Below are 57671 nucleotides of genomic sequence, written 5' to 3' on the forward strand. Positions count from 1 at the left end.
AATTTGGGCGAACCCAGAGCTACATCAATTAAGTGCATTGCCTAGTGAAAAAGTAACAGCGCTTATTAATCAGTATCATCAGCAAGTACCGCCTTCGTTTGGTAAAAATATACATGTGTATTTACCCTCAGGGCATAACACGCATTTATTGACTATTTTATTTGAATCGCATGAAGGTGATGAAAACTATGATGAGGAGGCTGCGTATGTTTATCAGTTTGATCCGCGTAATTTTGAGCTAGTTAACCAATATTATGGAGCCGCTGATTATTTTTATGAGAATCGTAAAACGGATGCGCCATCGTTTATTGGGCATTTTCATGCTGATTTACATTTAGGCCGGCCTATTGGTTTGATTTTAACAGGATTTTTAGGTCTTACATTACTGGTATCTACTATTACTGGGCTTTTTATACATCGCCAACTAATAAAGGAGCTATTTACGTTTAGACGTAATAAAGACCTGGATGTTGTGGTTAATGATGCCCATAAAATTATGGGCATTTGGGGGAGTTTGTTTCATGGCGTTATAGGTTTTACGGGCGCATTTTTAGGGCTCGCGACAGTTATACTATTGCCTGCTGCTGCATTTGTTAGTTTTGGTGGCGACCAAGATAAACTGGTTAAAAAATTTACAGCTATGCCCGAGCCTGTTATTTCTCAGCAATACCAAATGACTGATATTAACTCTATTTTAGTAGATGCTAAAACGCGTTACCCTAAAGCAAAGGTGGTTGATTTAACTATCATGGCGCACAATGACCAAAACGCAGAGGTGTATTTGCGTTTAATTGGTGGCGATGCGGTGGCCTCTCAGCTTTTGCAATATCATGGCTCGGGTGAGTTTAGCAAAACAATGAGCAGTTTTGGTGATATTCCTGGCCCTGCGATTAAAGTGCTATCACTTTTGTTCCCTTTACACTTTGGCAATTTTGCTGGTGTATTCGTGAAAATAATTTGGTCTTTACTTGGATTAACAACAGCATTACTACCTTTGTCGGGCATGATGATGTGGTTAGCTAAGCGCAGCCGTGGCAGTAATCCCACGTTATCACAAAGCGCTTATCAAGCGTGGAATCGGGTTATTATTGGAAGTTGTGGCGGGTTAGTGCTTGCAACCGCTATTTTGTTCCCGGCTCAAGTGTTATTAAATCATTTTGTTGCGGCGCAATTTCATAATGCCTATTTTGGGCCTCTATTCTTTTATTCGTGGTTAGCTTGGTGTTTACTCGCTATTTTTCCACTCAATTATCATCGCTACTTACAGATGACTTTAGTTATAACCGGTCTTGCGTGTATTACGGTTTTACCTTTAAACCTTTTGTTGTCAGAAAGTCATGCATTTATGGCTGATAATTTATTAGTGACGGTGGTTGATATTAGCTTTTTAATTCTTGGAGCAGGAGTTATATATCTCAGTCAACGTATTGTGGCAAATCGCTTTGAGTTAAAACATCAAACCGTACTTAAACAGGAGCCTGTATGACTACATTTTACTTAGCTGTTGCGTGTATTTTATTGCTAATTAGTAGCCTATTACTAAGAAAGGCCAACACTGTAAGTCGCTGTTTAAGCCTGTGTGTGTTTATCATCGCGGTGATGTTTTTTATTGCAGTGTACGGTGCAATAGGGGGCGTATTCATTGGCGTTGCCGCTGCGCTGTTAATGGGTTTAATAACGGCTTTTACATTAGGCAAGTCTGCTAGTCGTAATTAAAAATTAGATAAAGCCAATTCGTAATATATGTAATGGGGAAGCTAAATCGTTATTTCCTAAGGGCATGATAATACGAATTGGCCTAACCGAAACTCTTTGGGTTAATTAAACGTTAGCCCAAAGACATTAAATAATATTTTTACCTTGCTCTGGATCGCGTGACTGTTCTGCTTGTTCACGTATTTCATTTGTATCACTGCTTACATCATCAAGCGTTATAGTTTGCTCAACAGTTTCATTTTTTATTTGCGGTGGTTGCTTTTCCTCTAAGCTTGAAACATTTTCACTAGGGTCGGAGAGTATAATTCTTTCTCGTGCGTCATCAGGCATGCTGATGTTTTGTTTTGTGAACTCATTGACTAGCTCTCGCATAAGTTGCGAGGCTACTTTTAATGGACTGTGCTGCTCACTATTAACCCAAAAATACAAAATAAAGTTGATAGTAGATGAGCCTAAGTTTTTTATTAAAACTTGCGCGGGAGGGTCGCTAAGGACTGCATTTTGTTGATTGGCAATATCGAGCGCGAGAGTTTGTGCGCTGCGTATATCGTTATCGTAGCCAATGCCAATTTCTACTTTAGCGCGCATTTTTGGGTTGGCAGTAAGGTTTTTAATGGTATTTTTATACACGGTGGCATTAGGTATTTGAATATGATTGCCATCGTAATCTACAAGGGTTGTTGCTCTTGCAGTTACTTTTTTGACAATACCTAAACGATTGTCGACTTCAATTACATCGTCGATTTTAAAAGGTCTTTGTATGCTCAGTAATAAACTGGCAATAAAGTTTTCGGCTATGTCTCTAAAAGCAAAGCCCAGTATTAAACCAATTAGCCCGGTACCACTCATTACCGCAACTGCGAATTCGGTAAGCCCCGCCAAACGTAGAAATAAGTACACGCCAAATAAAACAATTAAGGTGCTTATACTGCGCCTTACAACTAAATGAACTAGTTTACTGTCGGTCATGTAGTCAATGGGCTTTATAAGCAGTCGAGAAAGCGGCCCTGCAATTAAATAACTTAATGCTAAAAGTATTATACCGAGTAATAGAGTGGGTAATATTTGCGCTGTTGCATGAAGTAATTGCACAATCTGTTCATGAAAAAACTGCCACGTAAACACGTCGGCTTGAAAACTTTGTGGGCTGGGAAGCGTATTGTCCAAAGCTATATTGTTTGAGTGGCTACTAGGCATGGCTTGTCGTCCGTGTTTGGGTTTTATAATCATTAATACTAGGCAATAGCAAGTTTAGTACCAAATGCTTTATTTAACTTGGCAAACATTTTGCTGTAGTAAAGTAATACAAATATTGAGATTTAGAATGAAAAAAGCTAAACGAGGACAGCAAGCAGAGCAGCCTGCACATATCCCTTTTATAGGTTGGTGGGATATTGTTAAACGTATTTTTAAGCAAACGACTGAAGATAACTTATCTATAGTGGCGGCCGGTGTGGCATTTTATGCATTACTTGCTATTTTTCCTGCTATTGCGGCGATGGTATCAGTGTATGCGTACTTTTCATCCCCAACAGATATTAGTGAGCACTTAAGTAAAATAGTTACTTTGCTTCCACCAAGCACCAGCGAACTGATTTTATCTCAGGTTTCTAGCCTTGCTAAAACATCAAGTGCAAGCTTGAGCTTAAGTGCAATTGGTACACTTATACTTACTATTTGGAGTAGCTCAAAGGGCAGCCAAGCACTTATTACTGCATGTAATATTAGTTATCGTGAATATGAAAAACGCTCATTTTTTCAGGCTCAATTAGTACGTTTTTTATTTTCGGTAGGAGCAATTGTTGTCGCAATTTTTGCGCTATTAATCATTGGTATTTTACCTATTGTACTTAATTTAGTGGGACTAAAAGAAAGTATAGATTTATTAATTAAACTCATTTCTTGGCCATTATTGGCTTTTACCTTTAATTTTGCATTGGTACTTTTATATCGTTATGCCCCACATCGTAAACCTGCTAAATGGCGTTGGATCACAATGGGGTCGTCTATTGCTACCGTGCTTTGGATTTTGGCATCTATAGGTTTTTCATTTTATGTGTCGCGTTTTTCTAGTTACAACGAAACTTATGGTTCACTAGGTGGTGTAGTGATCATGCTGATGTGGTTGTATATCAGCGCTTATATAATCACGTTAGGTGCTGTTATTAATGCTGCAACTGAGCAGCAAACAGGTAAAGACAGCACGATAGGACCAGCTAAAGAGCGTGGGCAGCGAGGCGCCTATGTAGCAGATCACCTCGATGTAAAAAACGAATAAATTGCCGATTAATTAACTAAATTAGTAAGTGCAGTAATTTGCTCTTTAAATTCTTGTGCTGCAGGACCAAGCCTGTCGTTGTCGTTGCACATTAAATATAAATTAAGAGTACGGGTTGTGCCTTGGTCTAAATTAAGCGCGACGAGGGTTTGATCTTCAATTAAGTGTGCAATTTGTGTTTTTGGCAGCCAAGCATAACCTAAATTTTGACTAACCATATCAATAGAGTTGCGTAAGTGGCTTACTGTCCAGCGCATATCAGCACCTAGCCAGCCTTCATTGTGACTGGTATGGGTTGCTGAGTCGCGAACTACTATTTGCCGGTGTAGCTTTAAATCACGAAAGTTGAGTTGTTCAGTATGTTGGTGTAATACATGGTCTTTATGCGCAACCGCTATAAACTCTATATCGCATAACGTAGTGCAACTAATTCCATAGATAGGAATTGACGAAATAGCTAAATCAACCACTGAGTTATGTAATAGTTCGTTTGCACCGGTTAACACGCTTTCTACTATATCAATTTTTAAAAGAGGGTAAAGCTCACTCGTTTTAGCAAGTGCTTGATATAAAATAGCGTGTGGGAGCACTTCATCAATGGCTATTTTTAATGTGCTTTCCACGCCTTCGCTTAGTGTACTTGCTACCGATTCTATTTTAGTCGCTTCTTCTATTAGAAATTCAGCTCTGCGTAAAATAAGTTTACCGCTATCAGTTAAAAAGGCTTTACGACCTTTTACCTCAAGTAACTTAATTTGCAAAGCTGCTTCTAGCTTTTGGACAGCATGATGAACTGTTGATTGGCTTTTGTGTACAGCTGCGCTTGCGCCTGCAAACCCTCCATGATCCACAACCGCTTTAAACATTCGCCATTGCTCTAGTGTTGCTTTTGCCATATTCAAATCCTATTACGACTCTATCGATTGAATAACTTGACCGCACACAGCACATTTTTATTGCGTAATAGCTTATTTATTGTCAGAAATAACCACTTTATTGCTACTTAGCAGTGCCATAAACTCTTTTTTAGGCATTGGTTTGGCAAACAAGTAGCCTTGACCATAGTCACAGCCCGCTTTTAATAAAAGCTCCATTTGTAATGGCGTTTCAATTCCTTCTGCAATCACTTTAAGCCCAAGCTGATGTGCCATCACTATAATAGCTTCACACAAAGCCAGTTCTTGGCTGCCTGCTTTAATATTATCTACAAAACGTTTATCTATTTTTAGATAATCAGTATCCATTTCTTGAAGGTAGGCAAGCGATGAATACCCCGTGCCAAAGTCATCAAGTGCGAGTTCCATACCCGATTGAACCAATGTTTTTAACCTACTCTGCGTAAGCGCTTCTGGGTTTACCATTAGGCCTTCGGTAATTTCTGCAACAATAGCCGATGCTGGTAGTTTTGCAGCGGCCAACATATCGCACCAATCATCAATTCCGCTATCGGCAGTCGATAGTTGTATTGGAGATACGTTAACGCTAATTTGGAACGGTTGACCGCTTGCTGTTTTTATTTCTGTGAGTGTTTGAATAGCCTGAGAAAATACAAATTGGCCTAATACATTTATTTGCCTTGTTTCCTCTGCTAATGGGATAAAAGAATCAGGTGAGACCAAACCATTTACAGGATGGTGCCAACGTATTAGTCCTTCGGCTTTGTGTATATGTAAATCATTTAAGGCTACGATAGGTTGATAAAATAACTCAAACTGATGAAGGTCTATTGCGCTTCGTAAATCTTTTAATAATTGCATACGGGCTTGTGCACGAATACGCATGTCTTCTGAGAAAAACTCAAAGCCATTACGGCCATTGCTTTTAGCTTTATACATAGCTTGGTCAGCGGCTTTTAAAAGCTGCTCGGTGCTTTGCCCATCACTAGGTACGCAGGCTATTCCCATACTCGCACTAATAAATACTTCTTCGTTTTCAAGCATAAGGCCAGATGAAAGGCTTTGTAATATATTGCTCGCTATTTGGTTTATATGGCGATTACTTTTTATGTGATTAAAAACAATCACAAATTCATCACCGCCAATACGAGCTACAAACTCTGCATTTTTGGCTGAGTGCACAATACGTTGGGAAACCAATTTAAGCAGGTTATCACCATAATGATGGCCCAGCGTGTCGTTAATATCTTTAAAGCGATCTATATCTAGTAGCATAATAACAAGGTTATTATCTTCATTTTGAATAGCTTTAAAGCGCTGGTTTAAACGCTCTTTGAGCTCTAAACGATTAGGCAGGTCGGTTAGGTGATCAAAATGAGTTTGTCGCCATATAGTTTCATCTGCTCGTTTTTTATCTGTTAGATCAGTAAAAATAGCGACCCGACGAGTGGGTATGTTTTTATCATCATAAACGGTATCTATTTTTAGCCATTCAGTATAGATATCACCGTTCTTTTTACGGTTTATTATTTCGCCTTGCCACCGGCCTGTACTTCTAAGTTCTGCCCACATTTGTTGATAAAAGTCTTTAGAGTGCTCACCGGATGATAAAATATGGCTAGTTTTCCCTATGACTTCTTCTTTACTGTATTGAGTCGTCTTGCAAAATGCAGGGTTAACATCATAAATAATACCGTTTGGATCAGTGATAGCCATTCCTTCGCTACTATTGCTATACACAAGAGAGGCTAAATGAAGCGCTTTTTCGTTAATTCTTTTTTGACTAATATCCCTCAAAACGATAATAAATTCATTATTACTTTCCAGCGCATTGATACGGGCTTCAAAAAAGTGCTCATTGGTACTCACTCTTAATTTAAACTCAATTGCTTGCGAGTTATCTAAGTCATTTAAATGTGAAAGCAATAACTGCGCGCTCTCTTTGGGCAATACCTCAGTTAATTTTAGTGAGCCTTGCGTATTTACACTGAGCAGAGAACTGACATGCCCACCTATATACAAAACATCGCCAAGTGCATTTATACGCATATAAGTATCGGGCAAAGCATTTAATAAACTCATTAATTCATTGTGTTTATTTTTTAACTTGGCTTCTGCAGATAGGCGAGTTTGAGCCATTACCTCAAAACGACTATAAAGGGCATGTAATTCAGGACTGTTTGGTTTTTTTATATATTTAGGCATTGTGCCATTTGCAAGCTCATCAGTGGCATTTGATAAGTTGGCAATAGGATTAAATATACTAATTTTAATAAGGCGCCTAGCAAGCAGTACGAGCAAAGCAATAGCGGTTAAAAAAGCGAAAATCGTTTTAATAAAATTGGTATTTACTTCGTTTATAAAATCTTCTACTGATACGGCTATATATATATCTAAATTGTTATCATGTGCGTCTTCATAAATAACAGAACGATGAAATATTTGGTTTTCCCCTTGCGCATTTTTAAACACTGTTAAGGAGCTTTTATTGTGGAGCAAGTCTGTGTCTGTAATTTTTTTACCTAGTTTGCTCGGGCGACTAGGGTAATTGGCAATAATTAAGCCATTAGGATCGGCAATAACGGCTTTAGCGTTATTAGGAAATTCAGCTTCATTTAATGCAATATTCCACCAGTTCAAAGCAATTACAGTAACTAAAGTACCTTTTAATTTATTATTAGTATCAATTATCGGGTATGCAAAATTCACGCTTTGAGCTTGAATACTTCTATCGTACTGAAAATATCCAACAGAAAAGTCTCGATTACTAATCGCATTTTGAAAATACGTTCTATCACTAATATTAATATTATTACTGCGGCCATTTGTTACGCATTGCAGCTCACCATCGGCGTTAACAATACCTATATTTGCAATATTGCTGTAAAGGGCTTTAATTTCAAAAAAATAGTCTGGGCAGATGGTTGGTAGTTCTTCATTGCTTGGCGTTTTGCCAGCCAAAAATATAGTTAAACGTTTTACATCATCAATCATATTTTTCTGATGTAAAGTTAATTGCTTAGCTATGCTAACTATTCTTTCCTCACTTTTTTCAATAGCAGCATCACGCCCAAACCAAAGCGTAAATACAGTAACAGCTGCACCAGGAATGCTAAGTAGGATCAATAGTCTGTAAAGCTGGCTTTTAAGCGATGAAGTAAAAATAGTTTTTCCTAAATCTTAATTTCTTAAAAAATGATTGTAGACATAAAACCTGAAAATAACCATACAATATATAGGGTTGTATCAAATAAAACTAAAGTTTAAGTACTTAATAAATAAGTATGTATTTATTAAGTGTTTAATTAAATGTTCCGAATATATAAATAAGAAAGTTATTAAGATTTTATTCTAAGAAATAGAATATTTAACTCTATTTAAAGACATAGTTGTTTCATTAATAGAATGCTTTAATAAAAGCCACTTAATATTGTTTATCGTGAACTTAAAATGAAAATATCTAAAGTCTTAACTGCATATGCAACCCAAGATGGTGATGGTGTGAATATTCGTCGAATACCAGGATTTGATGGCAAATATTTAGATCCTTTTTTGATGATTGACGAACTAAAATCGGATGACAAAAACGATTATATTGGCGGCTTTCCTGCACACCCGCATAGAGGCATTGAAACATTCACCTATATTTTAAAAGGTGGGTTTGAACACCAAGATCAAATGGGAAATAAAGAAGCCATAAGATCTGGTGATGTGCAGTGGATGAGTACTGGCAAAGGTGTAATGCACAGTGAAATGCCTTTAGCCGATGAGATAGATGGCTTACATGGATTCCAAATATGGATCAACATGCCAAGCGATGAAAAAATGCGTGAACCACGTTATCAAGATACCACCAAAAACCCTGTGCCAAGTTTTACAAATGAGCAAGGTGTCACGCTAAAAGCACTTGCAGGGAATTGGCAATTTTCAGATCAATCATTAAATGCCAGTTTACAAAGCTTGGCCGCCAGTGCTGCATTAGCTGATATACAGATACCTGCGGGAAAAAGTATTCAGTTAGCGCCATTAGTACAACAAAAGGTGATGATTTATGTGCACAGCGGTTCAATAAGTACCAGTGATGAGCAAGATTTTACTACAGGAAAGCTGATTATTTTAGAGCGCAATAGCGACATAAGCTTAAAATCAAAAGAGGGCGCTGGTGTATTAATACTTGCTGGGCAGCCATTGAATCAGCCAATAGCGCATATGGGGCCATTTGTAATGACCACGCAAGATGAAATTAAACAAGCTGTTCGTGATTTTCAAAATGATGGATTCGGCAAAATTTAGGGAGAAAGAAATGGGTTTATTAGTAGATGGTCAATGGCAAGATAAATGGTATGACACCCATTCAAATAAAGGAAAATTTAAACGCGAAGATGCACAGCTTCGTAATTGGATAACGAGCGATGGCAGTGCAGGAACCACAGGAAAAGGGGGTTTTAAAGCACAGCCAAATCGCTATCATTTATATGTATCACTTGCATGTCCATGGGCTCACAGAGCGCTAATATTTAGAGTATTGAAGCAGCTTGAAAATATAATCTCTATTTCGGTTGTAAGCCCTGACATGCTTGATATTGGTTGGTCTTTTGATACGCAAAACCACAGTACTGGTGATGCTTTATTTAATAGTAACTACTTGTATCAAGTGTACACAAAAAATAACCCAAAGTATTCAGGGCGAGTCACCGTCCCCGTATTGTGGGATAAAAAGCTAAATAAAATTGTCAGTAATGAGTCTGCCGATATTATACGTATGTTCAATAGTGCGTTTGATGAGTTAACAGGTAATAACGATGACTATTACCCTGAGACGCTGCAACCAAAAATTGATGAATTAAATGCGTTGATTTATCCAAATATAAATAATGGTGTTTATCGTACGGGGTTCGCAACAACTCAAGATGCGTACGAAGAGGCGTTTAACGATTTATTTAAAGCACTCGATAAAGTAGAGGGGATACTGAGCAAGAAGCGTTATTTAACGGGCAATAGGCTCACCGAGGCAGATTGGCGGTTATTCACCACTCTCATTCGGTTTGATAGTGTGTACGTTGGCCATTTTAAATGTAATTTACGCACAATTCAAAGCTATCCCGCATTAAGTGGATACCTTAGGGAGTTGTATCAAGTTAATGGAGTGGCTGAAACAGTTGATTTTTATCATATTAAGCGTCATTACTATTTTAGTCACACAATGATCAACCCAACACAAATTGTGCCAAGTGGTCCAAGTATTGATTACTTATCTAATCACGGTCGAATATAGCGCTTAAGCTATTAGGTTCACTAGCCAGCCGTATTTTCTTACCAAGCTGGTTTCGCTTTTACCCGCTTGTACTGCTGCACCTGCGATAAAGGCACTTGAAAGCCCTACTTTGGTTGCAGCAAAACGCTTTAGTCTATATTGAAACGCTGCATGATGTTGGCGTTTCAATTCACTGCGCATATCCATTTGCTTACTTAGAGCATAAACGTTTTCATTAGGTGCTTTAATTAAGTAGTTAACTAACATACTAATTTCCTTGTAAGTTAAATAGCTGCTTTAGACTTTTAAGTGTTTTACTAAAGCCAATTTTATTGCTTAAGTAAACTGTATTTTTCCAAAGCCATATTAAACAAGCAACTTGTAGCAAAGTAGCTGTTGCAATACTTAGCCATACCGACCCAAAAACATCGTATACAGCGTATCCAACAGCACCTAGAAATCCTGCCCACAACAAAACCAAACCACTGGCAAAGCATCCTAAAAATATAGTGATCAATGCAAGTGATCTAAGCGATAACCGCCATTCAGCTTTAGCAAGCTGGTGGGTGATCTTTCCTTGAGTTTGGTAATCATCCTTGAGCTGCTTAGAATACTCTAAAAGCATTGCAACATGATCCTGCCAATCGTCCTTTTGGCTATGTTGCTCAGTAGTTTGGTTTTGCGCATTACCGTCCTTGGTTGCTTTTGTTTGTGGGTTATTCATCACTAATTACTTACGACGAAGTAGTGACGTAATTAACATACCCGCAGCAAAAGCAATACCCGCAGTTGCTAATGGGTTTTCAGAAGCAAAAGCACGAGTTTTTTCAGTACACTCATTTAGTTTTTCACGTGCAATAAGTTGTTTTTCGCTTAGTGCTTCTGCTGAGCTAGAGGCCCCTTTTCGAACGCTACTTTCTGCTGTTGCAGCCTTGCTAGAAAGTGCATCTACAGCATCGTGCGCCACTGATGTTGCTTTCTCTGTAAGCGGAGATTCAGTATTTGTTAGTTTAACGTCAGGCTTAACATCTGAAGTTGTGTTTGGTTTTGTATTCGTTGCAGTAGCCATAATCAATCCTTAATAAGTTAAAAATTTAAATAGTGATTTAGATGATGCAATGATTAAACCAAATTGGTTGCTTGTTTTAACTGATTGAATTTTATGGTTTTTATTTTTGATTTTTAGTTTTTTATAATTAGTGCTTTAAAATAAACAGTAACTATTACTACACGGCTAGGTAAATTTTACAAAGAGGATAATAATGCCTTAAAAATTGTAAATGTTCATTGGTTATTCAGTAAGTAATGCATGTAAATAGAAAGTTACAAAAGTAATGCTGATATTTTTCTTCACCTCAATCCCACTTTTTCCCACGTAATTCAAACGCTTCGCTTGAGCCCTTATTTTTTCTAGCTTTGGGACTCACTAAAGCTGGTCAGCTTACTTGACAAAATGGCTTGTCAAGCCCTAAACTGGAGCACTGTGGTAAAAAGTGGTTTTTAGTGGAATTCATTGGATAAAATAAACAAAAAATTGAATAAAACAATTTCAAAGTAGGTTTTTATGTTTCGTGGCGCGAGTTCACTGAGTTTGGATGATAAGGGGCGTTTTGCGGTACCGACAAAGTACCGAGAATCTCTATTGTCTGAAGATCAGGGGACAGTTATTTGTACCGTCGCATTAAATGAACCGTGTTTATGGTTATATCCGTTGGCTGAGTGGCTCGAAATAGAAAGCCGTTTAGCTAAAATTTCCAATATGAACCCACGAGCCCGTCGAATGCAACGTATGTTACTAGGTAACGCTACAGAGTATCAACTTGATAAAAATGGTCGAATTTTGCTTGCGCCATCATTACGTGCCCATGCATCTCTTGGCAAAAAAATCATGCTAGTTGGTTTGATGAATAAGTTTGAAATTTGGGACGAGGCGCGTTGGCACGAGCAAATGCAGCAAGATACTGAGCTTGAAAGGCTTGGTGATTTTGAACCTAACCAAGATTTAGATAGTTTCACACTCTAACGGCACAAAAAAAGGCACACAATAGCTAATGACAGCGCAATTTGAACACGTATCCGTATTAATGGATGAGACCATCGATGCCCTTGCAATTAAGCCAAACGGTATATACATGGATGGTACATTTGGACGTGGTGGCCACTCTGGGCAAATTTTAGCACGCCTTGGTGATGAAGGTCGCTTACAAGCAATTGACCAAGACCCACAAGCAATACAATCAGCTAAAAAATTTGTTGATGACCCACGTTTTGCAATTGCACACACTCGCTTTTCAAATTTATACGAAGTAGCACAGCAAAACGATCTAATTGGTAAAGTCGATGGCATTTTATTAGACATTGGTGTTTCATCGCCACAACTAGATGACGCTGAACGTGGTTTTAGCTTTATGAAAGATGGCCCGCTCGATATGCGCATGGACCCTACAACAGGTCGCAGTGCAGCACAGTGGTTAGCAGAGGCTGAGTTGGATGATATTACCCACGTAATTAAAAAACTGGGCGAAGAAAAGTTTGGTAAACGCATTGCACACAAAGTACTTGAAGTTCGTGAGCACACGCCAATCACAACTACCAAGCAGCTTGCTGACCTTGTTGATGAAGCTGTGCCGGTAAAAGATAAGTTTAAACACCCAGCTACCCGCACTTTTCAGGCTATTCGTATTTACATCAATAGTGAGCTTGAAGAGATTCAAACAGCGCTACAGTCTGCAGTTAAAGTGCTAAAGCCAGGCGGACGTTTAGTGGTGATTTCGTTTCATTCTTTAGAAGATCGTATTGTAAAACAGTTTATAAGAAAACAGAGTAAGGGAGAAGCATTACCCAGAGGTTTGCCTTTAACTGATGCACAAATAAATAAAAATCTGACGTTAAAAGCAGTGGGTAAAGCTATTAAGCCAAGTGCTGCAGAAGTAGATCGTAATCCACGTTCTCGTAGCTCTGTACTTAGGATTGCACAGAGGTTGGGATGAGTAAAAAAGCGAGCTATCGGCAACCTAATTTATTCTTTGAAATATTAAAAGGCCTAGGAGCTAATAAGCTAACCTCGGCCTTGTTGGTTGTGATATTCGCTTCTAGTTTAGCTGTTGTGCAAACAACACATTTAGCTCGTGGCCAGCTTATACAGCAAGATCAATTATTACAGCAACGCGATGAGCTCGATTTAGAGTGGCGCTACTTACTTGTTGAAGAAGAGTTTTATTCACAACACGCACGTATCGAAGAAGTAGCTACATCACAATTGAAAATGAAACGGCCAACCAGTCAAGATGAGCAGGTAATAATAGTACAATGAGAACTAGAGGAAAAAAAACAACAGTAAACTTAATCACGTGGCGTTTTATGCTTGTATGTGGTGTGGTTTTTATGGTGTTTGTGACACTCGTATCTCGTGCTGCTTATTTACAAGTTATTGAGCCTGATAAAGCACGCTCAGAGAGTAATAAGCGTACTGTACGGGTAGAAAAACTACACGTACAACGTGGTATGATATTCGATCGGCACGGTAAAGAGCTTGCAGTCAGTGTACCTGTTGTAAGTGTATATGCTGATCCTAAAGCACTGCACAAATCGCTCGTCTCTAAAGTAATTAAACAAGCACGTAAAAGTGGCGAAGATCATTTATCTTTAGCTGAAAATACCGCTGAGCTTGATAAGCGCACTGCACTTTATTATAAAAACGATCTACGCTGGCGTGAGCTTGCTGATGTGCTGCGTATTGATCCTAAAAAGATTAACTCTCGACTTTTAAACGATCCTTCGCGTCGCTTTGTTTATTTAAAGCGCCAAGTTACTCCTGCTGTAGCAAATTATATTGGCGATTTACGCCTACCAGGTATTCATTTACTAGATGAATCTAAACGCTATTACCCTGCTGGTGAGGTTACCGCGCATGTCATTGGTTTTACTAATATAGACGGTAAAGGCATTGAAGGCATTGAAAAGCTATACGAAAACGCTTTAACGGGTGAAGAAGGCCGCCGCACTATTCGTAAAGATGCACAAGGGCGTGAAGTAGAAGTACTTGACGAACGTGAACGTGTAGAGCCTGAAAGCATAGAATTAAGCATTGACCAACGTATTCAAGCTATTGCCTACAAAGCTGTAAAATCAGCTGTACTGACTTACAAAGCCACATCGGGCTCAGCTATGGTGGTTGATGTTAAAACCGGTGAAGTCTTGGCAATGGTAAATAGCCCTTCATTTAATCCAAATAACTTAAGCGATGCTGCACCTCACAAGCGTCGTAATCGCGCAATTACAGATTTGTTTGAACCAGGCTCAACTGTTAAGCCTCTAGCCATCTTAGCAGGGCTAGACTACGGTGCAATTAAGGCGAGTGATACAATAGATACCTATCCTGGTTGGATGCGATTAGGTGGGAGCTTAGTAAAGGATACTCGTAACCACGGTGAAATGACTCTTCGCGAAATCTTAAAGTACTCATCGAATATGGGGGTTGCGAAAATAACTCAACAAGTACCTAAAGATTATTTGGTGGGTCTATACCAAAAGGTGGGGTTTGGCAGTGATACAGGTACTGGTATGGTAGGCGAAAGTAGTGGCTTGTTTTACCCAAACCGTCGTTGGTCAGACTTTGAAATAGCAACATTGTCATTTGGTTACGCAATTTCTGTAAGTACAGCACAAATGGCTCGCTTTTATACCATGCTTGGCGCAGGTGGTGTTAATCGCCCTCTGACTATTTTAAAGCAAAGCTCTGTACCTGAAGGTGAACGCATTTTTAAACAAGAAGATGTTGAAGCTGTAGTGCATATGATGGAAAGTGTTTTTGAAAAAGATGGTACGGCACGTAATGTAAAAGTCGACGGGTACCGCGCAGCTGGAAAAACAGGAACTTCTAAAAAAGCTATTGCTGGTGGGTATGGTGATGAATATGTAGGTTATTTTGCAGGTGTAGCGCCGGCAAGTAATCCTCGTTTAGCCGTGGTAGTTATGATTAATGAACCTGGTGGTGATGTGTACTATGGAGGTGCCACCGCTGGCCCTGCATTTGCAGAAATCATCTCTAACGCATTAAGAATATTAAACGTAGCGCCTGACAAGGAAGAGGTTGCGTATGTACAAGGTAAAGATAACGATGCGTGATTTAAAGGATATTTTAAAATACATCGAGATAGATGCGCCCTCGCAACTGGTAAAGCATTTACGCCTTGATAGCCGTGAAGTAACGCCAGGTGATGTATTTGTTGCTATTAAAGGGCATACACTTGATGGCGGACAATTTATTAGTAAAGCAATTGAAAATGGCGCAATAGCTATCATTGCTGACAGATTATGTGAATTTGAAACCAGTTTTGAGCCACTGTATTTAGCCTCAGAACTTGATAAAAAGCTTCCAGAATTAGCTAGTCGCTTTTATAGCCAACCAAGTCAGACTCTTGATTTAATTGGTGTGACAGGTACAAATGGTAAATCGACCACCACAGCAATGATTGCCCACTTAGCACAATTTTGTAGTACTGAGTCGGCTATTATAGGCACTTTAGGTTATGGCCATCCTGATAACTTAATTCCACTGATTAATACCACACCTTCAACAGTTGATTTACAGCATATTTTGAGCGATTTAAATTCGCAGCATAAAAAGCTGGTAGCCATGGAAGTATCATCTCATGGGTTAGTGCAGCAGCGCGTTGCTAAATGCGCGTTTAAAGCGGCTGTGTTTACTAATCTTTCGCGCGATCACTTAGATTACCATGGTGATATGGCAAGTTACGGTGATGCGAAATTAATGCTTTTCCGTGACTTCGAACCACAAGTTGTCGTGCTTAATCAAGATGACTTTCAAGCTGAGCAATGGCTTGAAAAGTATGATTTTAATAACCTAATTTGTTATGGCCGCAAAAACTTAGCTCCTAAAAATGCTCGATACGTTTATTTTTCTGATGTTGAATATTCAAGTGAAGGTATTTCGGCTCAGTTATCGACGAGTTGGGGTGATATTTCAATTAAATCGCCTCTGTTTGGCGAATTTAATTTATACAACTTAACGGCCTCGCTCGCTACATTACTAGGCCTTGGTTATCCGCTGAAGCAACTTGTTGCAGGTTGTGCGCATTTACAGCCTGTTGCTGGGCGTATGCAAGCATTTAGCGAAGCAGGCAAGCCAACATGTATTGTTGATTATGCACATACACCTGAGGCGTTAGCACTTGCATTACAAGCATTGCAAAAGCATGTGCCAGGGGGCGTAAGTTGTGTGTTTGGCTGTGGTGGCGACAGAGATAAAGGTAAGCGCGCTTTAATGGCGCAAGCTGCTGAGAAAAACGCTAATAAAGTTATTATTACCAGTGATAACCCTCGCTCAGAAAACCCTGATGACATTATTGCAGATGTAGCTGGCGGTTTGACTCATCCTCAAAATTCACATCTAGAAGCTGATAGAGCAACTGCAATTCGTTTTGCTATAGAAAATGCTACAGCTGATGATGTTATTTTGATTGCAGGTAAAGGCCACGAAGATTATCAAATTATAGGCGATAAGCGCATCGACTTTTGCGATCGCCGCTATGTTCAAGAACAACTAAAAAAAGCAGTAAGAGGGATAACGCAATGATCCCAATGGATTTTGATTGGTTAGCTAATGTGCTAACAACTGATTATCAAGGTGATAATCAACATGTGTTTAATATAAATACTGATACTCGCACAGTGTGTGATGGGGAAGTGTTTTTAGCACTGAAAGGGCCAAATTTTGATGGGCATAAATTTATAGCTGAGGCTAAACAAAAAGGCGCTATAGGCGTTATTGTTCAGCACAAAGTTGATGTAGATATTCCACAATTTATAGTAAGCGATACACGTATTGCATTAGGTGCAATTGGCACCGCTGTTATGGCGCAAGTGGCGCCTAAAACAATTGCAATTACAGGGAGTGTAGGCAAAACCACCGTAAAAGAAATGTGTGCGGCAATCTTGTCAGTTCATGGTGATGTATTAGCTACTAAAGGTAATTTTAACAACGATATTGGCGTCCCACTTACGTTATTGCGCTTAGAGCCTCAACATCGTTTTGCAGTTATTGAGCTAGGTGCAAATCACTTAGGTGAAATAGCCTACACCACAGCGATGACAAAACCAGATGTGGCTGTTGTATGTAATGTTGCAGCAGCCCACTTAGAAGGTTTCGGTAGTTTAATGGGCGTCGCAAAAGCTAAAGGTGAGATTTTTGATGGCCTTAAAGATGACGGCGTTGCCATTGTTAATTGCGATAGTGAATTTAGCCAGTATTGGTTAGATAAACTTGAAGGGCGCAATGTTAAACGCTTTTCTACAACTGAAAAACTAGACATTTGGGCAGAAAACATCACGCTTGATGTCAATGCGCGTGCAAGCTTTATGCTTTGCACTAAAAACAAGCAAGTACCTGTTACTTTGGCGCTACCTGGTAAGCATAATATTAGTAATGCGCTTATCGCTGCGGCGCTGACCAGTGAATTTGATGTAACCCTTGAAGAAATAGCCAATGCACTTGCCACTATGGGTGATGTAAAAGGGCGCGTGAATTTAATTGAAGTGTCTGATTTACTCACCGTGGTTGATGATACCTATAATGCCAATGTTAAGTCGGTAAAAGCTGCGATTGACTTGTTAAGTGACATGCAAGGTCACCGCATTTTAGCACTCGGTGACATGGGGGAACTGGGCGAAGATGCACGTAAATACCATCAAGAAGTGGGAGAGTACGCACTTGAGCAAGGGATTGATGAGTTATTTACATTAGGTGTATTAAGTAAATACGCAAGTGATGTGTTTGAACTACCTAATCGTCACTTTTCGAGCCGCGAACAGATGCAGCAAAAAATTCAAGAAAGTATTAATAAAGTGAATACTAAAACAACAATAGTAGTGAAAGGGTCGCGCAGTTCTCGCATGGAATTATTAGTAACCGATTTAGTTAATGGCCAGCAACAAGCCATCAATGGAGTATCATAATGTTAGTTTGGCTGGCAGAGTATTTAACGCAGTATTTTAGTGGTTTTCATGTTTTCTCGTATTTAACGCTACGTGCCATTTTAGGTATTTTAACTGCGCTAATTATGTCTCTTTATTTAGGGCCTAAGTTAATTCGCGGTTTGCAACGTATGCAAATAGGACAAACAGTTCGCGACGATGGTCCGCAATCGCATTTGTCTAAGTCGGGCACGCCGACTATGGGTGGCTTACTTATTTTAGCGGCTATTTTTACAAGCACGCTACTTTGGGCTGATTTATCAAATAAATATGTGTGGGCAACACTGTTTGTAATTGGCTCATTAGGTATTGTTGGCTTTGTTGATGATTACCGTAAAGTTATTCGTAAAGACCCAAAAGGTTTAATTGCTAAGTGGAAGTACTTTTGGCAATCGGTCATTGCATTAGTTGTAGCTACTGCTTTGTACTTTACCAGTGCACAAGTATCTGAAACATCACTTGTTGTTCCATTTTTTAAAGACGTGTTACCGCAATTAGGTTTGTTTTATATCGTGCTTACGTACTTTGCGATAGTAGGTACATCAAACGCGGTAAACCTGACTGATGGCTTAGATGGCTTGGCGATTGTGCCAATTATTTTGGTGGCTGCGGCATTGGCAATTATTGCTTACTTAACAGGTAATATTAACTTTTCGGCTTACTTACATATTCCACATTTACCGCTAGCGAGTGAGCTTGTAGTTGTGTGTACTGCCATTGTAGGCGCAGGGCTTGGCTTTTTATGGTTTAACACTTACCCAGCACAAGTATTTATGGGCGATGTTGGCTCATTAGCACTTGGTGGCGCATTAGGTATTATTGCTGTTTTAGTACGCCAAGAATTACTACTTATTATTATGGGCGGTGTATTTGTAATGGAAGCACTATCGGTAATATTACAAGTTGGGTCGTATAAATTACGCGGACAACGCATTTTTAGAATGGCGCCGATTCATCATCATTATGAATTAAAAGGTTGGCCAGAGCCTCGCGTTATTGTGCGCTTTTGGATTATTTCTGTTGTGCTAGTGCTTGCTGGCTTAGCTACTTTAAAGATTCGATAAATGCAGTATTTAAACGAGATAAAAAACAAACAAATAACAGTGCTCGGACTCGGTGTAACCGGTCTGGGCATTGTGCGTTTTCTATTATCTCATGGCCTCGCCCCTAAGGTCGTTGATAGCCGAGTAACCCCGCCGGGGATTGATTGGTTAAAAGAGCATGCGCCAACTCTAGATACCCACTTCGGTAATTTGGATGACGCAGAGCTTTGTTCAAGCAATATGATTATTATAAGCCCTGGGCTTAACTTAAAAATACCAGCTGTTGCAGATGCAATTAACGCAGGTATCGAAGTGATTGGTGACGTTGAGTTATTTGCACGCATTAATACAAAACCTGTTGTTGCAGTAACGGGCTCTAACGGTAAATCAACAGTGGTTACGCTCGCTTATGAAGTATTAAAAGAAGCCGGCTATAAAGTTGCTTTGGGTGGGAATATTGGCACAGCAGTGCTTGATTTGCTCAGTGATGATTTTGATGTGTATGTACTTGAGTTATCTAGTTTTCAGCTAGATACCACAACAAGTTTAAAACCTGTGAGTGCAACGGTATTAAATGTGTCAGAAGATCACCTTGACCGCTACGACAGTTACCAAGCTTATATAGAATCAAAACTAAGTATTTATGACGCTGCAGAGCTTATTGTTGTCAATGCTGACGATATTCAAACACATCCAGTTGAGCGCGGTACAGCCCCCCTAATCAGCTTTGGTGCTCAACAAGGTGATTACCATTTAGCGCAGCACAATGGCGAAACTCACTTTATGGTTAAAGGAGATGCCTTTTTACCTGTTGATACGCTTGCGGTAGTGGGTAAGCACAATTATTTAAATACGCTCGCCGTAATGGCGCTCTTAAGTCCGCTTGAAGTAAGCAAAGAGCAATATAAAAACGCATTAGGTCAATTTAATGGGTTGGCTCATCGTTGCCAATTTATAGCTGAGCTTAACGGTGTAAAGTATTTTAACGATTCAAAGGCAACGAATGTTGGAGCGACCATTGCTGCAATAGATAGTTTAGCTAGTGACGGTGAAAATCTTATTGTTATTGCTGGTGGCGATGCCAAAGGCGCTGATTTAAATGCGCTTAAGCCTTACATAGAGCAGCATGTAAAAGCATTAATTTGTTTTGGTAAAGATGCAAGTGGTTTAGCTGCGATTACCAATAAGAGCTATTTAACTAACAATATGGAACAAGCCGTTGCTTTGGCCAACGTACTTAGTAGTACTGGTAATATTGTTTTATTAGCACCTGCATGTGCCAGCATTGATATGTATAGCAATTATATGCAACGCGGTGATGAGTTTGTTCAGTGTGTTATGGCAGATCAAACATGATTACTTTTGCTGATATTAGAGAAACATTAACACCCAAACCATCAGCACAATTATACGATGTTCCATTACTTTATTGCATGCTAATGCTCATAGGGGTTGGTTTTGTAATGGTAACTAGCGCTTCAATGCCAACGGCAGATAGGTTATTTGGTAATATTTACCATTTTACAATTCGCCATGGAATTTTTTTGGGTCTGTCATTTTTCCTATTTTGGATAACTACATTAGTCCCCATGAGTTGGTGGAAAAAAGCGAATCCTTACCTGTTATTAATAGGGCTTGTATTGCTGCTAGTTGTGTTAATTATTGGTCGTGAAGTAAACGGTTCTACTCGATGGATACCTATTGGGCCATTTAACATCCAAGCGTCAGAGCTTGCCAAATTATTCTTTTTTAGCTACATCGCAGGTTATTTAGTACGTAAGCGCGAAGAAGTGCAAGAAAATATTAAAGGTTTTGCAAAGCCAATAGCTGTATTTGCGGTATATGCATTACTTATTTTATTACAGCCTGATTTAGGAACTGTAGTTGTTATGTTTGTAACTACAGTTGGTTTGCTGTTTTTAGCTGGAGCAAAACTTTGGCAGTTTTTTGCATTAATTTTAACAGGCGTTGCGCTGGTTGTTGGCTTAATTGTTTTAGAGCCATATCGAATGGCACGGGTTGTTGGCTTTTTAGAGCCTTGGGATGACCCATTTGGTAAAGGCTATCAGTTGGTGCAATCGTTAATGGCGTATAGTCAAGGAGATTGGTTTGGACAAGGGCTTGGCAATAGTGTGCAAAAATTGCAGTATTTACCAGAAGCTCACACTGACTTTATTTTTGCTGTTATTGCTGAAGAGTTAGGCTTTATTGGTGTATTAAGTATTTTAATGGTGCTGGGAACTTTGGTTTTTAGAGCATTATTAATAGGTCAAACTGCACTTAAAAATGGTAAGGAATATGAGGGCTATTTTGCCTTAGCTATTGGTATTTGGTTTGCGTTTCAAACCATGGTTAATGTAGGCGCGAGTGCGGGAATTTTACCGACCAAAGGCTTAACTCTACCATTTATTTCTTATGGCGGTTCAAGCTTATTGATGATGACTATTGCAACGGGTATTTTACTACGCGTTGATTTTGAAACTAAAATGGCAACCAAACAAGCCACCTCAGGTGGAGGTAAGCGATGAGTAAAAAATTAGTAGTAGTGGCTGGTGGAACTGGCGGACACATTTTTCCCGGTATTGCGGTGGCCGATTATTTAAAGAAGCAGGGCTGGCAAGTTAGCTGGATTGGCACTTCAGATAGAATGGAAGCGCGTGTTGTACCTAAGCACAATATAGATATTGATTTTATTAATGTAAAGGGCGTACGCGGTAATGGCTTAAAACGTCTCATTAAAGCCCCATTCATGGTAATTAATGCAGTATTACAGGCGCGTAAAGTATTGAAAGAACAGCGTCCTGATGTAGTACTTGCAATGGGCGGTTATGTTACGGGCCCTACAGGTATAGCCGCAAAAAGTTTAGGTGTTCCGTTGGTGATTCACGAGCAAAATGCTGTAGCGGGTATGAGTAATAAACTGTTAGCTAAGGTGGCTACACGTGTACTAGCAGCATTTCCAAGTGCTTTTGCACAGGGGCAAGCTGAATTAGTAGGAAACCCAGTACGTCAAAGCGTTATGAATATAGTCAAACGTGATGTATCAAGCCCTATTAATATTTTAGTGGTTGGTGGCTCGCTCGGTGCACAAGTGTTTAATCAAACATTACCAGAGGCATTTAAAGTACTAAATAATACAGCTCCTATAAGCGTATGGCATCAAACAGGTAAGGGTCATTTATCTACTGTGGAAACAGCTTATAAAATGCATGGCTTAGCGGATGTTAATACAAAAATAGCTGAATTTATTGATGATATGGACGCGGCGTATAGCTGGGCTGATATTGTTGTTTGCCGCGCTGGTGCGTTAACTGTTAGCGAAATTGCAGCAGCGGGTAAAATGGCCGTATTTGTACCATTTCCGCATGCCGTTGACGATCATCAAACTGCTAACGCACAGTATTTAGTTATGGCTAATGGCGCTTTATTGATGCCACAAGGGCAATTCAATAAACAGTCTATTGTTGCGCTGTTGAGTCCTTATTTAGCGCAACCAAAATTAATTACTGAAATTGCTACTAATGCAAAAAAACAAGCCATTTTAGATGCCACAGCAAGCGTAGCTGCGCACTGTGAGCAAGTAACAAATAAGAGAAAATAAGTGAAAGAAACGTCAGTACAAGAAAAACACACGCGCCCTGCAATGCGCCGAATAGACACCATACATTTTATAGGTATTGGCGGTGCTGGTATGGGCGGTATTGCAGAAGTACTTGCTTTTGAAGGTTACCGTATTACAGGGTCTGATATTGCGCACAGTGCAATGACAGAGCGCCTGATAAAAGCCGGCGCAGAAGTCTTTATTGGCCATCATGAAAATAACGTAAAAGATGCTAACGTAGTGGTTGTTTCAAGCGCAATAGATGAAACAAACCCGGAAATTATAGCTGCAAAAGCGGCGCGTATACCAGTAGTTCGCCGTGCAGAAATGCTTGCCGAGCTAATGCGTTTTCGCCACGGTATAGCGATTGCTGGTACGCATGGTAAAACAACGACAACAAGCTTAATTGCGAGTATTTATGGGCAAGCAGGGCTTGATCCAACCTTTATTATTGGTGGCTTATTAAATAGCGCAGGCAGTAACGCAAAAGTAGGTAAAAGTGATTTTTTAATTGCGGAAGCAGATGAAAGCGATGCGTCGTTTTTACATTTACAGCCAATGGTGTCGGTGATCACAAATATCGAAGAAGATCACATGGATACATATGGTGGCAGTCTTGAGAAAATGAAAGACACCTATGTAGACTTTATCCATAACCTACCGTTTTATGGCTTAGCTGTCGTGTGCATTGACTCAGAAGTAGCTAGCGAGCTAATCCCGCGTTTTGCTCGCCCTGTCATTACTTATGGCGAAGCAAAGGATGCTGATTATCGCATGAGCGACTTTAGTCAGTCTGCCAATACGTGTACGTTTACCGTAACAAGTAAAAATGGCGATAGCTTAACTGCCACGCTCAATATGCCTGGTAAGCACAATGCACTCAATGCAACTGCTGCAATTGCGGTAGCTAAAGATCAAAATATTGCAAATCATGCAATTTTAGAAGCATTACAAAATTTTGAAGGAATAGGGCGTCGTTTTCAGCATTATGGTGAATTTGAAAATGAACGTGGCAATGTGATGCTAGTTGATGATTACGGGCATCACCCTTCAGAAGTTGCAGCAACAATTGCAGCAGTACGTGAAGGTTGGCCCGATAAGCGATTGGTAATGGTATATCAACCACATAGATTTTCTCGTACACGTGATTTGTACGAAGATTTTGTAAAAGTACTCGCTGATGTAGATCAGTTACTATTACTTGATGTGTATAGCGCAGGTGAAGAACCTATTGTAGGCGCAGACAGCAAAAGCTTATGTCGTAGCCTTCGTCAACGTGGTAAAGAGCCTCTGCATGTGGCAACAAATTCTGAGCTTGCAGGTGTTTTGGCCGCAAATTTACAAAACAATGATTTAGTATTAACCCAAGGCGCTGGTAATATAGGTCAATTAGTTAAAACATTAGCTGCTACAGGTATGTCGATAGAAAAACTTAAGCAAGGTGAAGTATGACTCAGGTAAACACACAATTTGGTAAAGTAGCGGTACTGCTAGGTGGTAACTCAGCAGAGCGTGAAGTGTCTTTACGATCGGGTCAGGCTGTTTTAAACGCGCTACAAAATAGTGGCGTAGATGCAATTGCATTCGACCCTCAAAATCGCTCGCTTTGGGATTTAAAAGAATTAAATGTAGATCGTGTTTTTATTGCTCTTCACGGCCGTGGTGGTGAAGATGGTACTGTACAAGGTGCGCTTGAGTTTATGAATCTACCTTACACTGGTAGTAATGTGCTTGGCTCTGCACTGGCTATGGATAAAGTTCGTTGTAAGCACCTATTTAAATCTGCTGGTTTAAGTACAGCACCTTATGCAGTCGTTGATGCTAAAAAAGGTTTTGATGCTAAAGCCATTATGGATGAGTTTAAAAAAGTAATGGTTAAGCCATCACATGAAGGCTCAAGCATTGGTATGGCGCAGGCAAGTAGCGCACAAGAGCTAGATGAAGCTTTGGCTCACGCATTTAAGTTCGATAATCAAGTGCTAGTGGAGCAGTGGATAACAGGGCGAGAATTTACCGTTACAGTGCTTGGCGGCGAAGTACAGCCTGTTATTGAAATGACTACACCCAATGGCTTTTATGATTATCAAGCTAAGTATCAATCAAATACAACGCAGTATCATTGCCCTGCAGATTTATCAGAGCAAGATACTAAGTACTTACAAGCTATATCGCTAGATGCATTTGATTTGGTGGGCGCAAGTGGTTGGGGCCGTGTTGATGCGATGCAAGACGAGCAAGGTAACTTTTACCTACTTGAAGTAAATACAGTACCAGGCATGACTGAAAAGTCGTTAGTGCCAATGGCGGCAAAAGCGAATGGGGCAACCTTTGAACAATTAGTTGTTCGCATTTTGGAGCAAACGCTTTAATATGCATCCCCTTTTAGAAAAAGCTCAGAGAATCAAACTGAAACTTAATTGGTCTTTAATTTTTGGTGTGAGTTTTTTCCTGGTTGTAGTGATAGGCTTAGTGCAAATTACGACCGGTGTATCGGATTGGTTAGTAGAGAATAAAGATGCTCAAATAAAGCATCTTACAGTACAGGGACACCCAAAATACACTGATGAAGCAGCAATCATAAGAACAATAAAGCAGGCTGATTTAAGTAGCTTTTTTGAATTAGATGTGAAGCATGTCCAGCAGTTAGTTCAAGATTTGCCTTGGGTTGCGACGGTTTCAGTGCGTAAGCAATGGCCTGATACTATACAAGTGTATGTAGTTGAACATACACCTGTTGCACATTGGAATAGTGACTTATTACTAAATCAGAGCGGCCAAGCGTTTCAGGCTAGTAGCGATAAGCTAACAGATTTGCCGCAGTTGTATGGTCCTGAAGGCAGCGAAGAAGAAGCGTGGATTGCTTTTAAGCAGTTTGATGAGATGCTTAAGGTAAATAACTTAACTCTTTCTAGTTTGGCGCTATCAGAGCGATTTTCTTGGCAATTGTGGCTTGATAATGGAATTCGTTTAGACCTAGGACGTAAGGATAAAGCTAAACGCGTACAACGCTTTATAGATGTTTATCCGCGAATGGAACAACGTGCGGATGCACAAGTAGACACAATCGATTTACGGTATGATACCGGCCTTGCTGTGAGTTTTAAACCACTGCAAGAAGAACAATTACAAAATAAGAGTAAGGCATGACTAAGTCAGCAGAAAGAAACCTAGTAATAGGATTAGACGTTGGCACCTCGAAAGTGGTTGCCACGGTAGGTGAAATCACCGCAGATAACAAGCTCAGTATTGTTGGAGTGGGCAGCCAAGTATCTCATGGTATGGATAAAGGCGGCGTTAACGATTTAAACTTAGTGTCTGAGTCTATTCGCCGAGCAATAGATGAAGCTGAGTTAATGGCTGATTGTCGTATTAGCTCTGTGTATTTAGGTATTTCTGGCAAACATATACAGTGTCAAAATGAAAGTGGTGTGGTGGCGATTAACAACACCGAAGTCACTGACGAAGATATTGAAAACGTAATACACATTGCTCGCTCTGTGCCTATCTCGGCAGAGCGTAAAATGCTACATGCATTGCCGCAAGAATACAGCATTGATATGCAAGAGGGCATTAAAAACCCGTTGGGTATGAGTGGTGTGCGTATGGAAGCACGTGCACATATTATTACGTGCTCAAACGATATGGCAAAAAATATAGAAAAATGCGTAGAGCGCTGTGGCTTGGAAGTCGATCAGCTTATATTTACAGCATTAGCATCGTGTTACTCGGTGTTAACTGATGACGAAAAAGAGCTAGGTGTAGCAGTACTTGATATTGGTGGTGGTACAATGGATATCACCATTTACATTAATGGTGCACTTCGTCACTCTGCGGTTATTCCAGTGGCGGGTAACCAAGTTACAGGTGATATTGCAAAAATATTTCGCACACCTATATCGCATGCAGAGTCACTCAAAGTACAATACGCATGTGCAAGTAGTCAAATGGCGAGTAGTGAAGACACTATTGAAGTGCCAAGTGTAGGTGGGCGACCAGCAAGATTGATGTCTCGCCATACTTTATCTGAAGTAGTAGAGCCTCGCTTTAGAGAATTATTTGAGCTTGCGATGGAAGAAATTCGTCGTTCAGGCTTAGAAGACCAAATTGCGGCAGGCCTCGTTATTACAGGCGGAACTGCTAAAATGACTGGCGCGATGGAAGTGGCAGAAGACATTTTCCAAATGCCAGTAAGAATAGGCAAACCAATCGGGATGGTTGGTTTGACAGACTATGTAGATGATCCTTCGTACGCAACCGCTGTTGGTTTGTTACAATACGGGCGCACTATGCAATCGATGAATGCACAAAAGTCGAAAGCAGAGGATAATAATAATTGGTGGAACCGTATAACGAAATGGTTCCAAGGCGAGTTTTAAGGCTCAAGTCGGAGAGTAAACATGTTTGATATGATGGAACAGCACGGTGAAGAAGCCGTAATAAAGGTAATTGGCGTGGGCGGCGGCGGCGGTAACGCTGTTGAGCACATGGTTAAACAACAAATAGAAGGCGTGCGCTTTATAGCCGCTAATACGGATGCACAAGCATTACGTAACTCTGCTGCAGATATTACAGTACAGCTTGGCACGCAAATAACCTCAGGGTTAGGCGCGGGTGCAAACCCAGAAGTAGGTCGTCAATCTGCTGAAGAAGATTCTGAGACTATTCGTGCTAGTCTTGAAGGCGCTGATATGGTATTCATTGCAGCAGGCATGGGCGGTGGAACAGGCACTGGTGCAGCACCTGTGGTTGCTAAAATAGCTAAAGAATTAGGTATTTTAACTGTTGCAGTCGTAACACGTCCTTTTGATTTTGAAGGTAAAAAACGTGCCTCAGCCGCTGAACAAGGCATTAATGAATTGTCAGAAATTGTAGACTCACTTATTACAATCCCAAACAATAAATTACTTAAAGTTTTAGGAAAAGGGACTACACTTCTCGATGCTTTCGCTAAAGCTAATGACGTATTATTTGGTGCAGTACAAGGTATAGCAGAGCTAATTACCCGTTCTGGTTTAATTAACGTGGATTTCGCCGATGTTAGAACCGTAATGTCAGCAATGGGTACCGCAATGATGGGAACTGCGTCTGCTTCCGGTCCTGACCGAGCACAAGAGGCAGCAGAAGCTGCTATCTCAAGTCCATTACTAGAAGACGTTGATTTAACCGGTGCTAAAGGTATTTTGGTTAATATTACAGCGGGTATGGACATTGCGATAGAAGAATTTGAAATTGTGGGTAACCACGTTAAGGCCCTAGCGTCTGAAAATGCAACGGTTGTTGTTGGTGCGGTTATTGATCCAGAAATGAGCGATGAATTACGCGTTACTGTTGTTGCAACAGGTTTAGGCGGCGATCGTCGTCCACAGTTTGGTATTGTTGAGAGTAGTGTGAAAAAGGCATCCGGTTCTGATGTAGCAGGTTCATCAAGTCAAACTAGCAGCATGTACGTACCGAGTTTTGCAAGCCAAGACATAAGCACAGAAGAAAGTACAACTAACACGCAAACAGAAAGTAAAGAAAAAGTGCCTTCAGCTAGCTCAAGTAGCACAAGTGGTTCATCAAATTCTTCAGCGCAAAATAGTAAAAAAGCAGACAAGTCAGAAGGTGGAGATTATTTTGATATCCCCGCTTTTTTACGCAAGCAGGCGGATTAACATTTATTAATACTTTTGTTTGAAATATAGTCAAATATTGAAAGGCAAAAGGGTTTATGTTAAACTCCGCCGTCTAACTGTAACTGATTTAAAAGTGAGCGAACCTATGATTAAACAGCGTACGATTGCAGAAGTAGTCAAAGCCATAGGAATTGGACTTCATAAAGGTGAGAAGGTCACAATAACTCTCCGACCTGCGAGCGCAAATACTGGGATTGTATTTCGTCGTGTCGACCTTGATCCGGTTGTTGATTTTGAAACAACACCTGAAGCCGTTGGTGATACGCAGTTGTGTACCTGTTTAATTAACAAAGATGGTGTTCGCTTATCGACTACTGAGCACCTTATTGCAGCCGTTGCTGCGATGGGAATTGACAATCTAATTGTAGAATTGGACAGCTCAGAAGTGCCGATTATGGATGGTAGTGCATTACCATTTATATATCTGCTGCAAAAGGGCGGAATTGAAGAACAAAACGTTGCTAAACGCTTCATCCGTATTAAAGAAAAAGTACGCATTGAAGAAGATGGTAAGTGGGCTGAAGTTGAGCCATATGATGGTTTTCATATCGACTTTGAGATTGCATTTAACCACCCTGCTATCAATGAAAGTCGCCAACGTATTGGCTTGGATATCACAACGCAAAGCTTTATTGAAGAAATTAGCCGTGCGCGTACTTTTGGATTTATGAAAGATATCGAATACATGCACGCAAACAACCTAGCGCTAGGTGGTAGTATGGATAGTGCTGTAGTACTTGATGAATTCAAAGTTTTAAATCCTAACGGTTTACGTTATAGCGATGAGTTTGTTAAGCACAAGATATTAGACTGTGTTGGTGACATGTTTATGACAGGTCATAATCTTTTAGGTAAAGTAACTGCATTTAAATCGGGTCATGATTTAAATAATAAATTACTTCGTAAAATTATGGCTACAGAGTCAGCATGGGAGTGGGCAACATTTGAAACACCTGTGACGATGCCTGCACCCGGTCTTGAGTTAGCACCAGCCTAAAAGCGGTAAAAGAACAGCTTACAAACAGTTATAAAAAATGACGCTAATTAGCGTCATTTTTTTGCGTAAAATTTACCTTATTATAGCTGTAAAAGAGCTTGTAACTGATTTAAATGAGTAACTGTATAGGTTGGCTTTATTCCGTCGGCTAATTGCTCACCAGGATGTTGTAACCAGCAAGTATCAATGCCAGCATTGTTGCCGCCAAGTATGTCACTTGCAGCAGTATCACCCACCATAAGTATCTCGCTTTTATTTGGGTTACCCATTAACTCAAATGTGTGCTCAAAAATAGCTTTATTTGGTTTTGCTATACCTACAAGTTCAGATATTACTAACCATTCAAACATATCTTTTAAGCCAGTATGCTCAAGGCGTACGGTTTGTAGGCGGGCAAACCCGTTAGTAATAATACCTAATCTAGCATTTGGCTTGAGTTTATTTAAAAGCTCAATAGCACCAGGTAATGGCTCGCAAATTTGCGCCATTGCATCTAAAAAAGCATCGTTTAGCTCTTTTGCGGGCGCATTAAGTTTTGAAGCCCACTCATTAAAGCGTGTTACTTGTAAGTAATCTGCACTAATAGTGCCATTTTGATAATCAACCCACAGCTGCTTATTGGTTTTTTGATAATGAATATAATCGTCTTGGCTAAAATCTACATTGTAGGCTTTAAACATGCGAGTCATGCCGGCTAAAATATCAAACCTAAATAAGGTTTCGTCTGCATCAAACAATACATAGTTGTATTTCATTAAACTTCCTAAATTAACTTGTTTGGCTGTAGAGATCTACGTGTAGAAAAGGCGCCATAGCTAAAGTGAGTGCTTGTGTATAGGTGCTTTCGCGTGTGGCATGATTGTTTGTAAGTAACCCAATAGCGCCTCCTTTTTGTTTAACGTTGGTGGTGTTAAATACTTTGTCCATTACATCGCCAAGCTCTTCGCCATTAAGCAATGCGTTATAAAGTACTTGAGGTAAGGGGAGGTTGCTGCTACGCCCTACAACTTGATTTAAGGCATTATCAATAACTACGTAAGCAAAGGTTGCTGCACCATAGCTAAATTGCTCTGCGCCGCCTTCCATCGCCACGTAGTAGTGAGCTTGGTGATGCTCCTTACAGTAATTAACACGATTTTGTGCGCCAATACGTGTTTCGTCTTCGCCAATAGGTTGATCGGGCACGCCTGAGGGAGCATTCACACCCTCACAGTCAATGATGCATTGTGGAAAATACACAGCAAAAATATGTTTAGCTGCATTTATCTTCACAGGATTTTTAGAACCGACAATAATTTTTAATTGTTGCGACATACTGATCTCACCTTGAGCAAAATCAGCAGTGTACGTGAGAGAGCTCAATCTTAGAAGAGGAGTTAAATAGGTAAATCGAGTGGTGCTAGGTTTTCAAGTGCACGCTTTTTCAAAATAATATCTTTAATTAATGGGGTAAGTACCAGCTCCATTGCTAAGCCCATTTTGCCGCCTGGTACTACAAGCGTATTAATACGAGACATAAAACTGCCTTCGATCATTCGTAAATAATAAGGAAAATCAACATCATCGATACCCCTAAAGCGAATAACTACAAAGCTTTCATCAAGAGATGGAATATCCTTAGCGCTAAATGGATTTGAGGTATCAACGGTCGGTACGCGTTGAAAATTAATATGTGTACGAGAAAATTGTGGAGTAATATGATTTATATAATCATCCATACTGCGCACAATTGAGCCCATAACCGCTTCGCGAGAGTGCCCACGCTCTGAGGTGTCGCGTATCAGCTTTTGAATCCACTCAAGGTTAATAATAGGTACCATGCCTATCAATAAATCGACATGTTTTGCAACATCTACATCTTGATCAACCACACCACCGTGCAATCCTTCATAAAACAATATATCAGTATTAGTATCAAGATCTTGCCAAGGTGTAAAAGTCCCCGGTAATTGGTTATATGGTACTGCTTCATCAAATGTATGCAGATAACGACGCAACTTTCCTTGACCTGTCTCGCTATAGTTTTCAAACAAGGCTTCTAATGCGCCAAAATCGTTCGCCTCTCGGCCAAAATAACTAATATGTTTACTCTCTTGCTGAGCTTCACGTACTTTTTTATCCATCTCTGGGCGAGTGTAACGGTGAAAGCTATCTCCTTCGATAAAAGCAGCATTAATATTAAGGCTACGAAAAATGTGTTTAATAGCATTAGTCGTAGTGGTTGTACCAGCACCGGATGAACCTGTAATAGCAATGATAGGATGTTTAGCTGACATGTTTGTTCTCTTTTTTAGGACCAAGTTAGTTATAAAGAGCTTACTGACTGAGGTCAAGTGACGTCATCAGCAAATAACGTTATCATGAGGTGCTTAAAATTAAAACGAGAGAAAGCATGAAACTTATCAAATCATTACTTGGATTATTTTCTATAGCAGCGCTGAGTCCTATTATGGTGCAGGCTAACATGCCAAAAAGCCAAGTATTACTTGCTGATTTAAATACGTCTTATGGGGTACAAGTTAGTATAGTGAGTGATAAAAACAGTTATAACAACCAGCCGTACTTAACAAGTGCGGGTTTATACTTTACCCATGAAGTAATTGCAGATGAGCTAAGTCAAACCGATATCGCCTATTACGACTTAACAACAAAGCAAATTACCAACATAACAAACTCGCCTGTAAGCGAATATTCGCCAACCATTATGCCAAATAAAAATAACTTATCAGCTATTGTTGTAGAAGCTGACGGTAAGCAAAAGTTATGGCAATACCCACTCAAAAGTGAAGATGCGCCAAAGCGTATTTTTGATTGGATTGAACCTGTTGGATACCATGCTTGGGGGGGGGAAAGTGATTTAGTGATGTTTATTTTAGGTGAACCTCATACTCTTCAATATACTTCTGTAGAAGCTGCTAAAGGGCAAGTGGTCGCTAGTAATATTGGCCGTACGCTTATTTATAACAACTCGACAGCTAAATTTTTATTTAGTTACACTAAAAACGAGCAACACATTTTAGCGAGTTTTAATCCACAAGATAAACAAGTTAAAGATCTATTAAGGTTACCGACTCAAGTTCAAGATTTTATTTTAAAAGATAATACGACTATTGCTTATGCTATTAAAAATCGCGTTTACCAGCGTAAACTTGATGGAAGTGATGAAGTATCGCAATGGCTTAATTTAAGCACCTACTGCGAAAAAAATATAACAAGAATGAGTTACAACAATGAAAAACTCGCTTTTGTATGTGATATAACAAAGTAAAGCAGACAAATAAATTCAGATTTTATTGTGTGCATGCGTTAATCTAATACGCAAATTAACTAATGGGGATTACACGTGGCTTATAGTGCAGACGAGCTGACAGAGCAGCTTATTAAATTACAGTGTAGAAGTAATTTTAAGATTAAAAATATTGCAGAGTACATGTTAGTAAACTCTAAAGAAGCATTTTATACCCACAGCGAAAGCGGCAAGGGTAAAATAGTAATTCGGCCCGCATTTGAAGTGTTTAGCGATGATTTTAGTGATATTGATGGCGTAACGCGTGTGCAAGGGTATTTTCATAGTAGTGAGATGACACGCTTTCCTACGCGCATTTTTAAAAGCGCCCAACCTATTCATTATGGTGTTGCGTTTAAAATAAATTCAGAGCAAGCAGCCAAAGATTTTATAGCTAAGCTCACGATGATTATTGGTAACTAATAAAACATAAACATAAAAGCCGCCAAATTTATATTTAGCGGCTTTTGTATTTTTATAGCTTAATAAACCTAATAATTATTTACTTTTTAAGAAGCTATTAACTGATTCAAGTTCACGTGTTTTAAGCGAGATACAATCGTTTGTGCTTTCTTCAAGCTTACTTAATGTACGAGCGTAACCAGCTACATCGGCTATTTTTTCATTAAAAAAGGCTTTCGTTTTAGCTAAGCTTTCAGCATTACAACTCGCCGTTGTAAAGTACGGCAAGTTAGGAATAAAGAAAGGCGGTAAGCTTGCTGTTACTTTATCGTAGTTACTGTAAACCCAATCAATAAATAACGCTTGGCGCTCATCTGTATAGCTTTGACCTGACAAAATAGTACGCATGTCAGATGCCGTTACTTCATCCGTTAAGCTATAAGCTAATACCGCTTTTTGTAACTCAGGTTTGCCAAAAAAGCCCATAGCTGCAAGCATGTTTGTGCGTACTTGCGGATCTTTAGTCGTTTTGAACGTTGTCATGAATTGCTCAAGCAGCGCTTTGTCACCATGATAAGCAGCAAGAGTTAAGTACGTGCCCGCTAGGTAAGGGTCTACTTTTTGTGGATCATTTAAATAAACTTGTGTTTGTTCTTTCGCTCTACTAATGACTTTTTGATCTTCACCATCAAAACCTAGACGTGATACAACGGCCGCACGAAGTTGTGCAATAGCACCGTCTTCACCCGCTTTAGCTTCTAAACCATATTTTTTAGCAGCAGGTGTTACTGCACCGCGAATAAATTCAGGCCATAGGTCTTTATTGCTATCGTCTTTAAAAGTACGTTGTTGCGAGACTAAGTAACCAAGTGCGGTATTTGCTACGCGAGGGTGGCTATCGCTTACGAACACTTCGAGTGTTTGCATTAACTTAGCAGCAGATATAACACCTGCATCAAGTAGTGCATCAGTAGCCGATAGTAACGCTAAGCGTTCACGGTCACTCAGTACGCTTTGCGCCTTTTTAACAAGCGCGCTAAATTGTGCGTCATCCATTACCCAGCGGTAGTAGCCTAGTGCACCTTGGTCAGGATAAATCCATTCTGGCTCAAAGTCTAAGTCTAGCGTTTGGCTTTGTTTATTAAGTAATACGTTTGCTGTTTTTATTTTATCGCCAGCACCATATTTAATTGCAACCGGTACATTCCATAACTGCTCTGGCGCATCAATACCTGCGTTTACAAAGCGGCTTTGTGAAATAGTTACTTTGCTGCCTTGTTGGGTTACTTTAACTAGTGGGAAAGAGGATTGCTCAATAAACGATTTTAAAACACTCGCTACGTCTTTATTTGATGCTTTACCAAGTGCTTCCCATAAGTCGGCCGCCTCTGCGTTTTTATATGAAAAATCTTTTAAGTAGCTTTGAATACCTTTTTGGAATGCATCTTCGCCAATCCAGTTTTCAACCATAGCAAGTACTGAGCTGCCTTTACTGTAAGCAAGGCCTAAACCGTCCATAATATCGGCTTCGGTTTTAATTGGCTTACGAATAGGCTTAGTGCTTAGGCGTGCATCAAGTGCCATTACGTTGTTTTGTGGCAGGTCTAAGTGCGATTCAAACTCAGGATTAAGCTGCTTAGTAATTTTTGCGGCCATCCAGCTAGCAAATGCTTCGTTTAACCATAAGTCGTTCCACCATTTCATGGTTACTAAGTTACCGTACCATTGGTGAGCAAGTTCGTGAGCAATAATTGATACATTACGTTGTTTTTTACTGCGTGTTGCTGCAGCTAAATCAACTAATAAAATATCTTCTCGGTAGGTTACTAAGCCTGAGTTTTCCATTGCGCCAAATGGAAACTCGGGTACCGCTACTGAGTCTAATTTTTTGTAAACGTAAGGAATACCAAAATACGTTTCAAGTGCGCTCAGTACTTTTGGCATGTTTTCTTTTGCGTATTGGGCTAAGTGGATTTTACCTTGAGGGGTAATTACACGACCAGGAATTGGCATGCCTTTAATATCTAATTCTTCAAATGGGCCAACTGCCATTGCTACTAAATATGAAGGGATTGGCGGTGTTTTATCAAAAAAGTGTGTGGTCATATCGCCATCGACCGTTGTTTTTAGTTCTGGCGTATTTGAATATACTTTTTGTGATGTAGGCGCAGTAATCGTTAACTGAAATGGAATTTTGTAACTTGGCTCGTCAAAAACAGGAAATGCACGGCGTGCATCACTCATTTCAAATTGAGTAAATAAGTAAGGTGTGCCTTGATCTAATGTTTTGTATAAACCAACACTTTGACGATTATATGGCGCTGAAAAATCAACTTTAAGCGTGTATTTACCTGGTTGAATTTGCTCATCACAGCTAAATTTTACTTTACCTGTTTTAAGCATTTCATTGTTTAAATCACAGTTTTCATCACCAAGCAGTTGCGCCATTTTAACAGCGTAAGCTACGCCATTTAATTCAATGTATTTTGTTGGTTTTAGTACTTCTAGGGAAATCTCAGTCATCCCTGTGAATGTATCTTGGCTCGGGTCGAGTGTTAACGACACCTGTTGTGAACTTGGTTTTGCGAGTTTTTCAATAACAAATTCGTTAGCGTTTGCAGTACCGATTGCCAAAGCAACGCTTACTGTTAAAAGGCTTTTAATAAACATAGTGATCCCTAGATTATTGTTGTTAGAAACTTTCCAAATAAATTGGGTACAGTCTATCGTACCAGCTTTTTTTAATGGAGTAATTGATTATGCCCTTGGCTTCAGGAAAAGTGACGACAAAATTTTTAGTAGCTTTCGCGCGCCATAAAACGCTGCCAGCTTAACTGAGGGTTTATAACACGTATTTGCTGAATAACGCTATTTAGTAAAGTGATATCGCTAAAAGCGTCGTGTTGATACTCGTTAAAGCCCATTAAGTAATTAAATGCATCTTTAGAGTTTGCCTGTAAGGCATAAATACGAATCTGTTGTTCAAAGTTAAGGCGTAAGCTACTAATAGCTGTTTTCATTCCGAGTTGATCTATATTGGGTATAGCGCATTTTTGTATGTAACCAGCGCGTTCACCCTCACCTGAAAACCAAATCCGAACTTTTTCACTATACCTTCCAGTTTTAGCGGGTAAGTCGAACATTAATCGTTGTTTATTTTGTGATTTTATCAGATCTATATATTCGTTAAACCCGGCACTAATGAGTGCTTTATGGACAGGTACAAGTCGAGGTTTTATTTTTCCATGGGTATGAAAATTAAAACATAAGACATTTTGTTCAAAAGATAGGTCATCTAGTGTTAAACAGCCAATTTCATCGCTGTAAGCACCACTATAATAAGCAATTAATGGTAGCCAAAAATGCCAATGTTTGGCCTGTTCGCGCGCAACTTTAAAATCACCGTATATATATCCATTATAAAGTGTGTGCAGTTCCATAGCTGAAAAAGGACGGCGACCAAGATGGGTTTTCAACGTAATACCTTGAAAATAATGACGTGTTCTATTTTATACTCAAACTGCGTAAATATGCGAGTTAGGATTTAAATAACTTAAAATATTTTTATATCGCGTAAAAAACAATTGAAATAAAAACACCCCACATACTAAAACACGTGGGGTATTTGTAGTGATATAGCGTAAATTATTCGCTTAAAGCGCGTGCCAAACCTACAGGTTCTATTTCTACACATACTTGGTCATCATTCCAATTTAGACCAACTAAAGCACTATCTTCGTTTAAATCTTCAACCCAATCATCTAAGAACTCATCAAGATTGATTTCTGCTGGGCTATATTCAGCCCATTCGTCTTTACACTGGGCTTGAGCTGCTTCTTCGCTTTCCCACAAAAGTAATACGTCAGTTTCTGCAAACTGATTTGACTCACATACAACAAAGCCGCCATCATCGCTGCTTAGTGCCCATACTTGCTCGCTTACACGTACTTTTTCTACAAAGCTAACTAGTTGTGATTCTATTTCGATATCGCTCATGTGTTTACCTTTTTAAATTAGAGACTAGGACTGGTATTTATTGCTGCTTGGCGCTTGCTATATTGCTCATGAAAAGCAACAAGCTCACTGTGCTGACTAAAGTCAGTAAGTTCGCGAAAGCAAATCCAATCAAGCAGGCAGTATAAACTGATGTTGAGGTATTCACAGCTTTTAAATTCACCATCAGCTAAATGCGTATTTAAATAGCTTAATGTTTCAGCAATGCGTTCGTTTTGCAGATTAAAAAATAATTTATCGCTTTGAGTATTAAAGCCAGAACGTTTACATAAAGCTATTTCAACTAACGAATCATTACAGGCATTTATCACTGTAAGTAACTGCTCTTGTGACCATGTTAGTTGTAGCTTACCTGTTTTTTGAAGTAGATAACGTAGTATAGAATTTGAATCACCTAAGGTTAAATCTCCATCTATTAAAATAGGAACCTTACGGGCTGGGCTTTTGCTTGCTAGAGTAGACCTGCCTTGCTCCGAAAAAATATCTAATATGACAAATTCTAAATCAAGCTTGTTTTCAAGTGCCCACATTCTTATGCGGCGGGCGTAAGGTGAGGCCACAGTGCCAACCAGTTTCATAGTTGCTCCTAAAAAAAGCCGCATAAGCGGCTTTTTGTTTATTGCGATAACGTAACGTTATTCTGAACGACTTGTAACTTCAAGTAGATGATAGCCAAATTGTGTTTGTACTGGACCTTGAACTTGGTTTATTGGTGCAGAAAATACAACTTTATCAAATTCAGGAACCATCATACCAGGGCCAAACTCACCAAGAGCACCACCATCTTGACCAGAAGGGCAATTAGAATGAGCTTTTGCTAATTCTGCAAAGTCTTCGCCTTGTTCAATTTTCGTTTTTAGGTCTAAGCATTGTGCTTCACTGTCTACAAGTATATGTCGTGCGCTTGCTACTGTCATAAAATCTCCCGTATATAAAGTGGTGTTTTTTTAACCGAATAAAACTATTCTAGTCAGATTAAACTAATTGTACCAGTATTAACTTAAGACGTGTTGACCTTTGAGGATCGAAACTTGTTCAATTTTAGTGAATTTGCCCATGGTATGACATTTTAAACCTAGTGAGATAAGTAAGCTGAACTCTAGGTAAGAAATCTACCTAAAACAGCTTTTTAAATGCTAACTGATTGAATGGTTTAATTATTTAATCGTTTGCCGTCTTTTTCCTGGAATCTCTGAATAGAGAAAAATAAACTTAAATGTTATTTGGTTCAACGTGCTGTTAGCCTCTTAAGTAAAGCTCAGGTGAAGTAAATATTAAATGCAAGCTTCAAACCCAGCTTCAGAAAATAAACACGTTTAATTAAGAGCTAATACATTTTCGATAGCATTAATTAATTCTTCTGATGATGGCTTAACTCTAGAGTTAAAGCGAATAATTGTTTCACGGTCAGCCGATACTAAATATTTATAAAAATTCCAGTTAGGAGAGCTGGTTTTTTCATTTAGATGTTTAAATATTACATTGGCATTACTACCACGTACTTCACTGGTTGCAAACATAGGAAAGGTGACTCCATAGTTTACAAAACATACCTTTGCTGTTGCTTCCTCATCATTTTCTTCTTGAAAAAAATCATCTGATGGAAATCCTAAAATCATCAAACCTTTATTTTGGTACTGTTTATAAAGCGCTTCAAGATCTTTAAATTGTGGCGTGAAGCCGCAGTTGCTCGCTGTATTCACAATTAGCAAAGGTTTATTTGTAAACTGACATAAATTAATTGTTTCTTTAGAACGCAGCTTTCTAATATCTACATTAGTAAAATCTTGGCATGTTTGTTTTTTCAGCTCTGTCAATGTTTCTTGCGCTTGCGCAGCGAAAATAGTGAGTGAAAAGCTTAACCCTAAAATTATTGTTTTTAACACAACTAACAGCTCAATTTACGATTGTTTGATAGTGTGATAATACGTTAATATGAATAAAATTGATCAACCTTTCAAATTTCAATGACAATTCGTTTAGCAAATATTAATGATTTAACCGAAATAGTCGCCATTTATAATGAGACTATAGCTTCTCGTATGGTAACAGCTGATACCGAAGAGGTTACTGTTGCACAAAAACTAGAGTGGTTTAATAGCCATACCAGTAATCGGCCCATATACGTATATTGTGAGGACAAAAAAGTACTTGCTTGGCTTAGCTACAAGTCATTTTATGGTCGTCCAGCTTATGATGGTACAGTTGAAATGAGTATCTATATTACTGGTGAAGCTCGTGGTAAAGGGCTTGGTAAAAGGTTAATGTTATTTGCTCAAAGCCAAGCTAAGCAATTAAATATTAAGGTGTTGCTTGGCTTCATTTTTAGCCATAATTTACCGAGTGTTAAGCTATTTAAACATTTTGATTTCAAGGAATGGGGCGAGCTTCCTAATGTTGCAGTTATGGATAATAAGCTTTACAGCCTTACTATTTTTGGAAAACATATTTGAGGATTGTTATCCCACAGATATCTTTAATTTAGCCGATTAAATAGTAAAAGAGACTTTATAGCCTTGATAGCTACGTGTTCTTCGCACCCTGCTAATACTTTGCACTACGATTGAATTGTTCCTAAATACAGCCGACCCTAGTTGTATTAAATTAGAATAATTTAATTTGATAAAATGATTATGTTTTTAATAAAATTGCTACAAACGAGCCAATACACTTTTGAGGGTTTTTAAAGAGTAATTTTGTATTGATTTTACTATTAGATATAAGTTCTATATTTAGGTGATTATTTATAAAAGTTATAGGTTTTTAATTTAAATATTTTCAAAAATAAGTGTAGTGATTTGTACCAATTAAATAAAAATAGGCTACGCTATTAACATATTAAGTTAATTAACTTTAAGTGTAGCTTGATGATTCGAAAAATACTAATTGTCGATAGCAGCAGCGTTATAGCCATGCGTGTGAAAGTGCTTTTAGAATTGATAGGCTGTGAAGTTGAATTAATTCATTTTAGCATGTTAGATATGTACAGCAGTACGGAGAGCTATGATCTCGTTGCTGTTGCTCATGGGGTACCTATTGATTCAATAAAACCACTTACAAATAATATTTCACAAGAGCGGTTTATACTGCTTGCTCCTAAAGCTGAAAGTGGAGATCTGCTATCTGCGTTTAGTGAACTAAATCAGATAACTCCAAACTCAACCGTTATCTATCCATTCTTTTCTAACAAAGAAATTACTTCTATTTTAGAGAGCCTATTAGAGGTTGGTTCTAATCATATTTTAAAATTACCAACAATTTTACTTGTTGATCATGTTCCTGAACGTCTTGAAAAAATGAGAAGCAATTTAATTGGTGCACACATTGAGACTCATACAGCAACCAATTGCACCGAAGCTTTAGCAATTACTCAAGAAAATAAAATTGATATTTTGATTAGTGATTTCATTCTAGATGATGGCACTGGATTGGGCGTTTTTTCGGATTTAAAGAAGTATCAACCAGATTGCCGTTGTTTACTCTTTACATCACGGCCAGATCAAGTCTCAATGATTGAAGCTATTCGCCAAGGTGTTGAAGATGTGCTAATCAAGCCGTTAGATGATAGTACATTACTACAGTCAGTTTATAAATTATGGCAAACTGAATTACTTAAAAGGCATAATGCAGAATTAGTTGAAAGGTTACAAGACACTGTTGATGCGCTGATAGAAAAAGATAGCTTACTGCAAGTTATTTATAAAAATACACCAGATGCAATTATGCTATTTGAGCGAAATGGTAAAGTGATTGAGGCTAACGGAGCATGTTTAAAGCTATTTCATTTAACATTTAATGAATTAGAAGGTAAATCTGTATTTACATTCTTAGATAATGATTCGAGCAAAATTATCAAAGATAAAATATCCACCTTAAACAGCAACCGCCAGTTTAGCTGTGATTTACTTTTACCTAAGAGTGAAGGAGGATATATACCGCTAGTTGGTTCTTTTAACGAAATAGATCATCATGGCGAAATTGCATTAGCGGTTATTTTTAAAAATGTAACCCATTTAAAGCAAAAAGAAGAGTTACTATTAGAGGCCAGAGATGTGCTTGAAGAACAAGTTAGGGCTCGTACCTCACAGCTTGAACATGCTAAAAATATTGCCGAGGCGGCTAATTTAAGTAAGTCAGAGTTTCTAGCTAATATGTCACATGAATTGAGAACCCCTATGCATTCTATATTAAGTTTTGCACGTTTTGGGTTAAACAAATTAGAAACTGGTGACTTTGCTAAAGAGAAGCTTTTAAAGTACCTATCTCGAATTGAGTGTAGTGGTGAGAGGCTACTTTCATTACTCAATAATCTTCTTGATTTGTCCAAATTAGATGTGGGTAAATTTCCATTTAATCCACGGCCGTATAATTTGGTTAATATTATTAAAGCTAGTATTGATGATGTTTCAGGCACGGCTCTGGAGAAAGAAATTGAAGTAATGTTTACTGCTCAATCATCGTCCATAGTTGCTCAGTGTGATGAAGAGCAAATAAATCAATTATTACGAAACGTACTTGGTAATGCTTTAAAATTTAGTGAGCCGAAAAGTAAAATACAAGTAACACTTGAGTCAAATAATGAGCTTGCCATAATAGAAGTGATTGATGATGGAATTGGTATACCTGAGGATGAGCTCGAACATATTTTTACTAAGTTTGCACAAAGTAGTAAAACAAATAGTGGGGCAGGCGGTACCGGTTTAGGCCTTGCCTTATGTAGGGAGTTTGTTTCTTTACATCAAGGTGAAATAACCGCGAAAAATAACGAAAACGGTGGTGCAACAGTATGCATTCAAGTGCCACTGGAAATAAACCTAGATGAAAATTTGGCCGAAGAGAAATTAGAGCAGCAAAATCACTAATTATTTTTGGCAAGCCAAGTAACTTGTTTTAGGAATTTGAATGGATGATAAATTATGGCCTTAACTAAAATTCTTGCCGTCGATGACGAGCCGTTTAACCTTGAAATAATTGAAGAAATTTTAGACGAACTTGATTTTGAGTTGCAAGTAGCAACCAGCGGCCCAGATTGCTTAGGCATGGTTGAAGATTATATGCCTCAGGTTATATTACTCGACGTGAGTATGCCGCAAATGAACGGTTATGAGGTGTGTAAAGCACTTAAGGCTAACCCTAATACAGCGCATATAATTGTTATGTTTGTATCTGCTCGTGGCACTGTTGAAGAACGAATGGAAGGGTATTCAGTTGGCGCAGAAGATTATATCGTAAAACCATTTGGCCATGATGAGCTGAAATCAAAACTCAAAAATTTAAACCAAGTACTTTTTGAGAAAAAAAGCCTTGAAAAACAAGTAGAGGATGCGACGTCCAGTGCTTTTAATGCCATGGCTGATAGTAGTGAAATGGGTAAAATTGTTAACTATGTTGAAGATATTGGTTTTATAAATGACCCTCAAGAGCTTGGTAAAGCTTTAATTAACTGCTTAGAGTCCTTTGACTTACAAAGTAATGTAGAGTTTAGGAATGGGAGTGAAATAAGCCACTTTGCCTTGAATAGTGTATGTTCGCCTATTGTAGTAGAGTTATTTGAAATGCTCAAAAGTAAGGGACGAATACATGAATTTTCACACCGAATTTTAGTTAACTATGAGTTGATCAGTCTACTAATTTTAAATATGCCAGACCATGATTCAGCTAAGCGTGCGCGTATCCGTGATCATGTCTGCTTTATGGTTAGTGTTACTGAACAGCAACTACGCGCGATAATGACAAAAAACATGCTCGAATCGCAGCAAGCAAGGTTTAATGCTACCGTGAGTGCAATGCATAGTAAGTTTGAGAGCTTAATTAAGTTGTTAAATGATAACCGCCAAAATAACGAAAAAGTATTTAAACTGTTAAAAGAAGAGCTTGAAGAGCAAATCCCATCAATGGGGCTAGATGAAGAGCAAGAGATGTTTATTTATAAAAAAATAGATGAAACCATCCTAAATTCAATAGCCAGAGGTGAATCTGTAAAGCAAGTGACATCTGCACTTAATGAAATAGAGAAAGACCTGTCACTATTGTTAAAAAGCTAAAGTTTAGTGATTTTTAAGGTTCACATTACGCATCTCTGGGTAAGCCTTTCTCTACGATTCTGATTAACCTGGCTGTTTTTCGAATTTGTAATCGTTGCTTATCGTTTTGTTGATCAAGTGCCCATTCAATATGTTCTAAAACAAGCTTGCTGCATATTTGGCTTTTATCTTGTAAGGCATGAATAATAGCCGGGCTAAACTCTGCATTACCTAAACCGATTGCTAAATTACGTAACCAACGTTCATGACCTATGCGGCGAATAGGGCTGCCTTCGGTATTTTTTAAAAAAGTAGGCTCATCCCAAGCAAATAGTTCAAGTAAATCTTTATCTTTTAATTGAATGCGAGGGTGAAAGTCATTTTCATCAGTTATTTGCCCATAACGATTCCAAGGGCATACTAACTGGCAATCATCACAGCCATAAACACGGTTGCCTAATAAAGAACGGTATTGCTCTGGTATTGGCCCTTGGTGTTCTATCGTTAAGTACGATATACATTTACGAGCATCAACGACGTAGGGCTCTACAATTGCACCTGTCGGGCAAAGCGTAATACAAGCAACGCATTTACCGCAGCCTTCAAAGGTGTTCTCTGCATCAATAGGTAGTGGTAAATCAATAAATAGCTCGCCTAAAAAAAACCACGACCCAGCTTCTTGATTAATTAATAAAGAATGCTTACCACGCCAGCCCAAGCCAGCTTTCTCTGCGAGTTGACGTTCAAGTACAGGAGCTGAATCTACAAAAGGTCGAAAGCCATACTCGCCAATTTCTTGTTCTATTTTTTGGCCGAGTTTTTTTAAACGATTACGCATTAATTTATGGTAATCACGACCCAGTGCATAGCGGCTTATGTATGCTTTTTCTTTATTTTTTAAGGTTTTTGCAAAGCCTGCATCAGGGGGGAGGTAGTTCATTTTTACAGATATAACACGTTGCGTACCAGGAACTAATTCAGCAGGGCGAGCGCGTTTCATACCGTGCGCAGCCATATAATCCATTGAGCCATGGTAGCCTGAATCGAGCCAGCGCTGCAGTTGTGTTTCGTGCTTAGATAAGTCAACATCAGTAATACCCACCTCGCTAAAGCCAAGCTCCTGCCCCCAGTTTTTTATTTGTAGGGCTAATTTTTGATAGTCTGGGGTTGGGTTACTCACACATTTTACACGCTTAAATTTATAGCCAGATAATTTAACATATTTACTACTAAGTAAAAATGCTTGTTACTTAACAAAGCGTTTTAACTGTTGCTGAGTTTGCATACTTAGTTGTTGCGATTGCTGGCAGTCGCTAAATGCAGTGTCTATTTGCTGTTTTGCTTGTTCGCCTAGGGCTACAATTTGCTCCACTGATTGATGAGTGTGTGCATGTGTGTCTTCTAGCATGTGCACTGCATTAGCTATTTGTTGTAACTGTTGTTGATTGCTTTCAAACTCACCAAGCATTTTGGTGAATCCTTCTGAGGTTGCGCTTATTGCATGTTGCGCGCTGTTTGAGTGAGTAATTAACTGCTCTGACTCTTTATTTGTTTCACTTACCAAGTCATTCATTTGGTTTATAAAGTCGCTTATTTGTCTGGTTGCGCCGCTTACTTTTATTGAGAGGGTGCGAACTTCATCAGCAACTACCGCAAAGCCTCTGCCAGCTTCACCAGCTCTGGCCGCCTCTATAGCTGCATTAAGCGCTAGTAAATTAGTTTGATCAGAAAACTCTTCAACCATTTTTAAAATGCTACGAATGTTTTCACTATTTTCTTTTAGTCCCGCAATCGTAGTCGAAAAGCTTCCGAGCATATTGGTAATAAGTTTAACCTGCTCAACTAAAGCAGATAGTTCTGATGCAGAGAGTTTTACAAAATTAAGATGCTCATTATTTACGTTACGTACACTATCTGTATTGCTTACTATATTTTGCAGGCTTTGTGTTATTTGCATACTTGCATTAATAATACTGTGGCTCAAATTAATTTGTTGCTCGCTTGATTGCTCAGTATTTTGCATCGACTGTGTTACTTGTGTATTACTTTGTGCGCTGGCTTGAGCGCTGTTGTATGTTGTACTGAGTAACTCACTTAAATGGGTCGTAAATATATTGTACTGCATACTTAAGTCTTTAAACTCGTCATAAGAAAAGTGGGGCAATTTTGCAGCTAAATTGGCATCTTGTTGATTTATTTTGATTAGTGTATCGCGCATGGCAGTGACTGGACGAACAATTAAAAAGCGCATATAAAAAAGAGTAAAAATAAATCCCGACACAATAACAATTGTGAGTAACCAAAATAATCCTGTGCTTTGCTGTTCGCTTAAGCTTTGGTGTAGCCAAAATAATGTAATTGCTTGAAATAGAAATACAAAACTTAAATTCCCAACTATTTTACGGGTAAGTGTAAAAAAGAATGTTTGCTCTATATAATTATAAATTTTCATAAAACCACTCATTATGCTTAAACCCTGAGATTCTTATTTTTTGTTATAAACCTAGGCTGAGGTAAGTTGAACTTTTTGTAACGATAACAGGTAAGCTTTGGTTTGTACTGGATAATTTGTAAAAATTCCATCAATACCATATTTAAGCATTAGTGTTATGTCTTGTTCTTTATCGACCGTATAAGCATAAATCTTTAGGCCTCTTTTTTTTGCATCATCCACAAATGCTTTATTTACAAAGTTTTTATCTACATGAACACTAAATGCATCTAAGTCTTTAGCAAACTTTGCATAGTTAATAGGAATAGAAGAAGTAAGTGCGCCTATATTAAGCCATGGTAGTCTGTTCTTAAGCCACAGTAATTGATGATGATCAAACGATGATACTAAAATATTCGCTTTTGATATTTTTTTAGCTTCAATGTTTCTCTCAAGTTGAGCCGCAAACCTCTCTAGCTCAAAAGTATGTTTTAGTTCAATATTTAGTAAAGACTTATTGTTATTCCAATCAAATAACTGCTGAATAGTTGGTATTTTCTCGCCATTTCCAGCATCAACTTTAGAGAGCTCATAAGCTGTAAAGTCACTTACTTTGCCTTTGCCGCTGGTGGTTCTATCAAGCCATGAATCGTGTATTACCATGTAATTATCTAAGGAACTTTGAATATCTACTTCAATACCATCAACACCTACTTTTAACGCTTCTAAAATAGCGCTTTTGGTGTTTTCAGGAAAATCCCCACTAGCACCACGATGTGCAAATACTTTCATTGTCGAGCCTTTTTAGTGATTGACCACGTTTCAAAGCAAGCGGCACTAACTATGAGTGCTCCACCAACTAACGTCATAACAGTAGGACGTTCATGAATAATTACTATAGCCAATATGGTGCCATAAAGTGGCTGTAAGCAAGAAATTAACCCAGCGGTTGCCGCTGACAAATGCTTTAAACTCGCTGCAAATAACGAGTGCGGTGTAGCTGTAAAAATAACACCCGCTACAGCAATTAAAATCAGGTCGTGATGATTAACCTCATACACTGGCACATTTATAAATGCACACAACATAATGCTTGCCACTAAGGTTTGATAAAACATCGTTTGCGGTCCGCCATACTGGCTAAAGTAGCGCTTATGGGTAATGTTTCTGATTGAAAAAAACAATGCTGATATTACACCAGCTACTATACCTAGGGTTACATCATCACCTAAGTTTGCACTTGGTACCAATAAGTAAATACCTAAAATAACCACCGCTGCACTTATTATATCTTTTGCTTTTGGTCTGCTTTTATTAAATAGGGGTTCCAAAAATACCGTCATTACGGGGTAGCTAAAAAATGCCAGCATTCCAATAGTTATACCGGCCATTTGCATACCAGCAAAATAAGTAACCCAGTGAATTCCCACCGCCACACCTAAAAATAATGCAATAAGATAGTCTTTAGGTTTGTTGAGTTTAATTTGTTTTTTTTGAAAATACAGCATGGCTAAAATAGCCATGCCAGCAATGGCGGTTCGATAAACAGTAATATCTAAAGCATTTAAACCAATAAGTTTGGCAAATAGAGCGGTCCCGCCAAAAAGCAATACCGCTATGTGTAAGTAAATCAGGTCTTGCTGTTGTGGTTGCATTAAAACGCTATCTCCTTTTTTCGATATCTTATCATTGAGGTTATGTTTACAGGATGAAATTTTCCCAATATGACAAAAGTCATTAAAGTTGATGACACTTCACACTCTAATTATTTTTGTACGCGGTTATAGTTACCTTGCTCAACAGGAGATAATTATGAACTCTTTAGTTTTAATCAGCTTAACTATTAATGAAGTGCTAGAGGCATTAAGTTTTACGATTACGTACGCAGATTGCTTTATGCTGGTATGTATTTTTATGTTATTTATATTTATTAATAAAAATAGCGCTATAAGTAAAAATAATATGCATGAGGTATTAGTATGAGCTCGCTAAGTAGTTTTTCTCAACAAAGCGATAAAGGTTTTTGGAAATATGGACATCTAATTTTTACTGGCTTTTATTTACTTCCGCTAATAATTAATTTTACGAGCTTTACAGTTAATCAAGTTATTATGTCTTTAGCCTTCTATATTGCTTTTATCCTTTTGTATATAAAAGCAATAAACTGTGAGAGTGAAGGGGTAACGAAGTTATTTTTAGCCATGCTCTTAATTTGTTTTTGCGCTACTTTTTATACCACCGGTACTCCTACTTTATTTGGTTTCGTAGCTTATATAGCAGGCTACTCTTACAGCTTTCATAAAAGAATTTATGCTGCGCTCGCAATTATATTCACGGTTTTATTAAGCACATATATTGGAGATATAGGTAAGGTTCAATACTTTTTAGGCGTTGCTTTGATTCTGTGTGCCACATTATTTAGTTACGGTATTGCAGCAAAAAGAGAAAGCTTATACAAAAAGCGCGAACAAGAAAGCGCTAACCAACTAGAGCAACTAGCAGCAATTGCTGAGCGAGAACGAATAGCCCGCGACTTGCACGATATTTTAGGTCATTCACTGTCATCTATTGCTTTAAAAGCTGAGCTTGCAAATAAATTAAACCAAGGTGAGCGATATGAGCAGGCAAATAACGAAATAGCACAAGTTGCTGATCTTGCTAGGCAGTTGCTTAGCGATGTAAGAAATGCCGTAAGTGATTTAAAACAGCTTAATTTAATCAGCCAAGTAGCACAGTTAAAGCAAAGGTTAACAGAGCAAGGATTTAACGTTTCATTTAATGTGGTTTTAAATGCTCTGCCCGCTAAAGTAGAAGGGTTAGCAGGCCTTATAATTAAAGAAGCTGTAACTAACTTATTGCGCCATAGCAGCACAAAAAATAGCGAAATAAATATAGAACAAACAACGCAGCAATTACTTATAACGGTTATCGACCATGCACCTTGTAGTACGTTAAATGCAGGTAATGGCTTAAACGGTATTAAAGAGCGCGCAGAGCAACTAAATGGCAGTGCAGTATTTACTTGTGGCGATAGTTTTACTTTAAAAGTAGTGCTACCAATTACAGCTAAGGATTTATAATGATCAGAGTATATTTAGTGGAAGATCAGGCGCTTGTGCGCGACGCAGTAGCAGCATTGTTAGGGCTTGATTTTAATATTGAGATTATTGGGCAAGCAAGTAACGGGCAAGACGCACTTAATGCAATTGAGGCGCTTGATAGTGATTTTCATCCCGATATAATTTTAACCGACATAGAAATGCCAACCATGAATGGTATAGAGCTTAGCGAAAAAATAACCGCTAAATTTCCTGCTATAAAAATGGTTATTATGACTACATTTTCTCGTGCGGGTTATATTAGGCGAGCGCTTACAACAGGCGTTAAAGGCTTTATTTTAAAAGAAGCACCAAGTGAAGAGTTAATAAATGCGCTTAAAAAAGTAATGCAGGGACAAAAGGTAATTGACCCAGAGCTTGCTATTAATGCATTAGACGACACAGATCCACTTACCGATAAAGAACGCAAAGCCCTTAAACTTGCAAGTGATGGCCTTAAAACAAGTGATATAGCCAAGCAGTTATTTATTAGCGAAGGGACTACGCGTAACTACCTATCGGACGCCATTGCAAAATTAAACGCTACTAACCGCATAGATGCTGCTCGTATAGCTAAACAAAAAGGATGGCTTTAATTAGCGGGTTTATAAATTATAAGCAAAGTATTACTATGTTACTTGTAAAAGTAACGAACGGCGCTTAAAAAGCGCTAAAAAGGGTTTTAATGGCAAATTTAATAGAACTAACAACTAAAAATAATACCGCTATACTCACCATGAATACCGCTGAAAACCGTCACAATCCAGCGTTTTTGGCTGAGTTTAATTTACACCTAGACTACATTGAAGCAGAACAAAATATTAAGTCAGTTATTTTAACGTCTTCGAGTGATAAAAATTGGTCATTGGGTATCGACCTTCAATGGATGTCTAATCCAAGTATTTTACCTGCAGCAATTTCTGACTTTATGATTCAGATAAGTGACTTATTTAAACGCATAGTTACTTTTCCTATGCCTATTATTGCTGCGTTAAACGGACATACCTATGGCAATGGTTCTGTGCTTGCGTGTGCGTGTGATTTTAGATTTATGAAGTCAGATAAAGGCTTTTTTTGTTTTCCTGAAGTTGATGTTATGGTGCCATTTGTTCCGTCGATGTTTCCTATAATTAATAAAGCCATTTCGCAAACATTCTTTAATCGTCTAGCTATGTCAGGAGAACGGGTTGGTGCAGAGCAGTTGCTAGAGAACAAAGTAGTTGAAGCTGTGTTTGCAAATAACGACGAACTACAAGCGGGTGTACTTGAGTTTGCCCAGCAATTTAATAAAAATCGTTGGATCTATGCTCAAAACAAAACACAAATGAATAAGCAGATTTTACTTACGATGAAAGAAGAAGACCCAAGCTTTATTGATAATATAAGTAAACTACTGTGGAAAAACCTACAAAAAAAATAGTATAAGTACGAAAGGGTTTTAGCACTGCTACGAGATGGCTAAACACTTTGCAGTTAAGGGATCGTTAAGCCCCATTGCGCTAAATTTTTAAACTATACAGCAAAGTAAAAGTGCTTTCTTAAAAGTTTAATAGCTTTTACCTGTCTCATTATAACTATATGGGTTAAAATACCTACATAACCAACTAACAAGATAGTGAATGTCAAACCAAGATCCAAATCTCAGTCGAGAACAAGAAAAGTACGAAAACCCAGTCCCTAGCCGTGAGTTTATACTTACTCACCTTCAAGAGCGTTCAAAACCAGCTAACTACGCACAATTATGCGAAGAGCTTGCGGTAAATGATGAAGAGCGCCAAATAGCATTTAAACGCCGCCTTCGTGCTATGGAGCGCGACGGGCAATTGTATTTCAATAAGTTTAAATGTTATGCCTTAATAGACGAAGCCGGTTTAACTAAAGGCAAAGTAATAGGCCACAGAGACGGTTTTGGCTTTTTAGAAGTTGAAGGCGAGAGCAAAGATTGGTTTATAGCTAAGCACCAAATGAACATGGTGCTACATGGCGACATTGTACTAGCTAAAGGCACAAAGCGTGGCTCTGGCTCAAAATGTGATGCCCGCATTATTAAAGTGCTTACCAACGAGCGCGCACCTATAGTAGGGCGTTACTTTGTTGAACACGGCATAGCTGTTGTAGTTGCTGAAGATCCGCGCATTACCCAAGATATAATGATTTTACCAGGCAACGAAAACGGTGCCCGCCATAATCAAATGGTGCAGGTAAAAATCACTCAAAACCCAAGTCGTAATATGAACGCCGTGGGTAAAGTTATAGATGTACTTGGTGAGCATTTAGCCCCAGGTATGGAAATTGAAGTAGCGCTTCGTAATCACGATATTCCTCATGTTTGGCCAGAAGAAGTAGAAGCACAAGTGACTCACCTTGGTGAATTTGTGGAAGATAGCGATAAAGAAGGACGTGTAGATTTACGTGACCTTCCGCTTGTAACTATTGATGGCGAAGATGCACGCGACTTTGATGATGCAGTATATTGTGAACGTAAAAAATCAGGTGGTTGGCGCTTATGGGTTGCCATTGCCGACGTATCGCATTATGTAGGCATGAACACGCCGCTTAATAAAGAAGCCATAGCGCGTGGTAACTCAGTGTATTTTCCTGAGCAAGTAATTCCTATGCTGCCAAAAGTGTTGTCTAACGGTTTATGTTCACTTAATCCAAAAGTAGATCGTTTATGTATGGTTGCCGAAATGACCGTGTCGAGCGCGGGTAAGCTTTCGGGTTATAAGTTTTACGAAGCCGTGATGAACTCTCACGCACGTTTAACTTACACCAAAGTAAACGCTATTTTAAAAGGTGATGAAAAACTACGCGATGAATACTCAGCCGTAGTGCCACATTTAACTGATCTACAGCAAATGTACATGGCGCTTAAAGCTGCTCGCCAAGAGCGCGGAGCTATTGAGTTTGAAACACTCGAAACACGCTTTGTATTTAATGCGCAACGTAAAATAGAATCAATAGTGCCTGTTATTCGTAACGACGCGCATAAACTCATTGAAGAATGTATGATTTTAGCCAACGTTTCGGCGGCTAAATTACTTGAAAAACACGAAGCTAGCGCGCTTTATCGTGTGCACGACGAACCAGATCAAGAAAAGCTAGGTAACTTTACTAAGTTTTTAACTGAGCTTGGTATTCAAAGCACGTTAAGTGATGAGCCAACACCAAAAGAAATAACCCAAGTATTAGCTCGTTTAGGCGACCGCCCAGAGGCTGAGCTTATTCAAACCATGTTACTGCGCTCAATGAAACAAGCTGTATATCAGCCAGATAACATAGGCCACTTTGGTTTAGCGCTTTCGGCTTATGCACACTTTACATCGCCAATTCGTCGTTACCCAGATTTAGTAGTGCATCGCGCCATTAAAGCGGTAATAAAAGCACAAGGTCAGCAAACGTCTGGCGAATATGCTTATACAGACGACGAAGTTGATCAACTAGGCGAGCAGTGTTCTACAACAGAGCGCCGCGCCGATGATGCAACTCGTGAAGTTGCCGACTGGCTTAAATGTGAGTTTATGCAAGATCACGTTGGCGATGAGTTCAACGGAGTTATTTCATCGGTCACTAACTTTGGTTTGTTTATACGCCTAGACGATTTACAAATTGATGGGCTTATTCATGTCACTAATTTAGGTGATGAATACTTCCAGCATGATGCTGCAAAACACACCCTAATAGGTGAGCACACACATAAAGTTTATCGCTTAGGCGATAAAGTAACAGTGCAAGTTGCATCGGTTAGCTTAGATGAGCGCCGTATTAACTTAACGCTTAAAGGTGATGTAGCACAAGACAGATATTCACGCCGCCGTGGTGCTAAAGGCTCGGGGAAATCAAGCCATGCACCAGCAAGTGTTCGCTCGCAACTAAAAGCAGGTAAAATACCAGGGAAGTCATCTACTACGGATGAAAAACCTAAAGGTAAAAAAAAGCCAGCGAGTAAAAGTAAAAAAGCAGCAAAAGCCGCTGATGGCACACCTAAGAAAAAACCAAAGAAAAAGGCAGCTAAAAAGCCTAAAAGACCAGGCAAAAATGCCCGTAAACGTAATAGCCCAGGAGCAGATAATACGTGAGTAATGAATTAATTTTTGGCTTTCATTCTGTTGAAGCAATTTTAGAAAGTGAGCCTGAGCGTTTTATAGAAATTTACGCGCTTAAAGGCCGTGACGACAAACGCTCAACCCCGATTATTGATGAAGCACGTAAGTTTGGTATTTCAGTGCAGTTTATGCAGCGCAAAGCCCTTGATAGCAAATCAAAAGGCGAGCAACATCAGGGCATTATTGCAAACGTAAAAGCAGCGCCAACGTTTAATGAAAAAGATCTAGATGAGATCATTGCACGCGAAGACACACCGTTTTTACTTGTGCTTGATGGTATCACCGACCCGCATAACTTAGGCGCATGTCTACGTAGTGCTGATGCTGCAGGCGTACATGCTGTGATTGTACCTAAAGACAAGTCGGCTAAGCTTAACGGTACTGCACGTAAAGTGGCCTGTGGCGCAGCTGAAACAGTACCGCTTATTCAAGTTACTAACCTTGCGCGTACACTACGTGAAATCAAAGATGCAGGTGTATGGGTTGTAGGCACGGCCGGCGAGACAGATACACACGTATTTGAAGCCAACCTAACGGGTCCAATGGCTATTGTTATGGGTGCTGAAGGCGAGGGTATGCGCCGTTTAACACGTGAGCATTGCGATGTACTTGTTAAAATTCCAATGGCAGGCACAGTTTCAAGTTTAAACGTATCGGTTGCTACAGGTATTTGTTTATTTGAAGTATTACGCCAGCGTAACGCAAATAACTAATATCTAATAAATAATACCTAATTTAAATTAAGTATTAAAAAAGCCGAGATTGAAATTCAATCTCGGCTTTTTTGTATCTGTAATTTACGCTTTTAACTTTACATCAATAGATGCTCTATTTAACTCGTTAGAATGAGTATGTGTAGCCCATCTGTACAGTACGCGGCTTACCTGGTTGAATGCCACCGTTTGAACGGTTAGCAACGTATGTTTTATCAAACAAGTTATCAACGTTTAGGTATACTTTTTGGTTTTCGTCAATTAAGTATTTAGCAGCTAAATCCCATACTACGCGGCTATCAATAGCATTTATGCCCGACTCAGTTAAATTAGCATGCGCATCAGATACGTAACGTATTTGGCTGTTAACTACAAACGCAGAAAACTCAGCGCCTAAGGAAAGGGCTACTTGGTTTTCTGGTACGTATGGCATTGCATCGCCTTTTTCTACCGCGCCCCAAATTTCAGAATCAAAATCGTTTTGGAACTCTGAATCTGTGTAGGTGTAAGTTAATTTAACTGGGAACATAGCTGTATCAGTTGCAAACGTACGTGCAGCACTAAATTCAAAGCCCGATACTTCTACTTCACCGTAGTTGTACTGGTCGCCAATGTTTTCATCGCTACAGCCAACAGCAGCAGTACAGTTACCGTGCATGTTGTCGTAATCTGAGAAAAACGCAATCACTTCACCTGTAAAACCAGCGGCGTTGAAGCGCGAGCCAAACTCAATATTTACACTTTCTTCTTCGTCTTGGTCTGCATTACCAGGTGCTGCTGGTGCGTAACCTTTTTGAATGCCCGCAAGTAGCGTTACGTTTTCGTTAAGTGTATAGGTTGCGCCAAGTGACGGAACTAAAATTTCAGTATCGTTCGATACATCTTTAGTTAAACCGTTGCTGCGTGTTGGATCTGATTTAGACCACTCTTCACGCTTAATCGTAATGTCTTCATAACGAAGGCCTGCACTTACTACTAATGCATCTATTGTCCACTCATCTTGAACAAATAAGGTTTTTGCTTTAGCGCTATCTACGCGATTGCTGTCAGACCCTGGGATACCTTGCGACGTCAACGTCATGCTTAAATCTTGATTTAACCTGTACGTATCTTGCCACTGAAAACGGTCCATTTCGTCTTCGTGGTAACGTACGCCAACAGTCACATAGTGATCGCCTGCAGGAATGTGTAATTCTGATTGAATGCCTTTAGCTTGGTAATCACGGTTATTCGCTTTTACGCCAATATCTTCAATGCCTTCACTCGTTGGGTTTGCTTCAAACTCACTGTACTGCTCAAGCGTGCTTGTACCTACACTGCTTGCTTTATACCAGTTACGATGAAAATCGTTTAAGTAAGCCGTAGCTAAAAATTCATAGCCATCGCCAAAACGGTACGCATAGTTAAGTTGGTATGCGTTGTGGCGCGTATTCATTTCATCGTTTTGCGATGCAGCATAACGACGATAAGGACTTTCTTGATAGTCTTCGTCAGTTAAGCCCATGTATGTTTCGTCTGATGTTTCGTCAGAGTACTTAATTTTTAGCTCAAGATTATGTGCATCGTTTTGACCAAACGTATGGCCAAACTTTAGTAGTAAATCTGTTTTTTCAAAGCCGGTGTTGTCATTTCCTACTGGCAGCTCTTTAAAGCCATCTGCGCCGTAGGTAAATACTTCAATTAAACCTGCTGTGTTATTTTTTTCTTTACCAAAGTAAGCATGGCCTTTGTAGTAACCGTCGCTACCAAGAGCTGCATCTACCATACCTTTTGAGCTATTTGGTTCAGTGGGTAAGCTGCGCGAAAGTAAGTTTAAAACACCACCCGTAGTACGCGGGCCGTACTTAACTGATGCTGCGCCTTTCAATACTTCAATAGATTCCATACGACCCATAGTAGGGAAGTAGTAAGCAGAGGGTGCTGAATAGGGTGCTGGTGCAACTAATACACCGTCTTCCATTACTGATATTTTATCGTTACGTCCAGTACCTGTACCGCGCATACCAATATTAGGACGAAGGCCATAGCCATCTTCTTCTTGCACGTACACGCCCGGAACAGATGCTAAAACGCGAGAAATATCGGTAAACTGAAATTTTTGAAGCTCTTCTTCAGAAATAAACGTAGCCGAACCCGGAATATCGTTAATAGCTTGCTGAGAGCCAATAACAGTAATTTGTTCAAAGCGTTGTTCTTTATTGCTGGTGTCTTTTGCTATTGCAGTAGCACTAAAAGACAAAGCAACCGCAGTTGCCAGGGTAGATACTAAAAACTTAGAGGTCATTGTGTGTCCTGATCATGTCAATTATCTTAATTGGCGCAATTTGAACACGTTAACGAATACGAATCAATGTTATTAACTGTTTAATAGTTCAGTTTTTTAGAATTAAAATCACTCACTTATGCTACTTTGTAACTAAATTGTTTCTTTTGTATGGCAGTATCAGTTTAACGTTCATTCTTAAGTATCGGTTTTGTATATTAAGTTAGCCAAGCCTTAGCGCTATAAATTCAGCCAGTTTATCTACAGCGTGCTCCGATTCGCCACCGCTTTTAATTAAGCTAATACCTATACTGCCTAAGCTTGGTAAGTGTTTTGTTTGAATTTGAAAGTTAAGATCGCTAGGCACAGTGCTTTTAGCAAGTACTGTAATACCCAACCCTTCTTTTAAAGCGGCAATAAGGCCGGTTAAATCGGCGTTGCTGTAAACAATACGGTATTTTATGCCTGCATTTTTTAATGCATCAATGGCTCTACGACGATAAATACAGCCCTCGGGCGCTGTAACTAAGGTCACTACTGCATTTTTTGCAAGTGATAGGTCGCCTACCCATACAAGTTCGTCTTGCATAAAAATTGGAAATTTATCAGAGTTGAGTCGCTCATTAAGGGCAAGCACTAAATCAAACTGATCTTGCCTTGAAGCCGAAAGCAAATGCTTACTCAAGCGCGATTTAACCTCTAACGATACTTCAGGATAAAACGCTACAAAGTCGCCAATAATAGAAGGTAGTATGCGCGCCGCAAATTCGCTTGGTATACCTAAGCGCACTTTACCGGCAATGTTTTCAGAGGTGAACTGCTGCAAAATAGCATCGTTATGTTGCATCATTTGTTTTGCCATAGGCAATAATAGCTCACCGTACTGGTTTAATACTTGGCGTTGCCCTTGTTTTTTAAATAGCTTATAACCAATCATATCCTCAAGGCGCTTTATTTGTAGGCTCACAGCAGGCTGCGAAAGGCCAAGTAAATCGCCTGCTTTAGCAAAACCACCTACTTCAACGACCATTACAAAAGTACGTAAACTATCGGTTGATATGTTTTTCATATTTAAAATTACAATTTATACGGCTATATATATAAGTATTATTTATCAATTGATAAATAATTACAATTTGTTGTTACACACCCCGAGCAATATAATTTTGATATTAAAAATATATAGGCGTTTGTGATGACCTTTAATCCAATAATGTTTGCCCGTCATAGTAATGCAGCTAACGCGGCTACAAATTGCATAACAACAAACAGCAGCACCGCTATAGTTGATTTTAGTGGCAGCGAAGCCAGTATATTTTTAAGCACTATTTTAGGTATTAATTTAACAAAATTAACAGCCAGTGGTTTTGGATTAAGAGGCACGCTTGATGATGATCTTTATTCAGAGCATAGTTACTGTGTATATTACTTTAGCGAAACAGCGTTTAGATTTGTATTGCCGCACAAAGCAAGCCTTCAATTAAAGTCACTTATAAACGAACAACAACTTCGTTTTGATATTGACTACGTAATACGTACCGACCTTTCTACATTTACCTTAAGCGGAAACAACGCATTTGATGCATTAATCGACGCGTTTAAATTAACGCCAGGGCTGCGCTTATCAAATCCGCAATTATGTTACGGTGCGCAAAGCGGTGATGTATTTATTACTGCAATAGACAAAAACGACGAACAACATTTTGTGTTAGTCGCCAAACAACAAGAACTACAAAAATGGCAACAACACTTACAAGCACAAGGTTTTGCGCTAATGCAAAACGAAGCTGCTTAAACACAAACAACAAACAGGTAAACATTTTATGTTTACCTGTTTTTAGATCTATTTAAGCCACGCCCGCACAGGGTTAATTTAAAAC

At 39.0% G+C, this 57671-nt stretch carries 54 protein-coding genes (1 of these 54 only partly in view); 33 read left to right on the forward strand and 21 right to left on the reverse strand.

Annotation, left to right across the window (positions count from 1 at the left end):
• Positions 1-1486: the 3' portion of a PepSY-associated TM helix domain-containing protein gene (locus V6260_RS04545; RefSeq protein WP_341592885.1), read on the forward strand. 125 nt of this gene lie to the left of the window's left edge; only the last 1486 of its 1611 coding nucleotides appear in the window; the start codon falls outside the window, past its left edge; it ends in the stop codon at positions 1484-1486.
• Positions 1483-1716, forward strand: a complete 234-nt coding sequence (locus V6260_RS04550) for a hypothetical protein (RefSeq protein ID WP_341592886.1) — start codon at positions 1483-1485, stop codon at positions 1714-1716. The genes V6260_RS04545 and V6260_RS04550 overlap by 4 nt, the downstream gene beginning before the upstream one ends.
• Before the next feature lie 126 nt (positions 1717-1842).
• Here the strand turns inward: V6260_RS04550 and V6260_RS04555 are convergent, their stop codons facing one another.
• Complete coding sequence (locus tag V6260_RS04555) at positions 1843-2913, reverse strand: mechanosensitive ion channel family protein (protein ID WP_341592887.1); 1071 nt, start codon at positions 2911-2913, stop codon at positions 1843-1845.
• Between the two features lie 127 nt (positions 2914-3040).
• Here V6260_RS04555 and V6260_RS04560 point away from each other — a divergent pair, with 127 nt between their 5' ends.
• Entirely contained in the window at positions 3041-3994 is a 954-nt protein-coding gene (locus tag V6260_RS04560; protein WP_341592888.1) for a YihY/virulence factor BrkB family protein, read from the forward strand.
• A gap of 8 nt (positions 3995-4002) precedes the next feature.
• Here the strand turns inward: V6260_RS04560 and V6260_RS04565 are convergent, their stop codons facing one another.
• Positions 4003-4890, reverse strand: a complete 888-nt coding sequence (locus V6260_RS04565) for a LysR family transcriptional regulator (protein WP_341592889.1) — start codon at positions 4888-4890, stop codon at positions 4003-4005.
• 72 nt (positions 4891-4962) lie between these two features.
• Positions 4963-8013 carry a bifunctional diguanylate cyclase/phosphodiesterase gene (locus tag V6260_RS04570; RefSeq protein ID WP_341593071.1) on the reverse strand — a complete coding sequence of 1017 codons (3051 nt, stop codon included), beginning with the start codon at positions 8011-8013 and terminating at the stop codon, positions 4963-4965.
• Between the two features lie 327 nt (positions 8014-8340).
• On the opposite strand from V6260_RS04570, the gene V6260_RS04575 reads away from it, so the two are divergent.
• Together V6260_RS04575 and V6260_RS04580 are read left to right on the forward strand one after the other, a co-directional pair.
• On the forward strand, positions 8341-9183 hold the full coding sequence (locus tag V6260_RS04575) for a pirin family protein (protein ID WP_341592890.1): 843 nt from the start codon (positions 8341-8343) through the stop codon (positions 9181-9183).
• A gap of 10 nt (positions 9184-9193) precedes the next feature.
• On the forward strand, positions 9194-10165 hold the full coding sequence (locus tag V6260_RS04580) for a glutathione S-transferase family protein (RefSeq protein WP_341592891.1): 972 nt from the start codon (positions 9194-9196) through the stop codon (positions 10163-10165).
• Between the two features lie 3 nt (positions 10166-10168).
• Here V6260_RS04580 and V6260_RS04585 read toward each other — a convergent pair whose 3' ends face one another.
• From V6260_RS04585 to V6260_RS04595, 3 genes are read right to left on the reverse strand one after another with little or no spacing between them, the layout of a single operon-like run.
• Positions 10169-10411 carry a hypothetical protein gene (locus tag V6260_RS04585; protein WP_341592892.1) on the reverse strand — a complete coding sequence of 81 codons (243 nt, stop codon included), beginning with the start codon at positions 10409-10411 and terminating at the stop codon, positions 10169-10171.
• A 1-nt stretch (position 10412) separates the two neighbouring features.
• Entirely contained in the window at positions 10413-10868 is a 456-nt protein-coding gene (locus V6260_RS04590) for a hypothetical protein (RefSeq protein WP_341592893.1), read from the reverse strand.
• Positions 10869-10874: 6 nt separating this feature from the next.
• Positions 10875-11213 carry a DUF883 C-terminal domain-containing protein gene (locus V6260_RS04595; RefSeq protein WP_341592894.1) on the reverse strand — a complete coding sequence of 113 codons (339 nt, stop codon included), beginning with the start codon at positions 11211-11213 and terminating at the stop codon, positions 10875-10877.
• A 495-nt stretch (positions 11214-11708) separates the two neighbouring features.
• On the opposite strand from V6260_RS04595, the gene mraZ reads away from it, so the two are divergent.
• The 16 genes from mraZ to lpxC all read left to right on the forward strand — a co-directional run bounded on the left by mraZ (position 11709) and on the right by lpxC (position 29455).
• Complete coding sequence (gene mraZ / locus V6260_RS04600; RefSeq protein ID WP_341592895.1) at positions 11709-12167, forward strand: division/cell wall cluster transcriptional repressor MraZ; 459 nt, start codon at positions 11709-11711, stop codon at positions 12165-12167.
• A gap of 28 nt (positions 12168-12195) precedes the next feature.
• Entirely contained in the window at positions 12196-13134 is a 939-nt protein-coding gene (gene rsmH / locus V6260_RS04605; RefSeq protein ID WP_341592896.1) for a 16S rRNA (cytosine(1402)-N(4))-methyltransferase RsmH, read from the forward strand.
• A complete protein-coding gene (gene ftsL, locus V6260_RS04610; protein ID WP_341592897.1) occupies positions 13131-13457 on the forward strand; it encodes a cell division protein FtsL in 327 nt (108 codons plus the stop codon). Before rsmH ends, ftsL begins: the two co-directional genes overlap by 4 nt.
• Entirely contained in the window at positions 13454-15271 is a 1818-nt protein-coding gene (locus V6260_RS04615) for a penicillin-binding transpeptidase domain-containing protein (protein WP_341592898.1), read from the forward strand. The genes ftsL and V6260_RS04615 overlap by 4 nt, the downstream gene beginning before the upstream one ends.
• Positions 15264-16742 (forward strand): UDP-N-acetylmuramoyl-L-alanyl-D-glutamate--2,6-diaminopimelate ligase, encoded by a 1479-nt coding sequence (gene murE / locus V6260_RS04620; RefSeq protein ID WP_341592899.1) that lies wholly within the window; start codon positions 15264-15266, stop codon positions 16740-16742. The genes V6260_RS04615 and murE overlap by 8 nt, the downstream gene beginning before the upstream one ends.
• Complete coding sequence (locus tag V6260_RS04625) at positions 16739-18121, forward strand: UDP-N-acetylmuramoyl-tripeptide--D-alanyl-D-alanine ligase (protein ID WP_341592900.1); 1383 nt, start codon at positions 16739-16741, stop codon at positions 18119-18121. The genes murE and V6260_RS04625 overlap by 4 nt, the downstream gene beginning before the upstream one ends.
• Positions 18121-19203 (forward strand): phospho-N-acetylmuramoyl-pentapeptide-transferase, encoded by a 1083-nt coding sequence (gene mraY, locus V6260_RS04630; RefSeq protein ID WP_341592901.1) that lies wholly within the window; start codon positions 18121-18123, stop codon positions 19201-19203. Before V6260_RS04625 ends, mraY begins: the two co-directional genes overlap by 1 nt.
• The gene (gene murD, locus V6260_RS04635; protein ID WP_341592902.1) at positions 19204-20538 is read left to right on the forward strand and encodes a UDP-N-acetylmuramoyl-L-alanine--D-glutamate ligase; all 1335 of its coding nucleotides are present in this window, start codon (positions 19204-19206) and stop codon (positions 20536-20538) included. It abuts the gene before it with no gap.
• Positions 20535-21710, forward strand: coding sequence for a cell division protein FtsW (gene ftsW / locus V6260_RS04640; protein WP_341592903.1), 1176 nt, complete (start codon positions 20535-20537; stop codon positions 21708-21710). The genes murD and ftsW overlap by 4 nt, the downstream gene beginning before the upstream one ends.
• Positions 21707-22783 (forward strand): undecaprenyldiphospho-muramoylpentapeptide beta-N-acetylglucosaminyltransferase, encoded by a 1077-nt coding sequence (murG, locus tag V6260_RS04645; protein ID WP_341592904.1) that lies wholly within the window; start codon positions 21707-21709, stop codon positions 22781-22783. Before ftsW ends, murG begins: the two co-directional genes overlap by 4 nt.
• Complete coding sequence (gene murC / locus V6260_RS04650; protein WP_341592905.1) at positions 22784-24235, forward strand: UDP-N-acetylmuramate--L-alanine ligase; 1452 nt, start codon at positions 22784-22786, stop codon at positions 24233-24235.
• Complete coding sequence (locus tag V6260_RS04655; protein WP_341592906.1) at positions 24232-25152, forward strand: D-alanine--D-alanine ligase; 921 nt, start codon at positions 24232-24234, stop codon at positions 25150-25152. The genes murC and V6260_RS04655 overlap by 4 nt, the downstream gene beginning before the upstream one ends.
• Before the next feature lies 1 nt (position 25153).
• Positions 25154-25930 (forward strand): cell division protein FtsQ/DivIB, encoded by a 777-nt coding sequence (locus V6260_RS04660; protein WP_341592907.1) that lies wholly within the window; start codon positions 25154-25156, stop codon positions 25928-25930.
• Entirely contained in the window at positions 25927-27159 is a 1233-nt protein-coding gene (ftsA, locus tag V6260_RS04665) for a cell division protein FtsA (protein ID WP_007582937.1), read from the forward strand. The genes V6260_RS04660 and ftsA overlap by 4 nt, the downstream gene beginning before the upstream one ends.
• Positions 27160-27180: 21 nt before the next feature.
• Positions 27181-28437, forward strand: coding sequence for a cell division protein FtsZ (gene ftsZ, locus V6260_RS04670; RefSeq protein ID WP_341592908.1), 1257 nt, complete (start codon positions 27181-27183; stop codon positions 28435-28437).
• Positions 28438-28543: 106 nt separating this feature from the next.
• Positions 28544-29455, forward strand: a complete 912-nt coding sequence (gene lpxC, locus V6260_RS04675; RefSeq protein ID WP_182194697.1) for a UDP-3-O-acyl-N-acetylglucosamine deacetylase — start codon at positions 28544-28546, stop codon at positions 29453-29455.
• 80 nt (positions 29456-29535) lie between these two features.
• Here lpxC and yjjG read toward each other — a convergent pair whose 3' ends face one another.
• The 3 genes from yjjG to V6260_RS04690 form a co-directional block, all read right to left on the reverse strand.
• Positions 29536-30210 carry a pyrimidine 5'-nucleotidase gene (yjjG, locus tag V6260_RS04680; RefSeq protein WP_341592909.1) on the reverse strand — a complete coding sequence of 225 codons (675 nt, stop codon included), beginning with the start codon at positions 30208-30210 and terminating at the stop codon, positions 29536-29538.
• A 13-nt stretch (positions 30211-30223) separates the two neighbouring features.
• Positions 30224-30769: an inosine/xanthosine triphosphatase gene (gene yjjX, locus V6260_RS04685; protein WP_341592910.1), complete on the reverse strand. Its 546-nt coding sequence runs from the start codon at positions 30767-30769 to the stop codon at positions 30224-30226.
• Positions 30770-30831: 62 nt separating this feature from the next.
• The gene (locus tag V6260_RS04690; RefSeq protein ID WP_341592911.1) at positions 30832-31731 is read right to left on the reverse strand and encodes a phosphoribulokinase; all 900 of its coding nucleotides are present in this window, start codon (positions 31729-31731) and stop codon (positions 30832-30834) included.
• Between the two features lie 116 nt (positions 31732-31847).
• Here V6260_RS04690 and V6260_RS04695 point away from each other — a divergent pair, with 116 nt between their 5' ends.
• Both V6260_RS04695 and V6260_RS04700 read left to right on the forward strand, forming a co-directional pair.
• Positions 31848-32723, forward strand: a complete 876-nt coding sequence (locus V6260_RS04695; protein ID WP_341592912.1) for a hypothetical protein — start codon at positions 31848-31850, stop codon at positions 32721-32723.
• Between the two features lie 75 nt (positions 32724-32798).
• On the forward strand, positions 32799-33164 hold the full coding sequence (locus tag V6260_RS04700; protein ID WP_341592913.1) for a hypothetical protein: 366 nt from the start codon (positions 32799-32801) through the stop codon (positions 33162-33164).
• A gap of 75 nt (positions 33165-33239) precedes the next feature.
• Here V6260_RS04700 and V6260_RS04705 read toward each other — a convergent pair whose 3' ends face one another.
• The 6 genes from V6260_RS04705 to V6260_RS04730 form a co-directional block, all read right to left on the reverse strand.
• Entirely contained in the window at positions 33240-35813 is a 2574-nt protein-coding gene (locus V6260_RS04705) for a M1 family metallopeptidase (protein ID WP_341592914.1), read from the reverse strand.
• A gap of 125 nt (positions 35814-35938) precedes the next feature.
• Entirely contained in the window at positions 35939-36619 is a 681-nt protein-coding gene (locus V6260_RS04710) for a hypothetical protein (RefSeq protein WP_341592915.1), read from the reverse strand.
• A gap of 169 nt (positions 36620-36788) precedes the next feature.
• Complete coding sequence (locus V6260_RS04715; protein WP_341592916.1) at positions 36789-37139, reverse strand: DUF2750 domain-containing protein; 351 nt, start codon at positions 37137-37139, stop codon at positions 36789-36791.
• A gap of 17 nt (positions 37140-37156) precedes the next feature.
• Entirely contained in the window at positions 37157-37735 is a 579-nt protein-coding gene (locus V6260_RS04720) for a glutathione S-transferase family protein (RefSeq protein WP_341592917.1), read from the reverse strand.
• 57 nt (positions 37736-37792) lie between these two features.
• On the reverse strand, positions 37793-38074 hold the full coding sequence (locus V6260_RS04725; RefSeq protein ID WP_002958009.1) for a peptidylprolyl isomerase: 282 nt from the start codon (positions 38072-38074) through the stop codon (positions 37793-37795).
• A gap of 399 nt (positions 38075-38473) precedes the next feature.
• A complete protein-coding gene (locus tag V6260_RS04730) occupies positions 38474-39043 on the reverse strand; it encodes a glutathione peroxidase (RefSeq protein WP_425355702.1) in 570 nt (189 codons plus the stop codon).
• 81 nt (positions 39044-39124) lie between these two features.
• On the opposite strand from V6260_RS04730, the gene V6260_RS04735 reads away from it, so the two are divergent.
• From V6260_RS04735 to V6260_RS04745, 3 genes are all read left to right on the forward strand, one after another.
• Positions 39125-39610 (forward strand): N-acetyltransferase family protein, encoded by a 486-nt coding sequence (locus V6260_RS04735; protein ID WP_341592918.1) that lies wholly within the window; start codon positions 39125-39127, stop codon positions 39608-39610.
• A 414-nt stretch (positions 39611-40024) separates the two neighbouring features.
• Positions 40025-42019 carry a hybrid sensor histidine kinase/response regulator gene (locus tag V6260_RS04740; RefSeq protein WP_341592919.1) on the forward strand — a complete coding sequence of 665 codons (1995 nt, stop codon included), beginning with the start codon at positions 40025-40027 and terminating at the stop codon, positions 42017-42019.
• A 54-nt stretch (positions 42020-42073) separates the two neighbouring features.
• On the forward strand, positions 42074-43201 hold the full coding sequence (locus tag V6260_RS04745; RefSeq protein ID WP_341592920.1) for a response regulator: 1128 nt from the start codon (positions 42074-42076) through the stop codon (positions 43199-43201).
• A gap of 25 nt (positions 43202-43226) precedes the next feature.
• Here the strand turns inward: V6260_RS04745 and queG are convergent, their stop codons facing one another.
• From queG to V6260_RS04765, 4 genes are all read right to left on the reverse strand, one after another.
• Positions 43227-44360, reverse strand: a complete 1134-nt coding sequence (gene queG / locus V6260_RS04750; protein WP_341592921.1) for a tRNA epoxyqueuosine(34) reductase QueG — start codon at positions 44358-44360, stop codon at positions 43227-43229.
• Positions 44361-44426: 66 nt separating this feature from the next.
• A complete protein-coding gene (locus tag V6260_RS04755) occupies positions 44427-45644 on the reverse strand; it encodes a methyl-accepting chemotaxis protein (protein ID WP_341592922.1) in 1218 nt (405 codons plus the stop codon).
• Between the two features lie 39 nt (positions 45645-45683).
• Positions 45684-46403, reverse strand: coding sequence for a glycerophosphodiester phosphodiesterase (locus V6260_RS04760; RefSeq protein WP_341592923.1), 720 nt, complete (start codon positions 46401-46403; stop codon positions 45684-45686).
• Positions 46400-47266, reverse strand: coding sequence for a DMT family transporter (locus V6260_RS04765; protein ID WP_341592924.1), 867 nt, complete (start codon positions 47264-47266; stop codon positions 46400-46402). Before V6260_RS04765 ends, V6260_RS04760 begins: the two co-directional genes overlap by 4 nt.
• A gap of 157 nt (positions 47267-47423) precedes the next feature.
• Here V6260_RS04765 and V6260_RS04770 point away from each other — a divergent pair, with 157 nt between their 5' ends.
• From V6260_RS04770 to rlmB, 6 genes are all read left to right on the forward strand, one after another.
• Positions 47424-47594 carry a hypothetical protein gene (locus tag V6260_RS04770; protein WP_341592925.1) on the forward strand — a complete coding sequence of 57 codons (171 nt, stop codon included), beginning with the start codon at positions 47424-47426 and terminating at the stop codon, positions 47592-47594.
• Entirely contained in the window at positions 47591-48691 is a 1101-nt protein-coding gene (locus V6260_RS04775; protein WP_341592926.1) for a sensor histidine kinase, read from the forward strand. The genes V6260_RS04770 and V6260_RS04775 overlap by 4 nt, the downstream gene beginning before the upstream one ends.
• Positions 48691-49305, forward strand: a complete 615-nt coding sequence (locus tag V6260_RS04780; protein WP_341592927.1) for a response regulator transcription factor — start codon at positions 48691-48693, stop codon at positions 49303-49305. The genes V6260_RS04775 and V6260_RS04780 overlap by 1 nt, the downstream gene beginning before the upstream one ends.
• 89 nt (positions 49306-49394) lie before the next feature.
• The gene (locus V6260_RS04785; protein WP_341592928.1) at positions 49395-50129 is read left to right on the forward strand and encodes an enoyl-CoA hydratase/isomerase family protein; all 735 of its coding nucleotides are present in this window, start codon (positions 49395-49397) and stop codon (positions 50127-50129) included.
• Between the two features lie 199 nt (positions 50130-50328).
• Positions 50329-52788 (forward strand): ribonuclease R, encoded by a 2460-nt coding sequence (gene rnr / locus V6260_RS04790; RefSeq protein ID WP_341592929.1) that lies wholly within the window; start codon positions 50329-50331, stop codon positions 52786-52788.
• Positions 52785-53528: a 23S rRNA (guanosine(2251)-2'-O)-methyltransferase RlmB gene (gene rlmB / locus V6260_RS04795; RefSeq protein WP_210999015.1), complete on the forward strand. Its 744-nt coding sequence runs from the start codon at positions 52785-52787 to the stop codon at positions 53526-53528. Before rnr ends, rlmB begins: the two co-directional genes overlap by 4 nt.
• A gap of 127 nt (positions 53529-53655) precedes the next feature.
• Here the strand turns inward: rlmB and V6260_RS04800 are convergent, their stop codons facing one another.
• Entirely contained in the window at positions 53656-55812 is a 2157-nt protein-coding gene (locus V6260_RS04800) for a TonB-dependent receptor family protein (RefSeq protein ID WP_341592930.1), read from the reverse strand.
• Positions 55813-56014: 202 nt separating this feature from the next.
• Positions 56015-56860, reverse strand: coding sequence for a LysR family transcriptional regulator (locus V6260_RS04805; RefSeq protein ID WP_341592931.1), 846 nt, complete (start codon positions 56858-56860; stop codon positions 56015-56017).
• A gap of 126 nt (positions 56861-56986) precedes the next feature.
• Between V6260_RS04805 and V6260_RS04810 the strand changes: the two genes are divergently transcribed.
• Positions 56987-57586: a hypothetical protein gene (locus V6260_RS04810; RefSeq protein ID WP_341592932.1), complete on the forward strand. Its 600-nt coding sequence runs from the start codon at positions 56987-56989 to the stop codon at positions 57584-57586.
• Positions 57587-57671 lie beyond the last annotated feature (85 nt).

Source organism: Pseudoalteromonas aliena (assembly GCF_038155085.1).
GTDB classification, from domain to species: domain Bacteria; phylum Pseudomonadota; class Gammaproteobacteria; order Enterobacterales; family Alteromonadaceae; genus Pseudoalteromonas; species Pseudoalteromonas aliena_A.

What these genes read in the sequence shown, in the direction of transcription:
- V6260_RS04725 (WP_002958009.1), bottom strand. Translation starts at nt 38,074, where the DNA reads ATGACAGTAGCAAGCGCACGACATATACTTGTAGACAGTGAAGCACAA.
- V6260_RS04590 (WP_341592893.1), bottom strand. Translation starts at nt 10,868, where the DNA reads ATGAATAACCCACAAACAAAAGCAACCAAGGACGGTAATGCGCAAAAC.
- mraY (WP_341592901.1), top strand. Translation starts at nt 18,121, where the DNA reads ATGTTAGTTTGGCTGGCAGAGTATTTAACGCAGTATTTTAGTGGTTTT.
- V6260_RS04765 (WP_341592924.1), bottom strand. Translation starts at nt 47,266, where the DNA reads ATGCAACCACAACAGCAAGACCTGATTTACTTACACATAGCGGTATTG.
- murD (WP_341592902.1), top strand. Translation starts at nt 19,204, where the DNA reads ATGCAGTATTTAAACGAGATAAAAAACAAACAAATAACAGTGCTCGGA.
- rsmH (WP_341592896.1), top strand. Translation starts at nt 12,196, where the DNA reads ATGACAGCGCAATTTGAACACGTATCCGTATTAATGGATGAGACCATC.
- V6260_RS04775 (WP_341592926.1), top strand. Translation starts at nt 47,591, where the DNA reads ATGAGCTCGCTAAGTAGTTTTTCTCAACAAAGCGATAAAGGTTTTTGG.
- V6260_RS04695 (WP_341592912.1), top strand. Translation starts at nt 31,848, where the DNA reads ATGAAACTTATCAAATCATTACTTGGATTATTTTCTATAGCAGCGCTG.
- V6260_RS04740 (WP_341592919.1), top strand. Translation starts at nt 40,025, where the DNA reads ATGATTCGAAAAATACTAATTGTCGATAGCAGCAGCGTTATAGCCATG.
- V6260_RS04735 (WP_341592918.1), top strand. Translation starts at nt 39,125, where the DNA reads ATGACAATTCGTTTAGCAAATATTAATGATTTAACCGAAATAGTCGCC.
- V6260_RS04715 (WP_341592916.1), bottom strand. Translation starts at nt 37,139, where the DNA reads ATGAGCGATATCGAAATAGAATCACAACTAGTTAGCTTTGTAGAAAAA.
- V6260_RS04550 (WP_341592886.1), top strand. Translation starts at nt 1,483, where the DNA reads ATGACTACATTTTACTTAGCTGTTGCGTGTATTTTATTGCTAATTAGT.
- mraZ (WP_341592895.1), top strand. Translation starts at nt 11,709, where the DNA reads ATGTTTCGTGGCGCGAGTTCACTGAGTTTGGATGATAAGGGGCGTTTT.
- ftsL (WP_341592897.1), top strand. Translation starts at nt 13,131, where the DNA reads ATGAGTAAAAAAGCGAGCTATCGGCAACCTAATTTATTCTTTGAAATA.
- V6260_RS04585 (WP_341592892.1), bottom strand. Translation starts at nt 10,411, where the DNA reads ATGTTAGTTAACTACTTAATTAAAGCACCTAATGAAAACGTTTATGCT.
- murG (WP_341592904.1), top strand. Translation starts at nt 21,707, where the DNA reads ATGAGTAAAAAATTAGTAGTAGTGGCTGGTGGAACTGGCGGACACATT.
- V6260_RS04770 (WP_341592925.1), top strand. Translation starts at nt 47,424, where the DNA reads ATGAACTCTTTAGTTTTAATCAGCTTAACTATTAATGAAGTGCTAGAG.
- V6260_RS04655 (WP_341592906.1), top strand. Translation starts at nt 24,232, where the DNA reads ATGACTCAGGTAAACACACAATTTGGTAAAGTAGCGGTACTGCTAGGT.
- yjjX (WP_341592910.1), bottom strand. Translation starts at nt 30,769, where the DNA reads ATGTCGCAACAATTAAAAATTATTGTCGGTTCTAAAAATCCTGTGAAG.
- V6260_RS04800 (WP_341592930.1), bottom strand. Translation starts at nt 55,812, where the DNA reads ATGACCTCTAAGTTTTTAGTATCTACCCTGGCAACTGCGGTTGCTTTG.
- lpxC (WP_182194697.1), top strand. Translation starts at nt 28,544, where the DNA reads ATGATTAAACAGCGTACGATTGCAGAAGTAGTCAAAGCCATAGGAATT.
- V6260_RS04615 (WP_341592898.1), top strand. Translation starts at nt 13,454, where the DNA reads ATGAGAACTAGAGGAAAAAAAACAACAGTAAACTTAATCACGTGGCGT.
- V6260_RS04565 (WP_341592889.1), bottom strand. Translation starts at nt 4,890, where the DNA reads ATGGCAAAAGCAACACTAGAGCAATGGCGAATGTTTAAAGCGGTTGTG.
- V6260_RS04560 (WP_341592888.1), top strand. Translation starts at nt 3,041, where the DNA reads ATGAAAAAAGCTAAACGAGGACAGCAAGCAGAGCAGCCTGCACATATC.
- ftsA (WP_007582937.1), top strand. Translation starts at nt 25,927, where the DNA reads ATGACTAAGTCAGCAGAAAGAAACCTAGTAATAGGATTAGACGTTGGC.
- V6260_RS04625 (WP_341592900.1), top strand. Translation starts at nt 16,739, where the DNA reads ATGATCCCAATGGATTTTGATTGGTTAGCTAATGTGCTAACAACTGAT.
- yjjG (WP_341592909.1), bottom strand. Translation starts at nt 30,210, where the DNA reads ATGAAATACAACTATGTATTGTTTGATGCAGACGAAACCTTATTTAGG.
- V6260_RS04810 (WP_341592932.1), top strand. Translation starts at nt 56,987, where the DNA reads ATGACCTTTAATCCAATAATGTTTGCCCGTCATAGTAATGCAGCTAAC.
- rnr (WP_341592929.1), top strand. Translation starts at nt 50,329, where the DNA reads ATGTCAAACCAAGATCCAAATCTCAGTCGAGAACAAGAAAAGTACGAA.
- V6260_RS04660 (WP_341592907.1), top strand. Translation starts at nt 25,154, where the DNA reads ATGCATCCCCTTTTAGAAAAAGCTCAGAGAATCAAACTGAAACTTAAT.
- V6260_RS04555 (WP_341592887.1), bottom strand. Translation starts at nt 2,913, where the DNA reads ATGCCTAGTAGCCACTCAAACAATATAGCTTTGGACAATACGCTTCCC.
- V6260_RS04780 (WP_341592927.1), top strand. Translation starts at nt 48,691, where the DNA reads ATGATCAGAGTATATTTAGTGGAAGATCAGGCGCTTGTGCGCGACGCA.
- murE (WP_341592899.1), top strand. Translation starts at nt 15,264, where the DNA reads ATGCGTGATTTAAAGGATATTTTAAAATACATCGAGATAGATGCGCCC.
- V6260_RS04580 (WP_341592891.1), top strand. Translation starts at nt 9,194, where the DNA reads ATGGGTTTATTAGTAGATGGTCAATGGCAAGATAAATGGTATGACACC.
- V6260_RS04760 (WP_341592923.1), bottom strand. Translation starts at nt 46,403, where the DNA reads ATGAAAGTATTTGCACATCGTGGTGCTAGTGGGGATTTTCCTGAAAAC.
- V6260_RS04785 (WP_341592928.1), top strand. Translation starts at nt 49,395, where the DNA reads ATGGCAAATTTAATAGAACTAACAACTAAAAATAATACCGCTATACTC.
- V6260_RS04690 (WP_341592911.1), bottom strand. Translation starts at nt 31,731, where the DNA reads ATGTCAGCTAAACATCCTATCATTGCTATTACAGGTTCATCCGGTGCT.
- ftsW (WP_341592903.1), top strand. Translation starts at nt 20,535, where the DNA reads ATGATTACTTTTGCTGATATTAGAGAAACATTAACACCCAAACCATCA.
- V6260_RS04755 (WP_341592922.1), bottom strand. Translation starts at nt 45,644, where the DNA reads ATGAGTGGTTTTATGAAAATTTATAATTATATAGAGCAAACATTCTTT.
- V6260_RS04595 (WP_341592894.1), bottom strand. Translation starts at nt 11,213, where the DNA reads ATGGCTACTGCAACGAATACAAAACCAAACACAACTTCAGATGTTAAG.
- ftsZ (WP_341592908.1), top strand. Translation starts at nt 27,181, where the DNA reads ATGTTTGATATGATGGAACAGCACGGTGAAGAAGCCGTAATAAAGGTA.
- V6260_RS04720 (WP_341592917.1), bottom strand. Translation starts at nt 37,735, where the DNA reads ATGAAACTGGTTGGCACTGTGGCCTCACCTTACGCCCGCCGCATAAGA.
- V6260_RS04805 (WP_341592931.1), bottom strand. Translation starts at nt 56,860, where the DNA reads ATGAAAAACATATCAACCGATAGTTTACGTACTTTTGTAATGGTCGTT.
- V6260_RS04575 (WP_341592890.1), top strand. Translation starts at nt 8,341, where the DNA reads ATGAAAATATCTAAAGTCTTAACTGCATATGCAACCCAAGATGGTGAT.
- V6260_RS04745 (WP_341592920.1), top strand. Translation starts at nt 42,074, where the DNA reads ATGGCCTTAACTAAAATTCTTGCCGTCGATGACGAGCCGTTTAACCTT.
- V6260_RS04705 (WP_341592914.1), bottom strand. Translation starts at nt 35,813, where the DNA reads ATGTTTATTAAAAGCCTTTTAACAGTAAGCGTTGCTTTGGCAATCGGT.